This window comes from Microbacterium sp. Root322 (genome assembly GCF_001425645.1).
Taxonomy (GTDB): Bacteria; Actinomycetota; Actinomycetes; order Actinomycetales; family Microbacteriaceae; genus Microbacterium; species Microbacterium maritypicum.
This window is the reverse complement of record NZ_LMCS01000001.1, coordinates 284353-340313: the sequence shown is the minus strand read 5'-3', so window position 1 is coordinate 340313 and position 55961 is coordinate 284353. Positions and strand designations below refer to the sequence as shown.

The 55961-nt window shown below is 68.0% G+C and carries 56 protein-coding genes, 1 tRNA gene and 1 other RNA gene (2 of these 58 only partly in view); 30 read left to right on the top strand and 28 right to left on the bottom strand.

Going from position 1 to position 55961, the window contains the following annotated elements:
• On the bottom strand, positions 1–1165 hold the 5' portion of the coding sequence (locus ASC55_RS01645; protein ID WP_055872440.1) for a hypothetical protein. It extends 311 nt beyond the left edge of the window; the window shows 1165 of its 1476 coding nt (coding positions 1–1165); the start codon lies at positions 1163–1165; the stop codon falls past the left edge of the window.
• 161 nt (positions 1166–1326) lie between these two features.
• Here ASC55_RS01645 and ASC55_RS01640 point away from each other — a divergent pair, with 161 nt between their 5' ends.
• Positions 1327–2037 (top strand): DUF4191 domain-containing protein, encoded by a 711-nt coding sequence (locus ASC55_RS01640; protein ID WP_055867876.1) that lies wholly within the window; start codon positions 1327–1329, stop codon positions 2035–2037.
• A gap of 59 nt (positions 2038–2096) precedes the next feature.
• On the opposite strand, the gene ASC55_RS01635 is transcribed toward ASC55_RS01640, so the two are convergent.
• Positions 2097–3284: a RimK family alpha-L-glutamate ligase gene (locus ASC55_RS01635; protein WP_017830470.1), complete on the bottom strand. Its 1188-nt coding sequence runs from the start codon at positions 3282–3284 to the stop codon at positions 2097–2099.
• Positions 3285–3301: 17 nt separating this feature from the next.
• Here ASC55_RS01635 and ASC55_RS01630 point away from each other — a divergent pair, with 17 nt between their 5' ends.
• Positions 3302–3790, top strand: a complete 489-nt coding sequence (locus ASC55_RS01630) for an ATP-dependent zinc protease family protein (protein WP_036323483.1) — start codon at positions 3302–3304, stop codon at positions 3788–3790.
• 18 nt (positions 3791–3808) lie between these two features.
• Here the strand turns inward: ASC55_RS01630 and ASC55_RS01625 are convergent, their stop codons facing one another.
• Positions 3809–4237: an RDD family protein gene (locus ASC55_RS01625; RefSeq protein ID WP_031206091.1), complete on the bottom strand. Its 429-nt coding sequence runs from the start codon at positions 4235–4237 to the stop codon at positions 3809–3811.
• Positions 4238–4384: 147 nt separating this feature from the next.
• Here ASC55_RS01625 and glnA (ASC55_RS01620) point away from each other — a divergent pair, with 147 nt between their 5' ends.
• Complete coding sequence (gene glnA / locus ASC55_RS01620; RefSeq protein ID WP_017830467.1) at positions 4385–5809, top strand: type I glutamate--ammonia ligase; 1425 nt, start codon at positions 4385–4387, stop codon at positions 5807–5809.
• Positions 5810–6011: 202 nt separating this feature from the next.
• Positions 6012–7145, top strand: coding sequence for an AI-2E family transporter (locus tag ASC55_RS01615; RefSeq protein ID WP_235562500.1), 1134 nt, complete (start codon positions 6012–6014; stop codon positions 7143–7145).
• A 34-nt stretch (positions 7146–7179) separates the two neighbouring features.
• On the opposite strand, the gene ASC55_RS01610 is transcribed toward ASC55_RS01615, so the two are convergent.
• Genes ASC55_RS01610 through ASC55_RS01595 form a run of 4 tightly spaced genes read right to left on the bottom strand, consistent with a single transcriptional unit; the run spans position 7180 to position 12700 of the window.
• Positions 7180–8100, bottom strand: coding sequence for a diacylglycerol/lipid kinase family protein (locus ASC55_RS01610; protein WP_055872439.1), 921 nt, complete (start codon positions 8098–8100; stop codon positions 7180–7182).
• 50 nt (positions 8101–8150) lie between these two features.
• Entirely contained in the window at positions 8151–11126 is a 2976-nt protein-coding gene (locus tag ASC55_RS01605; protein ID WP_055872438.1) for a bifunctional [glutamine synthetase] adenylyltransferase/[glutamine synthetase]-adenylyl-L-tyrosine phosphorylase, read from the bottom strand.
• Between the two features lie 9 nt (positions 11127–11135).
• Entirely contained in the window at positions 11136–12473 is a 1338-nt protein-coding gene (gene glnA / locus ASC55_RS01600; protein WP_017830463.1) for a type I glutamate--ammonia ligase, read from the bottom strand.
• 2 nt (positions 12474–12475) lie between these two features.
• Positions 12476–12700, bottom strand: coding sequence for a hypothetical protein (locus tag ASC55_RS01595; protein WP_017830462.1), 225 nt, complete (start codon positions 12698–12700; stop codon positions 12476–12478).
• Between the two features lie 68 nt (positions 12701–12768).
• Between ASC55_RS01595 and ppgK the strand changes: the two genes are divergently transcribed.
• On the top strand, positions 12769–13515 hold the full coding sequence (gene ppgK / locus ASC55_RS01590; protein ID WP_055867859.1) for a polyphosphate--glucose phosphotransferase: 747 nt from the start codon (positions 12769–12771) through the stop codon (positions 13513–13515).
• A gap of 98 nt (positions 13516–13613) precedes the next feature.
• Here ppgK and ASC55_RS01585 read toward each other — a convergent pair whose 3' ends face one another.
• The 5 genes from ASC55_RS01585 to ASC55_RS01570 all read right to left on the bottom strand — a co-directional run bounded on the left by ASC55_RS01585 (position 13614) and on the right by ASC55_RS01570 (position 17739).
• On the bottom strand, positions 13614–14270 hold the full coding sequence (locus ASC55_RS01585; RefSeq protein WP_055872437.1) for a YoaK family protein: 657 nt from the start codon (positions 14268–14270) through the stop codon (positions 13614–13616).
• A 152-nt stretch (positions 14271–14422) separates the two neighbouring features.
• Positions 14423–14779: RNase P RNA component class A (gene rnpB / locus ASC55_RS04865), an RNA gene on the bottom strand.
• Between the two features lie 43 nt (positions 14780–14822).
• The gene (locus ASC55_RS01580) at positions 14823–16523 is read right to left on the bottom strand and encodes a bifunctional 3'-5' exonuclease/DNA polymerase (protein ID WP_055867854.1); all 1701 of its coding nucleotides are present in this window, start codon (positions 16521–16523) and stop codon (positions 14823–14825) included.
• Between the two features lie 22 nt (positions 16524–16545).
• Positions 16546–17280, bottom strand: coding sequence for a zinc ribbon domain-containing protein (locus ASC55_RS01575; RefSeq protein WP_055872436.1), 735 nt, complete (start codon positions 17278–17280; stop codon positions 16546–16548).
• 36 nt (positions 17281–17316) lie between these two features.
• Positions 17317–17739, bottom strand: coding sequence for a YchJ family protein (locus ASC55_RS01570; protein ID WP_082524197.1), 423 nt, complete (start codon positions 17737–17739; stop codon positions 17317–17319).
• 42 nt (positions 17740–17781) lie between these two features.
• On the opposite strand from ASC55_RS01570, the gene ASC55_RS01565 reads away from it, so the two are divergent.
• Positions 17782–18630, top strand: coding sequence for an aldo/keto reductase (locus ASC55_RS01565; protein ID WP_055872435.1), 849 nt, complete (start codon positions 17782–17784; stop codon positions 18628–18630).
• Positions 18631–18668: 38 nt separating this feature from the next.
• Here ASC55_RS01565 and ASC55_RS01560 read toward each other — a convergent pair whose 3' ends face one another.
• The 3 genes from ASC55_RS01560 to ASC55_RS01550 form a co-directional block, all read right to left on the bottom strand.
• Positions 18669–19622, bottom strand: a complete 954-nt coding sequence (locus ASC55_RS01560; RefSeq protein ID WP_017830455.1) for an L-lactate dehydrogenase — start codon at positions 19620–19622, stop codon at positions 18669–18671.
• 72 nt (positions 19623–19694) lie between these two features.
• The gene (locus ASC55_RS01555) at positions 19695–20582 is read right to left on the bottom strand and encodes a TIGR01777 family oxidoreductase (protein WP_055872434.1); all 888 of its coding nucleotides are present in this window, start codon (positions 20580–20582) and stop codon (positions 19695–19697) included.
• A gap of 104 nt (positions 20583–20686) precedes the next feature.
• On the bottom strand, positions 20687–21700 hold the full coding sequence (locus tag ASC55_RS01550) for an alpha/beta hydrolase family protein (protein WP_082524196.1): 1014 nt from the start codon (positions 21698–21700) through the stop codon (positions 20687–20689).
• A gap of 38 nt (positions 21701–21738) precedes the next feature.
• Between ASC55_RS01550 and ASC55_RS01545 the strand changes: the two genes are divergently transcribed.
• Both ASC55_RS01545 and ASC55_RS01540 read left to right on the top strand, forming a co-directional pair.
• Entirely contained in the window at positions 21739–22329 is a 591-nt protein-coding gene (locus tag ASC55_RS01545) for a GNAT family N-acetyltransferase (RefSeq protein WP_055872432.1), read from the top strand.
• Positions 22326–23120, top strand: coding sequence for a PaaX family transcriptional regulator (locus ASC55_RS01540; RefSeq protein ID WP_055872431.1), 795 nt, complete (start codon positions 22326–22328; stop codon positions 23118–23120). Before ASC55_RS01545 ends, ASC55_RS01540 begins: the two co-directional genes overlap by 4 nt.
• 69 nt (positions 23121–23189) lie before the next feature.
• Here ASC55_RS01540 and ASC55_RS01535 read toward each other — a convergent pair.
• Positions 23190–23262: transfer RNA gene (locus ASC55_RS01535), tRNA-Val, on the bottom strand.
• A 153-nt stretch (positions 23263–23415) separates the two neighbouring features.
• Here ASC55_RS01535 and aceE point away from each other — a divergent pair.
• The 6 genes from aceE (at position 23416) to ASC55_RS01505 (ending at position 31032) form a co-directional block, all read left to right on the top strand.
• Complete coding sequence (aceE, locus tag ASC55_RS01530) at positions 23416–26142, top strand: pyruvate dehydrogenase (acetyl-transferring), homodimeric type (RefSeq protein ID WP_055872430.1); 2727 nt, start codon at positions 23416–23418, stop codon at positions 26140–26142.
• A 31-nt stretch (positions 26143–26173) separates the two neighbouring features.
• Positions 26174–27370, top strand: coding sequence for a PucR family transcriptional regulator (locus ASC55_RS01525; RefSeq protein WP_055867830.1), 1197 nt, complete (start codon positions 26174–26176; stop codon positions 27368–27370).
• Positions 27371–27460: 90 nt separating this feature from the next.
• Positions 27461–28381: an ACP S-malonyltransferase gene (locus ASC55_RS01520; RefSeq protein WP_055872429.1), complete on the top strand. Its 921-nt coding sequence runs from the start codon at positions 27461–27463 to the stop codon at positions 28379–28381.
• On the top strand, positions 28378–29379 hold the full coding sequence (locus ASC55_RS01515) for a beta-ketoacyl-ACP synthase III (protein WP_055867826.1): 1002 nt from the start codon (positions 28378–28380) through the stop codon (positions 29377–29379). The genes ASC55_RS01520 and ASC55_RS01515 overlap by 4 nt, the downstream gene beginning before the upstream one ends.
• 68 nt (positions 29380–29447) lie before the next feature.
• Positions 29448–29696, top strand: coding sequence for an acyl carrier protein (locus ASC55_RS01510; protein WP_017830435.1), 249 nt, complete (start codon positions 29448–29450; stop codon positions 29694–29696).
• A 97-nt stretch (positions 29697–29793) separates the two neighbouring features.
• Entirely contained in the window at positions 29794–31032 is a 1239-nt protein-coding gene (locus ASC55_RS01505) for a beta-ketoacyl-[acyl-carrier-protein] synthase family protein (protein WP_055872428.1), read from the top strand.
• A gap of 138 nt (positions 31033–31170) precedes the next feature.
• Here ASC55_RS01505 and yczE read toward each other — a convergent pair whose 3' ends face one another.
• Positions 31171–31836, bottom strand: a complete 666-nt coding sequence (yczE, locus tag ASC55_RS01500; protein ID WP_055867823.1) for a membrane protein YczE — start codon at positions 31834–31836, stop codon at positions 31171–31173.
• 95 nt (positions 31837–31931) lie between these two features.
• On the opposite strand from yczE, the gene yczR reads away from it, so the two are divergent.
• Positions 31932–33335 carry a MocR-like transcription factor YczR gene (yczR, locus tag ASC55_RS01495; protein WP_055872427.1) on the top strand — a complete coding sequence of 468 codons (1404 nt, stop codon included), beginning with the start codon at positions 31932–31934 and terminating at the stop codon, positions 33333–33335.
• A 136-nt stretch (positions 33336–33471) separates the two neighbouring features.
• On the opposite strand, the gene ASC55_RS01490 is transcribed toward yczR, so the two are convergent.
• Together ASC55_RS01490 and ASC55_RS01485 are read right to left on the bottom strand one after the other, a co-directional pair.
• The gene (locus ASC55_RS01490; protein ID WP_017830431.1) at positions 33472–33975 is read right to left on the bottom strand and encodes a DUF3145 domain-containing protein; all 504 of its coding nucleotides are present in this window, start codon (positions 33973–33975) and stop codon (positions 33472–33474) included.
• Between the two features lie 181 nt (positions 33976–34156).
• Positions 34157–34930 (bottom strand): hypothetical protein, encoded by a 774-nt coding sequence (locus tag ASC55_RS01485; RefSeq protein ID WP_055872426.1) that lies wholly within the window; start codon positions 34928–34930, stop codon positions 34157–34159.
• A 176-nt stretch (positions 34931–35106) separates the two neighbouring features.
• Here ASC55_RS01485 and ASC55_RS01480 point away from each other — a divergent pair, with 176 nt between their 5' ends.
• From ASC55_RS01480 to ASC55_RS01470, 3 genes are read left to right on the top strand one after another with little or no spacing between them, the layout of a single operon-like run.
• A complete protein-coding gene (locus ASC55_RS01480; protein WP_055872425.1) occupies positions 35107–37110 on the top strand; it encodes a DUF262 domain-containing protein in 2004 nt (667 codons plus the stop codon).
• Positions 37107–38360: an alpha/beta fold hydrolase gene (locus tag ASC55_RS01475; RefSeq protein WP_157559398.1), complete on the top strand. Its 1254-nt coding sequence runs from the start codon at positions 37107–37109 to the stop codon at positions 38358–38360. The genes ASC55_RS01480 and ASC55_RS01475 overlap by 4 nt, the downstream gene beginning before the upstream one ends.
• Positions 38361–38416: 56 nt before the next feature.
• Positions 38417–38698 carry a hypothetical protein gene (locus tag ASC55_RS01470; protein WP_017830427.1) on the top strand — a complete coding sequence of 94 codons (282 nt, stop codon included), beginning with the start codon at positions 38417–38419 and terminating at the stop codon, positions 38696–38698.
• Between the two features lie 92 nt (positions 38699–38790).
• Here ASC55_RS01470 and ASC55_RS01465 read toward each other — a convergent pair whose 3' ends face one another.
• From ASC55_RS01465 to glgA, 3 genes are all read right to left on the bottom strand, one after another.
• The gene (locus tag ASC55_RS01465; RefSeq protein WP_017830426.1) at positions 38791–39048 is read right to left on the bottom strand and encodes a type B 50S ribosomal protein L31; all 258 of its coding nucleotides are present in this window, start codon (positions 39046–39048) and stop codon (positions 38791–38793) included.
• A 91-nt stretch (positions 39049–39139) separates the two neighbouring features.
• A complete protein-coding gene (locus ASC55_RS01460) occupies positions 39140–39925 on the bottom strand; it encodes an ABC transporter ATP-binding protein (protein ID WP_055872423.1) in 786 nt (261 codons plus the stop codon).
• A 17-nt stretch (positions 39926–39942) separates the two neighbouring features.
• Positions 39943–41127 (bottom strand): glycogen synthase, encoded by a 1185-nt coding sequence (gene glgA, locus ASC55_RS01455; RefSeq protein ID WP_055872422.1) that lies wholly within the window; start codon positions 41125–41127, stop codon positions 39943–39945.
• A 46-nt stretch (positions 41128–41173) separates the two neighbouring features.
• Between glgA and glgC the strand changes: the two genes are divergently transcribed.
• From glgC to ASC55_RS01440, 3 genes are read left to right on the top strand one after another with little or no spacing between them, the layout of a single operon-like run.
• Positions 41174–42415, top strand: coding sequence for a glucose-1-phosphate adenylyltransferase (gene glgC, locus ASC55_RS01450; RefSeq protein ID WP_017830423.1), 1242 nt, complete (start codon positions 41174–41176; stop codon positions 42413–42415).
• Positions 42416–42464: 49 nt separating this feature from the next.
• On the top strand, positions 42465–43100 hold the full coding sequence (gene serB / locus ASC55_RS01445) for a phosphoserine phosphatase SerB (RefSeq protein ID WP_055872421.1): 636 nt from the start codon (positions 42465–42467) through the stop codon (positions 43098–43100).
• 44 nt (positions 43101–43144) lie between these two features.
• Positions 43145–43840 (top strand): alpha/beta fold hydrolase, encoded by a 696-nt coding sequence (locus ASC55_RS01440; RefSeq protein ID WP_055872420.1) that lies wholly within the window; start codon positions 43145–43147, stop codon positions 43838–43840.
• A 15-nt stretch (positions 43841–43855) separates the two neighbouring features.
• On the opposite strand, the gene ASC55_RS01435 is transcribed toward ASC55_RS01440, so the two are convergent.
• The gene (locus tag ASC55_RS01435) at positions 43856–44566 is read right to left on the bottom strand and encodes a beta-ketoacyl-ACP reductase (protein ID WP_017830420.1); all 711 of its coding nucleotides are present in this window, start codon (positions 44564–44566) and stop codon (positions 43856–43858) included.
• A 140-nt stretch (positions 44567–44706) separates the two neighbouring features.
• Here ASC55_RS01435 and ASC55_RS01430 point away from each other — a divergent pair, with 140 nt between their 5' ends.
• From ASC55_RS01430 to ASC55_RS01420, 4 genes are read left to right on the top strand one after another with little or no spacing between them, the layout of a single operon-like run.
• The gene (locus ASC55_RS01430; protein ID WP_162243034.1) at positions 44707–45255 is read left to right on the top strand and encodes a DUF4190 domain-containing protein; all 549 of its coding nucleotides are present in this window, start codon (positions 44707–44709) and stop codon (positions 45253–45255) included.
• A 55-nt stretch (positions 45256–45310) separates the two neighbouring features.
• Positions 45311–45658, top strand: coding sequence for a DUF3099 domain-containing protein (locus ASC55_RS01425; RefSeq protein ID WP_082524194.1), 348 nt, complete (start codon positions 45311–45313; stop codon positions 45656–45658).
• A complete protein-coding gene (locus ASC55_RS17680) occupies positions 45655–45849 on the top strand; it encodes a hypothetical protein (protein ID WP_082524193.1) in 195 nt (64 codons plus the stop codon). The genes ASC55_RS01425 and ASC55_RS17680 overlap by 4 nt, the downstream gene beginning before the upstream one ends.
• Positions 45846–46658 carry an SURF1 family cytochrome oxidase biogenesis protein gene (locus tag ASC55_RS01420; protein WP_055872418.1) on the top strand — a complete coding sequence of 271 codons (813 nt, stop codon included), beginning with the start codon at positions 45846–45848 and terminating at the stop codon, positions 46656–46658. Before ASC55_RS17680 ends, ASC55_RS01420 begins: the two co-directional genes overlap by 4 nt.
• Positions 46659–46771: 113 nt before the next feature.
• On the opposite strand, the gene ASC55_RS01415 is transcribed toward ASC55_RS01420, so the two are convergent.
• Together ASC55_RS01415 and abc-f are read right to left on the bottom strand one after the other, a co-directional pair.
• Complete coding sequence (locus tag ASC55_RS01415; RefSeq protein ID WP_200935124.1) at positions 46772–47395, bottom strand: pyridoxine/pyridoxamine 5'-phosphate oxidase; 624 nt, start codon at positions 47393–47395, stop codon at positions 46772–46774.
• Positions 47396–47448: 53 nt separating this feature from the next.
• Entirely contained in the window at positions 47449–49047 is a 1599-nt protein-coding gene (gene abc-f, locus ASC55_RS01410) for a ribosomal protection-like ABC-F family protein (protein ID WP_055867785.1), read from the bottom strand.
• 163 nt (positions 49048–49210) lie between these two features.
• On the opposite strand from abc-f, the gene ASC55_RS01405 reads away from it, so the two are divergent.
• From ASC55_RS01405 to ASC55_RS01390, 4 genes are all read left to right on the top strand, one after another.
• Positions 49211–49828: a DedA family protein gene (locus ASC55_RS01405; RefSeq protein ID WP_055867783.1), complete on the top strand. Its 618-nt coding sequence runs from the start codon at positions 49211–49213 to the stop codon at positions 49826–49828.
• Between the two features lie 5 nt (positions 49829–49833).
• Positions 49834–51129 (top strand): sensor histidine kinase, encoded by a 1296-nt coding sequence (locus ASC55_RS01400; protein WP_055872416.1) that lies wholly within the window; start codon positions 49834–49836, stop codon positions 51127–51129.
• A complete protein-coding gene (locus ASC55_RS01395) occupies positions 51126–51797 on the top strand; it encodes a response regulator (protein ID WP_055867766.1) in 672 nt (223 codons plus the stop codon). The genes ASC55_RS01400 and ASC55_RS01395 overlap by 4 nt, the downstream gene beginning before the upstream one ends.
• A 98-nt stretch (positions 51798–51895) precedes the next feature.
• Positions 51896–53218 (top strand): acyltransferase family protein, encoded by a 1323-nt coding sequence (locus ASC55_RS01390; RefSeq protein WP_055872415.1) that lies wholly within the window; start codon positions 51896–51898, stop codon positions 53216–53218.
• Between the two features lies 1 nt (position 53219).
• On the opposite strand, the gene ASC55_RS01385 is transcribed toward ASC55_RS01390, so the two are convergent.
• Together ASC55_RS01385 and ASC55_RS01380 are read right to left on the bottom strand one after the other, a co-directional pair.
• Positions 53220–53813 (bottom strand): CbiQ family ECF transporter T component, encoded by a 594-nt coding sequence (locus tag ASC55_RS01385; protein WP_055873094.1) that lies wholly within the window; start codon positions 53811–53813, stop codon positions 53220–53222.
• Positions 53810–54508: an energy-coupling factor ABC transporter ATP-binding protein gene (locus tag ASC55_RS01380; RefSeq protein ID WP_055872414.1), complete on the bottom strand. Its 699-nt coding sequence runs from the start codon at positions 54506–54508 to the stop codon at positions 53810–53812. The genes ASC55_RS01385 and ASC55_RS01380 overlap by 4 nt, the downstream gene beginning before the upstream one ends.
• 66 nt (positions 54509–54574) lie before the next feature.
• On the opposite strand from ASC55_RS01380, the gene ASC55_RS01375 reads away from it, so the two are divergent.
• On the top strand, positions 54575–55159 hold the full coding sequence (locus ASC55_RS01375) for a TetR family transcriptional regulator (RefSeq protein WP_055872413.1): 585 nt from the start codon (positions 54575–54577) through the stop codon (positions 55157–55159).
• Here ASC55_RS01375 and ASC55_RS01370 read toward each other — a convergent pair.
• Positions 55122–55961, bottom strand: partial view of an MFS transporter gene (locus ASC55_RS01370; RefSeq protein ID WP_055872412.1) — the 3' portion only. Its footprint extends 531 nt past the window's final position; the window shows 840 of its 1371 coding nt (coding positions 532–1371); its start codon lies beyond the right edge, outside the window; the stop codon is at positions 55122–55124. The two genes, ASC55_RS01375 and ASC55_RS01370, sit on opposite strands and share 38 nt — an antisense overlap.

The following is a 55961-nucleotide window of genomic DNA, read 5'->3' as shown; positions in this document are numbered from 1 at the left end:
CGCCGAGGGGATCCTCCTCGGCGGAGGAGGACTCCGACCTCGAGGCCTCTCCGCCCGCGGGAGCTGCTCTCGGGGGCGGTGTGCTCGCCGACGCTGCATCTCCCCCCGGCGCCGACGACCGCGTCTGAGAGCTGCCATCTGCTGCCCCGTCGGCCTTCCCTGCTTCTTCGCCGTCAGGCCAGAGAAGCCCTCCGGCGAGCACCAGAGCCGCGGCCACCCCCGCCACCAGCACTGATCTCTTCCGCCGGTCTGCTGTCGTCTCAGACTGCCCTGCCCCGCTGTTCCGAGGTCGTGTGCGAACGGGACGGGTTCGTCGTCTGTCCTCCAGTCGCGCATGGATCGCCTCGACGAACACGCGGAGAGCATCGCGGATCGCGTCCCGTCTGCGGCTCCCCCGATGCGGTTCACTGGTGCGGACGCGATCCGCACGCAGACGGAGCGCACCCTGACGGTCCTGGGGAACACCTGGCGCGGTCGCGCGAGCGAGGTCTCGTGCGCGCTCGGGAGCGTGGAGTTCGCGCTCGAGCGGCTGCGGAGCCGCGATGTCGAGCATCGACCGCTCCCACGAATCGATGAGCGTGCGAGGAAGTCGCGGATGGGTGAGAGTCTTCTCCAATCCGTCCTCGACAGCACCCAGCACGCGCGTGAGCGCCTTGTCGGGAGTCTGCTCCCTCAGGCTCTCGAGGATCTCCATGACTCCTGCTCTGGCGTCAGGACCATCTCCGAGCACGAAGACAGGACGCCCTCCGTCTGTCAGCCACCACGTGCCGGTGCGTGCGCCGCCGGCCCCCTCTCCCAACTCGTCGAGACCCCGCAGAAGGCTGACGACGAGCGTGCTGGATTCACCGGGGGTGATGTTCCCTCCCGCCGCGGATCGCCGGCCCAGGAACCCCCGCACCCGCTCCGTGCACCACGGAAGCAACGCATCGTGCCCTCCCCTACGACGACTGACATCGATGGGCGCCGCGATGTGCTCGGCTCCCGCGAACCGCCATCCGTCCCAGCCGCGGAGGATCGCTGCGTCCATCCGCACAGCGACGCCTTCCCCCTGGGTCACCAGCGTGCCCGAGAACGGCCCCTCGGTCGGATCGAGCGTCCTCACCACGCGATGCGCCCCTGGTACGAGTGGCGCCCCACGGCCGTCGTCGATCGCGATGTCGTTCATCTCCCCATCACAGCGCAGGAGGCGCTTTCGTCACCGGGTTCGGAGGCGACCCGGGCGGATTCCGGCTGAGCCCCCGATGTGCAGGAGGAGTGAGAGGCGCCCGCTCCGCTTCGCGCGAACGTCGACATCACGAGGCCGTCGGACTCGGTAGGCTGGTCCTCATGGCAAAGAGTGCTCCTGAACCCGAAAAGCGTCCTGGGTTCTTCTCCCAGATCAAGTCCCTCTTCCGGTTCACACGTGAGGCCTACTCATGGCTTCCGTGGGCGCAGGCCGCGATCCTCATCGGCGGCGTGCTGCTCGGCCTCGTCGCCGGCTATCTCATCCCGCCCTTCCAGATCTGGACGCTCGTCCTCTGGGGCATCACCGGTCTCATGCTCGGCATCCTCGGCGCCCTGTTCCTGATGACGCGCCTGTCGACCTCGGCCATGTACAGCAAGATCGACGGCATGCCCGGCGCCACCGGTCATGTGCTCAGCACCAGCCTGGGTCGCAGCTGGCAGGCGTCCGAGACGCCCGTCGGCATCAACCCGAAGACGCAGGAAGCCGTCTACCGCACCATCGGCCGCGGTGGCATCGTGGTCGTCGGCGAAGGCGCACGCGGTCGGCTGACCCGCCTCGTGAACGAAGAGCGCAGCAAGGCCCAGCGCGTCGCGCACGGCGTTCCCGTCACGGTTCTCTACGTCGGTCACGGCGATGACGAGGTGGCGATCGCCGATCTCTCAAAGACGATCAAGAAGCTCCCGAAGGTGATCGACAAGGCCACGATGGCCGCCGTCATCCGCCGCGTGGACTCCGTGTCGCAGTCGCTGTCGTCGCTGCCGATCCCGAAGGGCATCGACCCGACCAAGGTGCGCTCCCAGCGTCCTCGTTGAGCTCGCGCACACGAGCCTCGAGCGCGGCCGTCCTCCTATGAGGGCGGCCGCGCTCTGTTTCACTCGGAGAGCGGCTGCCGCGGCAGACGACGGACCTTCGCACGACGGCGACGACGCTCCGGGACCATCGAGCGCATCTCGTCGAGCTTGCCGAAGCAGAACAGGCGGTCATCCGCTTCCAGCACGACGTGCTTGCGCGGGTTGGGGATCACGCTGACACCGCGGTGCAGCGTGAGAACCGTGATGTCCCGTTCCCACAGACCTGCTTCGCCCAGGGTCTTCCCGACCAGGTCGACCGCGCCGTGCACCATGAGTTCGGCGACGCCGTAGCCCGTCGAGACCGTCAGGCGCTGGCGCACGTCGATCTCGGGGAACGCCACCTGACCGGCGATGTAGTCGATGATGGCGCCCGCGACGTCGAGCTTCGTCGCCGTCTCGATGCCCTGCAGCCCTGGAGAGGAGTTGACCTCCATCACCAGCGGACCGTCATCGCCTTCGAGCATGTCGACGCCGGCCACGCGCAGGCCCATGATCTGGGCGGAGCGCACGGCTGCGCGCTCGTAGACGGGGTCGAGCTCGATGGCCTCCACCGAACCGCCGCGGTGCACGTTCGATCGGAACTCGTCTCCTGCCGCCGATCGTCGCATGGCGGCGACGACGCGATCGCCGACGACCAGCGCTCTGATGTCCCGGCCACGGCTCTCGGAGATGAACTTCTGGATGAGCACGTTCTGCTTGGTGGAGTGCAGGGTCTCGATGATCGCCTCGGCGACCTTCACCTGTGGTGCGAGGATGACCCCGATCCCCTGCGTGCCCTCCAGGAGCTTGATGACCACGGGCGCTCCACCAACACGCTCGATCGCAGGGCGCACGTCCGCACGGTTGCGCACGAATGCCGTGGGCGGCATCGCGATGTTGTGGCGGGAGAGGATCTGGTTCGCGCGCAGCTTGTCGCGGGCGCTCGAGATCCCGTTCGCGGTGTTCGGCGTGTAGACGTCCATCTGCTCGAACTGTCGCACGACGGCCGTGCCGAAGTATGTGATCGAGTTGCCGATGCGCGGCAGGATCGCGTCGTAGTCGCTGAGCTGACGACCTCGATAGTGCAGGTCCGGTTCCTCGGCGGTGAGGTCGATCGCGAAGCGCAACGTATTGAGCACCTTGACGTTGTGCCCGCGCTGAAGCGCGGCTGCACGCAGCCGCTGGGTGGAGTACGCCTGCGGCGCGCGGGAGAGCACTGCGATCTTCACGGGGATTTCCTGCCAGGATGTATCAGGTGAGTAGGTCTACCCATTCAAACACCCTTACGGGGTGGCGAGAGTGGGTGAGCCTGCCCGATCTCGGCGTCGACTGGCTCAAAGCCAAGATCGACACCGGTGCGCGCACCTCGTCGCTGCACGCTTTCGACATCGTCGAGTTCGAACAGGACGAGCAGCCCTGGGTCCGTTTCAAGGTCAAACCCTGGCAGGACAGCCAAGAGGACGCGGTCGTCGTCGAGTTGCCGGTCCACGATCGTCGCGCGGTACGGAGCTCTTCCGGTCATGCCCAGGAGCGACTCGTCGTCGAACTGCTCATCCGTCTCGTGGACCGCGAGGTGCTGGCCGAGGTGACTCTGAGCAATCGCGACGAGATGGGTTTCCGGATGCTCATCGGACGTGAGGCTCTGCGCCGCGGGTACATCGTCGATCCTGCGCGCTCGTTCCTCGGTGGAAGGGCGCCGCGCGAGGCACGCCGGCGCAACCGCGGGCGCGCCTGAATCCGCCCGACCGCGTGGTCAGGTGCGGATCAGAACCGTGCCGACCGCCTTGTCGTGCAGACCGCGCTGATCGGCGTCCCAGATCACGGCCGGCACGACCACCACGAGCAGGAGCGTGCGCACGATCGGACGCCACAGTCCGACCCAGCTGCCGTCCATGCGCGCCAGACGCATGCCGAGGATACGGTGCCCCGGGCTGCCGCCCGCGGTCGGGATGAAGACGATCTGCAGCACCGCGAACACCAGCATCGGAGCGAACTGGCTCAGGCCGGCTTCCGTCGGCAGCGCGAACTGGTTGAATCCGAGGAATCCGGTGGCGATGATCGTCGCCGCCGCGTAGTCGATCAGGAGGGCACCGATGCGGCGTCCGGGGCGGGCGATGCTCCCGGAGCCGGATTCGGGGAGTCCGAGTCGTTCACCGGGGTACGCGTTCACAGCATCCGTCACTCCCCCAGCCTACCCAGCGCGATATGCCGCGCTGACGCCGTCGCGCCTGTAACACGCCCGAAACAAAGCGGATACCGTAGAGAAATCCCCCGTCCGTACTCTGCAGAGTGGCCGTGAAGCCATCGATCCGCATTACAGGAGTCGTACATGTTCAAAGATTCGTCCGAGGTACTGACCTACATCAAGGAGAACGACGTCAAGTTCCTTGACATCCGTTTCACCGATCTCCCGGGTGTTCAGCAGCACTTCAACATTCCTGCATCGACGGTCGACGAGGCTTTCTTCACCGACGGCCAGCTGTTCGACGGCTCCTCGATCCGTGGCTTCGCCAGCATCCACGAGTCCGACATGCAGCTCATCCCCGACGTCACGACGGCGTACGTCGACCCGTTCCGCGAGGCGAGCACACTCGTCATGCTGTTCGACATCTACAACCCGCGCACGGGCGAGATCTACTCGAAGGACCCGCGTCAGGTCGCCAAGAAGGCCGAGAAGTACCTGACCTCGACCGGCATCGCCGACACCGCGTTCTTCGCCCCCGAGGCGGAGTTCTACATCTTCGACGACGTCCGCTACAACGTCACCTCGAACTCGAGCTTCTACAGCGTCGACTCGGAAGAGGGCGCCTGGAACACCGGCCGCGAAGAAGAGGGCGGAAACCTCGCCAACAAGACGCCCTACAAGGGCGGCTACTTCCCGGTCAGCCCGGTCGACAAGACCGCTGACCTGCGCGACGACATCACCCTCAAGCTGATCGACGCCGGATTCATCCTCGAGCGCTCGCACCACGAGGTCGGCACCGGCGGCCAGCAGGAGATCAACTACCGCTTCGACACCATGGTCCACGCGGCAGACGACATCCTCAAGTTCAAGTACATCGTCAAGAACACCGCCGAGGAGTGGGGCAAGGTCGCGACCTTCATGCCCAAGCCCCTCTACGGCGACAACGGCTCGGGCATGCACACCCACCAGTCGCTGTGGAGCGACGGCAAGCCGCTGTTCTACGATGAGGCCGGCTACGGACAGCTCAGCGACATCGCGCGCTGGTACATCGGCGGCATCCTGGCGCACGCGCCCGCGCTGCTCGCCTTCACCAACCCGACGCTGAACAGCTACCACCGTCTGGTCAAGGGCTTCGAGGCTCCGGTCAACCTGGTCTACTCGGCCGGAAACCGCTCCGCCGCGATCCGCATCCCGATCACGGGCTCGAACCCGAAGGCCAAGCGCATCGAGTTCCGTGCGCCCGACGCGTCCGGCAACCCGTACCTCGCCTTCGCCGCACAGCTCATGGCCGGCCTCGACGGCATCAAGAACCGCATCGAGCCGCATGAGCCGGTCGACAAGGACCTCTACGAGCTTCCCCCCGAGGAGGCCAAGGACATCCCGCAGGTCCCGAACTCCCTGCTCGACTCGCTCGACGCGCTGGCGGCCGACCACCAGTTCCTCCTCGAGGGCGGCGTGTTCACCAAGGAGCTCATCGAGACCTGGATCTCCTACAAGTACGAGAACGAGATCCTGCCGATGGCGCAGCGTCCGCACCCGTTCGAGTACGAGCTGTACTTCGGCGTCTGACGACCAGAACATCGCGAAGAGCCCGTCTCAGCTTCCGCTGGGCGGGCTCTTCCGCATTGTCGAGCGATGTCGGATCGACGCTCGAGTGACGTCGCGAACACCGGAGGTCGCCACACCGCGTCATCGGCTTGACCGCGCGGCATCCCGGGTGGTCAACTGGTGAGTCTGACCATCGACCGGGGGAATCATGCGCCGTAGAAGAGTGACCGCGAACACCGAGCTGCGCACCCCGGCCGACCCCCGGCCCTCGCAGCCCTCGAATGCGGTCGCCGCATACGCCAGGACCAACCCGTTCATGTTCGGGCTGCTGGGTGCCCTCGGCGTGCTGGTGGCTCTGGGTATCGGAAGCGTCGTCGGCCAGCTCGCGACCGTGCTCGTCTACATTGGCGTCGCGGTGTTCCTCGCGCTCGGCCTCGATCCGATCGTCACCTTCATCGAGAAGAAGCTCCCCCGCCCCGCCGCCGTCACGATCGTGGTGGCCGGGGTCATCCTCGCTTTCGCCGGCATCATCCTCGCCATCGTCCCGATCCTCGTCGAGCAGATCAGCAATCTGATCAAGGACGGCCCGCGGATGATCGAGGACTTCATGGCCAGCGCCTGGTTCAAGGACGTCAGCGGTCAGTTCGGCTCCACGATCGACGATGCCGTGCAGGGCGTCCTCAGCTTCGTGAAGGACCCGAACAACTTCCTCGACATCGGCGGCGGCGTGTTCGCGGTGGGTGCGGGAATCGCCGGCGGCTTCACCGGGATCACGATCGTCCTGATCCTGACGCTCTACTTCATGGCGTCGCTGCGCAGCATGAAGCACGTCGCCGCCCGCTTCGTCCCGGCCTACCAGCGCGACACCTTCAGCAGCCTCCTCGAAGACGTCTCCGGCGCCGTCGGTCGCTACGTCATCGGTCAGGTGAGCCTCGCGCTCGTCAACGGAATCCTGAGTCTCATCTTCCTCAGCATCATCGGCGCCCCGGTGCCGGCCCTGCTCGCGCTCATCGCGTTCATCGGCTCGATGATCCCGTTGGTCGGAACGCTGACCGCGTCGATCATCAACTCGCTGATCTGCCTCTTCGTCTCTCCGCTGACGGCGCTGATCGCGATCATCTACTACCTCATCTACATGCAGATCGAGGCCTACGTGCTCTCGCCGCGCATCATGAGCAAGGCCGTCGCCGTGCCCGGCGCCCTCGTGGTGATCGCCGCGGTCGCCGGTGCCGCGCTGGGCGGCATTCTGGGCGCACTCGTCGCGATCCCCGTCGCCGCGAGCATCATCATCATCATTCAGAAGGTGACCTTCCCCGCGCAGGATCGGAAGATCGTCCCGCCGCCCGTCACCCGCTGAGAGGACGGCGCCGGGACGGCGAGCTCGATGATCCTCAGCGGACCAGCAGCGCACCAGGCTCGACGCGCACGTCGAACGCGGTGACCTCGCCCATCTCCTCGCCATCGATCTCGAACACGAGCGGCGTCTTCAGCTCGACCGAGATGGTCTCGACGGGCAGATGACGAGCGGAATCGGTGCTGACAGCCTCATCCGTGGCGCCGAAGAGTCGGCGGATACCGTTGTCCCACACGAACGAGCGCAGCGTGTCGAGCCACTGCAGCGCGCCGTCGGCGCTGATCATGAGCACATCGAGCTTGCCGTCGTCGAGAACCGCGTCCGGGAGCAGACGGATGCCGCCCTGCACCATGCCGCAGTTGCCGATGAGCATGGTGTGCCCTCGCACGGCGACAGCCTTCTCGCCGTCGATCCCCAGGGTGATGTCGGTCATCTCGGTGCCGGCCAGTGCACGGCCCATCGCCTCGACGTAGGCCAGCCACCCGGCCTTGGACTTGAGGTCGTCGTCGGTCTCCACCAGCATCTGCGCATCGACGCCGAACCCGACCATCACGGCGAACGCGTGCTCGGTGCCGTCGTACGAGACCCAGCCCAGGTCGATGCGTCGAGGCTCGGCGTCGCGAACACGCTCCAGCGCGGCCTTCACGTTGTTCAGCGGGACCTCGAGGTTGCGCGCGAGGAGGTTGCCCGTCCCCTGCGGCACGATCCCGAGAGCAGTCTCCGATCCCGCCAACGACTCGGCCACAGCCCGCACGGTGCCGTCTCCACCGACCGCGATCACGATGTCGCGGCCTTCCTCGCGGGCCTCGCGAGCCATGCCGCGGCCCGGGTCCTCCGGGGTGGTCTCCCACCAGCGGATGTCGTACTGATCATCGAACACACCGCTCACCGCGGTCTGCAGAACCTCCTGCTCGACCTTCGAAGGGTTCCAGACGATGCCGATTCGCGCGTGGGTCATATCGTCAGCTTGGGACACCTCGTCCGATACCGCAAACTGAGGCTGCTCGATCAGCCGTAGAAGAGCTGCTCGAACGTCTTGCGTGCACGCCGCGTCACACCGAGGTAGTCCTCTTCGAGCTCGGTCGCCGAGCGGTCGGGATACCCGAGCAGTCTCCCGATCGCGTCGAGCTGCCTGCGGTCCGCGGGCAGCACATCGCTGGTCTGACCGGTCAGCAGGGTGATCGCCGACCGGAGACGGCTGGAGAGCAGCCAGGCCTCACGAAGACGTGTGGCATCCTCCTCGGTCACGAAGTCCGCTGCCACCGCGGCCTCGAGCGCACCGAGGGTCGACGTCGTGCGCAGTCCGGGGACGGCGTGCGCGTGCTGCAGCTGCAACAGCTGGACGAGCCATTCCACGTCACTGAGCGAACCGGGCCCGAGCTTCAGGTGACGCCGGGGATCTGCGCCCTGCGGCAACCGCTCCCCCTCGACCCTCGCCTTGATGCGCTTGATCTCGCGTGTGCCCTGCAAGTCGACCGACTCCGGGTAGCGGATCGTGTCGGCCAGTGCCGTGAACCGCGCGATCAGCTTGGCGCTCCCCGCCACGCCGCGGGCCCGGAGCAGCGCCTGGGCCTCCCACGAGAGCGACCAGCGCCGGTAGTACTCCGTGTATGCCTCGATGGACCGCACGACGGGGCCGTTGCGCCCCTCGGGGCGCAGGTCGGCATCGAGGTCCAGCGGCAGGCGGTGGTCGGTGAGATGCTCGCGCAGCCCCGCCACGATCTGCGTCGCGAGTTTCTGCGCGCGCTGCGGATCGACGCCGTTCGCGTCGTAGACGTAGAGGATGTCGGCGTCGGAGCCGAAGCCCAGCTCGGCGCCGCCGAAGCGTCCCATCGCGATGACCGCGAAATCCAGCGCCTCGTCCTCCGGCGGAACGACATCACGGATCACCGCACGCAGGGCCGCCTGGATCGTGGCCTCGGTGATCTCGGTGAGCGCCGTGGCGACCTCCTCGATCGTGAGGACGTCGAGGACAGCCCCCATCGCCGTGCGCAGCAGCTCCCGCCTGCGTAGCGCCCTGACGGCGCGCAGGGCGTCGCCGATCGTCTCGTGGCGCGTCTGTATCGCGCGCGCCTCCTCGTCCAGCGCAGCGGCACCACGAGGCCGCAGGCGTCCCGTGCTGTCCAACCAGGCCACAGATTCCGGGATCCACTCCAGGAGCTCGCCGATGTAGCGCGAGGAGGACAGCAGCCGGGTGAGGCTCTCAGCCGCGCCGGAGGAGTCGCGCAGCATCCGCAGGAACCAGGGGGTGTCCCCGAGACGCTCGCTGATGCGGCGGAAGGCGAGCAGCGCATAATCCGGATCGCTGCCGTCTGCGAACCACCGCACCATGATGGGCATCAGGTGGCGCTGGATCGTCGCCTTGCGACTGAGGCCGCTCGTGAGGGCGCCGATGTGGCGCAGGGCTCCCGCCGGATCGCGGAACCCGATCGCCGCCAGGCGGTCGTGTGCCTGGGCGGCGGAGAGCGTGCGCTCCTCCTCCGGCAGGCCGGCGACGGCGCTCAGCAGCGGACGGTAGAACAGGCGGGTGTGGATCTCACGCACCTCGCGTCGCACGCTCTCCCAGCGCGCCCACACCCGCTCACCGCTCTCGGCGAGTCCGGTGCCCCTCGCCAGGGTCCGCAGGCCGGCGGGAGTGCGCGGCATCAGATGCGTGCGGCTGAGCTCGCGCAACTGGAGGCGATGCTCCATGAGCCGGAGCAGCCGATAGTCGTCGGCGAACGCGGCGGCGTCGACCCGCCCGATGTAGCCGCCCTCGACGAGCGCGTCGAGGCTCTCGAGCGTGCCACGGGTGCGCAGCGACTCATCGGTGAGGCCGTGCACGAGCTGCAGCAGTTGCACGGTGAACTCGATGTCGCGCAGGCCGCCGGCGCCGAGCTTGAGCTGGTACGGGGCGTCCTCGGGATCGATGTGCTCCATCACGCGCTCGCGCATGCGCTGCACGCTCTCGACGAAGTCCTGTCGGGCGGCGCTGGACCAGATCTTCGGCTGCACCGCGGCGATGTACTCGGCGCCGAGCTCGGCGTCGCCGGCGAGCGGGCGTGCCTTGAGCAGGGCCTGGAACTCCCAGCTCTTCGCCCAGCGGTCGTAGTAGGCCAGATGCGACGCGAGCGAGCGGACCAGAGCACCCTGCTTGCCCTCGGGACGCAGCGCGGCATCCACCTCCCACAGCGGGGGCTCCACCTCGATCGCATCGAGGTTGCGCATCGTCTCGCGCGCGAGACGGGTCGCGATGTCGATGGCGCGTGCCTCCGTGACGACCTCTTCATCGTCGCTGCCGCCGACGAAGATCACGTCGACATCGCTGACGTAGTTCAGCTCCCGCGCTCCGGCCTTTCCCATGCCGATGACGGCGAGGCGCGTCGCCGCCACTTCGCCAGGGCCCATCGAGTCCCGCAACCGGGTCCTGGCGACCGCGAGCGATGCTTCGAGCGCGGCACCGGCGATGTCCGCCAGCGCCGCCGACACCGGTGCGATGATCGTCTCCGGTGCAGGATGCGACAGGTCGTAGGCGGCGATGGCTGCGAGATTGCGCCGATATGCGACTCTGATCGCGACGACGGCTTCGTCTCCGGACGACTGCGCGAAACCGTCGTGCGCACCCACCGAAGCCAGCAGACGCTCGCGCAGTTCGTCGGACGACGGCAGAGCAGTGAGGGGGCCTTCCAGGACGGTCAGCTGGTCCGGATGACGGAGGAAGAAGTCGGCGAGCCCTTCGGACGCACCGAACACCCGCCAGACCCGTCGACGCGTCTCCTCGTCGACGAGAAGTCTCCGCAGCGGCGCCTCGTCCCGGCGCGCCACTCTGAGCAGCCCGCGCACGGCGGCATCGGGATCCGCCGCATCCGCCGCTTCGAGCAGCACGGTGCGCGGCTGGTCGAGGATGCTCGCCAGCTCCGACAGGGACGCTGCCGCCTCACTCAGCTCGGCGAAGCCGAGTCTGGCCAGCGCGGAGAGCGAGACGGAATCGTCCGGACGGGCCATGCGCCCCCCTCAGAGAAGCTCGAGGTTGTTCTTCAGCTCGAGCGGGGTGACCTGACCGCGGTAGGCCTCCCACTCCTTGCGCTTGTTGAGCAGCACGTAGTTGAACACCTGCTCCCCGAGCGTCTCGGCGACGAGTTCGGACGCCTCCATGTACTCGAGGGCGTGGTCGAGGCTCGCCGGCAGCGCCGAATAGCCCAGGGCCCGTCGCTCCGCGTCGCTGAGCGCCCAGACGTTGTCCTCGGCCTCCGGCGGCAGCTCGTATCCCTCTTCGATGCCCTTGAGCCCGGCCGCCAGCATGAGCGCGTACGCCAGGTAGGGGTTCGCGGCCGAGTCCAACGCACGGTACTCCACGCGCGACGACTGCCCCTTGTTGGGCTTGTACATCGGCACGCGCACGAGCGCGGAACGGTTGTTGTGGCCCCAGGTGATGAAGCTCGGCGCCTCGTCGCCGCCCCACAGGCGCTTGTAGGAGTTCACGAACTGGTTCGTGACGGCGGAGATCTCGTTCGCGTGCTTGAGCAGGCCCGCGATGAAGTGCCGCCCCGTCTTGGAGAGCTGGTACTTCGCGCCCTCCTCGTAGAACGCGTTCTGATCGCCCTCGAAGAGCGACATGTGCGTGTGCATGCCGCTGCCGGGCTGACCGCTGAGCGGCTTCGGCATGAACGTCGCGTAGACGCCCTGCTCGATCGCCACCTCCTTGATCACCGTGCGGAACGTCATGACGTTGTCGGCTGTGGTCAGCGCATCGGCGTAGCGCAGGTCGATCTCGTTCTGACCGGGGCCGCCCTCGTGATGGCTGAACTCGACGGAGATGCCGAGATCTTCCAGCATGCGCACGGAGCGACGGCGGAAGTCGTGCGCCGTGCCGCCGGGAACGTTGTCGAAGTAGCCGGCGGAGTCGACGGGCACGGGGCCGTCGGGTCCGAACGAGGACGACTTCAGGAGATAGAACTCGATCTCCGGATGCGTGTAGAAGGTGAATCCGGCGTCTGCGGCCTTCGCGAGCGTGCGCTTGAGCACGTGACGTGGGTCGGCGACGGCCGGCTGGCCGTCGGGGGTCGTCAGGTCGCAGAACATGCGCGCGGTCGGGTCGATCTCACCGCGCCAGGGCAGCGTCTGGAACGTCGTCGGATCGGGCTGGGCGAGCAGATCGGATTCGTAGGTGCGTGTCAGCCCCTCGATCGCCGAACCGTCGAATCCGATGCCTTCCGCGAAAGCCCCCTCGACCTCGGCGGGCGCGATGGCCACCGACTTGAGAGTGCCGATCACGTCCGTGAACCACAACCGCACGAACTTGACGCCGCGCTCCTCGATGGTCCGGAGGACGAAGTCCCTCTGCTTGTCCATGGCTACTCTGCGCCCTGGCCCTTTGCGTCGCCCTTGGCGTCCCAGCCCTGCTCGACGGCCTCTTCCTCGGCCCAGGAACGCGCGCGCTCCTTGACGACCTCGGGAGCACGGCGGGCTTCGGCCTCCGTGTCGAACGGACCGATGCGGTCGATGGCGGGCGAGATCATGCCGAACTCGATCTCGCCAGTCGCGGAGTTGTACCAGTACTTGTGGTCGCCGTCAGACATGTCTGCCCCTTCTTCACGTGATGTCATCGATCCTACTGGCGCGCACCGTGGTCGCTAAGCTATCGCCCATGGCAAAAGCGATCGGCGTCGACATCGGCGGCACGGGAATCAAAGCAGGAATCGTCGACCTCGAGCACGGCGTCATGGCATCCGACCGGGTGCGGGTCCCCACTCCCGAGGGCGCATCGCCGCAGGACGTGCTCAACGCCGTGCAGACCGTTCTGAAGACGCTCGACGTGCACGAGTCGACGCTGCCGCTCGGAGTCGCCTTCCCGGCGATCGTCAAGCGCGGCAAGACGCTCTCGGCCGCGAACGTGTCCAAGGAGTGGATCGACTTCGACGCCGAACGATTCTTCCGCGACGGCCTCGGCCGCAACATCGTGTTCGTGAACGACGCCGACGCCGCGGGTGTCGCCGAAGCCCGCCACGGAGCGGCCAGGGATGTGCGCGGCTTCACGCTCCTCACGACCCTCGGCACCGGCATCGGATCCGCATTCCTCTACGACGGGGTGCTGCTGCCGAACACCGAGCTCGGTCACCTCAACTTCCGCGAGTTCGAGTCGGTCGAGACGTACGCCGCGACGTCGGCACGCGAGCGGGAGAACCTCAGCTGGGCGGAGTGGGCCGAGCGCCTGCAGGCGTTCTACTCGCACATCGAGTTCCTGTTCAGCCCCGACCTGTTCGTGGTCGGCGGTGGCGTCTCGAAGAACGCCGGAGACTTCCTTCCGCTTCTCGACCTCAAGACGCCGATCGTCCCGGCGATCCACCGCAACAACTCGGGCATCATCGGCGCCGCATCCCTCGCCGGCGACTGATCCACGCACGTCCCTGACGCGGAAGACCCCGATGACTGCCGTAGTCATCGGGGTCTTCGCGTGTTCGCGAAGGTGCGGGCCGGAGCCTCCTCCCCCGCTCAGTCGATCGGAGGTTCCCGTCGAACGCGGGTCCTCATGGCCAGACCCACCCCGGCGGCGGCGAGCACGACGGCGGCGAGGAGCAACGCGGGGCCGCTTCCGAGCCGGTGCGCCGCGGCACCGACCACCGCGCCTCCCGCGAGGGATCCCCACAGCAGGAGAGGGCGGCGCCAGGCGGATCCGGAGCGCCCGGTGAGCAGCGCCGCGACCGCGAGACCCAGACTGACCAACGTGCCGGTCGCGTACGTGATGGCGACCCGCGCACGTCCGTCCGAGAGGTACAGGGTGTTCAGCGCCCCCATGGCGAAGGCCAGCATCCAGAACCGAGCAGGGCTCGTCGGTACCACCGCAGCGAGGACGGCGCTCAGAGCGACGGCGGACGCGGATGCCGCCACCGCCCAGGCGCGCCGTCTCCCGTTCCCGCCGATCATCGCGCCGGCGGCGACGCCCAGGACGAAAGCCACCACCAGCGTCAAGGGCAGAAGCGACGACGCCAATCCCTGCTCGAGGATGTCCACACCGGCCTGGGTCGAATTGCCGCTCATGAAGGAGACGAAGAAGCCGCCGGTGTCGATGAACCCGATCGCGTCCACATACCCCGCGACGCCGCTGAGCACCAATGACAAGGCCAGACCCCGTCGTGTGACATCTCTCATGGCGTAGACCTCATGGACGTGCCTTTCTGGGTGGCTACTCCGAGCCTAGGCGGTGCGATCCGCCGCGCCCCGGCACGCCCTCCCTGAGAACAGCGCTCTGGGCGCGCTGCCGGGAGTCGGGCGGAAGGAGACCTGATCAGATCTTCTTTATGCGAATGGGCCGACCTGTACGCCGGGTTCTGTTCCGGGGTTCTTCGCCCCTTCGACGGCCATCTCTCTCGGCGACACGTTGCCGTGGCACTCTAGCGGTCTACCCGAGGACTCGGCGAGCCGCGTCAACATCCTCTGTCTGACCTTGCTCCGGACGAGGTTTACCTGGCGGGCCATGTCACCATGGCCCCCGGTGGTCTCTTACACCACCCTTTCACCCTTACCCCTCGCGGGGCGGTCTACTCTCTGTGGCACTTTCTCGCGGATTGCTCCGGGTGGGCGTTACCCACCGTCCTGCCCTGAGGAGCCCGGACGTTCCTCGGTGCGGTTGCCCGCAACGCGGCCGTCCAGTCGACCCATTCGCGTCTCCAGTCTACGTTCTCGGAGACCCGCGGCCTGCGGCTACTTCTGCGCAGACTCCGCGATGCGCAGATCGAGGGGCACGTCGATCGGGAACGAGCCGAACAGTCGCGTCGTCGCCGTGGCCGCCGCCTCGCGCACGGCCTCGGCCGCCGCCTCCGCATGTTCGAGCGGAACGTGCAGGATCACCTCGTCGTGCAGGAAGAACGCCAGGTGCGGGGAGCGTGCGAACGGACCGGAGGCCGCAGCCTCGGCGAAGACCTCGGGGATCTGCTGCAGGCGGTGACGGATCTCGGCCAGCCAGATCAGCGACCACTCCGCAGCCGTGCCCTGAACGACGAAGTTCCGTGTGAACCGCCCCCAGTCGCGCGCCCTGCGCCGAGCGAGGGCCACCACCGCGGGATCGGCATCCGCATCGGTCGCCTCGGATTGCAGTCGCATCCACTCCACGGATGGGCGGGGTGATGATCGACCGAGCCAGGTCGACACGATGCCGCCGTCCTCCCCCGTTCGTGCCGCGGCGTCGACGAGTCCCATGGCGCGCGGGTACACCTTGCGCAGCCGCGGGACCAGTCGGCCGCTGTCGCCCGTCGTGGCACCGTACATCGCACCGAGGACCGCATACTTCGCCTCCTCGCGAGTGGCGACCGCCCCGGAAGCGACGACGCCCGCATAGAGGTCGCTCCCCCTGGCCGCACGAGCCATCGCCTCGTCGGCTGCCATCGCGGCGAGCATCCGCGGCTCGAGCTGCGCGACATCGGCCACGACCAGCGTCCACCCGGGGTCGGCACGCACCGCAGGGCGCAGGCTCCGCGGAAGCTGGAGCGCTCCCCCACCGGCGGAGGCCCATCGCCCGGTGACGACGCCTCCGGGGATGTACACGGGGCGGAACCGGCCGTCATGCACCCATTCCGCCAGCCACGCCCACCCGTTGGCGCTGAGCAGCCGGGAGAGCTTCTTGTACGCCAGCAGCGGTTCGACGACCGGGTGGTCGTGCTCGGCGAGCTCCCACCGGCTCGTTGACTCGACCTGCACCCCGACGCGGTGCAGCGCCCTGAGCAGCTTCTGCTGACTGTCCAGGTGCAGTGAGGCATCGCCGAGTAGCTCGCGCACACGATCTCCGAGTTCGAGCATGCGACTCGGCACGCCGCCGGCGACCGGGCGGGTGCCCAGGGTGTCGGTGAGGATCGCGTCGTGCACGCCCTCGTCCCACGGCAATCCTGCGGCCCGCATCTCTTCCGCGATGAGTCCGCCCGCCGACTCCGCTGCGCACAGGAGCGTGAGACGTCCATCCGGCGCCGCGGCGATCACGCGGCGCTGCGCCCGGTACTGATCCAGAGTCGCGGCGATTGCATCCTCACCGCCCACCTCATCGAACACATCGAAGAGGGACGGTGCCGCCACGGTCGGTTCCCGCCGTTCCCACTCCTGAGAGGCCGGGAGTGGCGTCGGCACCGAGGAGGTGTCGCGCAGGATCGCATGACACAGCACCAGGTCGTGACTGCGAGTGATCCGCACTCCGGCTCCGAGGAGGAGCGCGTAGGTTTCGGCGGCGGTCCGCATGATCCATCGCGGGGCGTCTGATGCCTCGGCGGTGCGGACCCAGTCCGGAAGGTCATCGGTACGCAGCGACGTGCGATCCTGCTCCTCGTCGTTCCCGTCGAGCTCGACGGCGACATATTCGTGAGCGCCGACGGAGATGAGCGCGATGCGTCGTTCGACGCCCGACGCCGGCGCTGTCATCGCCGGTGAGCGGAGGCACCGCTCATGCGAGCCCTGACTCCTCGGTACGCACGAGGATGCACCCGCACTCGGGGCAGGAGACCACGAGGTCGTCCGCCGCGCGGCGGATGTCGTTCAGATCGGTGCTGGGAAGCAGGATGCGGCAGCCTTCGCAGGTGCCACGGGTGAGCAGCGCGGCACCCGCACTGTTCACGGCGCGACGGGCGTACTCCGCCAAGAGCTCGGGCGACACTCCCTCGGCGACGGCCGCACGATCGCGGGCGAGCTGCGCACCCAGGTCTGTGGCGGCAGCGACATCGGCCTTCGCCTGTGCGGTGAGCGCCGAACCCTCGACTGTCGTCGCGTCCAGAAGCGCCTGCTGCGCGGCGAGGGCGGCTTCTGCCTCTTCCAGTCGACCCATGACGTCGAGTTCGGCGTCTTCGAGGTCGCTCTGGCGCCGAGCAAGGCTCGCGAGTTCGTGCTCGAGCGCCTGCGCGTCCTTCGAGTTCGTCGACGCGGCGAGGCGCTCCGCATCGCGATTCCGACGCGCCTCGACGACGGCGACGTCGGACTCCAGACGCTTCAGCTCGGTGCGCACGTCGTCACGGGTGCCGGCGAGAGCGGTCAGCTCGCGCAGCTGCTCCTGACGGATGGCGACGAGCTCGGTGATCCGCCCCGCCTGGCTCGGCTTCGTTCGGGCACGCTCGGCCTGCGCGATGCGCCGGTCGAGGTCGGCGATGTCGAGCAGGGTGCGCTGGTTCTCGGGGCTGGCGTTCACGCTTCCAAATCTAGTCGCTGTCGCGACATCCGCCCATCAACGCACGTCGCCGTCGACGTAGTACCAGTGCCGGTCCTCGCGCACGAAGCGGCTGCGCTCATGGAGCGAGCCCCTCGCAGCACCCTGCCGCCAGAACGCCTCGAACTCCACCACGCCTTCGCGGTCGAAGGGGCCTCCGGCCGCGCGATCGATCACCAGCAGCCGTCGCCACTCGAGGTCCGGCTCGAAATCGATCGTCTCCGGCCTCGTGGTCGAGTGCCAGGTGCGCAGGAGGTGCCCGGCGTCCTGGAGGCCGAACGCGGTGTAACGCGAGCGCATCAGGCGCTCCGCCGTCGGCGCGGGCGCACCTTCGAGCAACGGCCCGCAGCAGCCGCCGAACACGTCCCCGGACGCACACGGGCAGCGATCCTGGTCCTCGATCACGGTGTCATCCGACGCCATCTCCGCCTCCGTCGTCATCCCCTCAGCGTACGCTCGGGGAAAAGGCCAAGAAGGAGCACCGTGACCACTCAGCCCGTCGTCCCCTCGTTCACCGCCCACAACGGGTTCGCCCTTCCGGCCATCGGCCTCGGCACCTACGGACTCCTCGGAGATGCCGGGGCAGACGCAGTCGCCGGAGGCATCGGTGCGGGTTACCGTCTCGTCGACACGGCGTTCAACTACGAGAACGAGGGTTCGGTCGGCCGTGGCGTCGCGGCCGCCGATGTGCCGCGCTCCGAGGTCATCGTCACCACGAAGCTCCCCGGTCGCCATCACCCGTCGGCGAAGGCACGCACCAGTATCGAGGAGAGCCGTTCGCGCCTCGGACTCGATGTGACGGATCTGCACCTGATCCACTGGCCGAATCCCCTCCAGGACGAGTACGTCCAGGCGTGGGCCGCGCTCGTGGACGCCCAGTCCCGCGGCGTGGTCCGACAGATCGGCGTCTCCAACTTCCTTCCGGAGCACCTGGAGCGCCTCGAGCAGGAGACCGGGGTGCGACCCGTCGTCAATCAGATCGAGGTGCATCCGTACTTCCCGCAGGAGGAGCAGCTCACGTATCACCGGGAACACGGCATCCTCACCGAAGCGTGGAGCCCGTTGGGGCGGGCGAGGGAGCTCTTCGACGAGGCCGTGATCCACGAGATCGCTGCGGCCCGCGAGATCACGACCGCCCAGACCGTGCTGGCCTGGCACGTCGCCCGCGGTACGGTGTCGATCCCGAAGGCGTCGTCGCTCGAGCACCAGGTCGCGAACCTCGCGGCGGCGCAGATCGTTCTCGACGATGCCGAGGTGGCGGCGATCACCGCTCTCGGACGTCCGGACGGACGCCTGTTCGACGCCGACCCGAGGACTCACGAGGAGTCCTGACGCAGACCCGCCTCAGAGACCCTGCGTCACCCGCCTGCTCACGGCCGCAATGATGCGGCGGCTGCCGTGAGCGCGTCAGCGGACTGACGCAGCAGCGCCAGCTCACCCTCCGAGAACGAGGTGTTCCGTATCGGCACGGCACCCTTCGCGCTCACGATCGACGGCACCGAGAGCGCCACACCGTCCAGCCCGTGGAAGTCGCGCAGCACGGTGCTGACGGGCATCACGGCATGCTCGTCGCTCAGGATCGCTTCGACGATGCGTGCACTCGACAGTCCGATCGCGTAGTTGGTCGCCCCTTTGCCGAGGATGACCTTGTACGCGGCGTCGCGCACGTCGACGGCGATCTCCTGCAGTTCGTCGAGGGTGAAGCGAGGGTGGCCGGGCGTCTCCCACTCCAGGATCGGCACGGTGCCGATCGTCGCGCGAGACCAGAGAGGGAACTCGGTGTCGCCGTGCTCTCCGATGATGTGCGCGTGGACGCTGGCGGTGGAGACACCGGCTCGCTGGGCGAGCTTCCACCGCAGCCGCGAGGTGTCGAGCACTGTTCCGGAGGCGAAGATCCGCTCGGGAGGAAGCCCGGTCTCCTCCTGCGCGATGACCGTGAGCACATCGCACGGGTTCGTGACGATCACATAGATCGCGTTCGGGGCGACCTCGAGCAGGTCGGGCATCATGCTGCGGATGATTCCCGCGTTGACCTCGGCGAGCTCGATGCGGGTCTGACCGGGCTTCTGCTTCGCGCCCGCGGTGATCACCACGACGTGCGAGCCGGCGGCGACCGAGATGTCGCTGCCGCCGATGATGTCGCTGGAGCCCGTGAACTGCGTGCCGTGGGCGAGGTCGAGCACCTCTGCCTCGACCTTCTCGGTGGCGATGTCGTACAGCGCGACATGACGGGCGGAACCCCGGATCAGTGCCGCGTAGGCGACACTCGACCCGACGCTTCCCGCGCCGACGACCGTGAGCTTCGAGTTCTCGATGATCTCCATGCGCTCAGTCTCGCAGTGGTGAACCCCGATCAGCGAGCGATCTCGCCGGATCAATGTGTCCCACAGAGAAGGTCACAGAGCGGCGGCGACCGCCTCCGTCGCGGTCGCGTGCGTGAACCGGAACCCCGAGCGCTCCAGCACCAGCGGCCGCACGTCGGCATCGGGAAGCAGCAGCGAATCGGCCGCGTCGCCGAGGGCGAAACGCAGCGCCCACGCCGGCGCCGGCACCCAGAACGGCCTGTGCATCCGAGCGGCCAGGGCTCGGCCGATGTCGTTCGCAGACGCCGGTGTCGGTCCCGTGAGGTTGACCGGGCCCGCGATCTTCTTGTCCAGGATGTGGCGGATCGCCCGCACCTCATCGTCGAGCGAGATCCAGGGCCAGATCTGCGTCCCGCGCCCGAGCGGCCCGGAGACGCCGAAACGGGTCAGCTGGATGAGCGGCTTGAGCACTCCGCGCCGGTGGATGACCGGCGCGGTGCGCAGCAGCGCGACCCGGGTGTGATCTTCGGCCTGACGCGCCTCGGCCTCCCAACGCACGGTCAGATCGGCCAAGAAGGTCTGCCCCGCAGCGGAGTCCTCGGTGAGTACCTCGCCGGGCGCAGAGCCGTAGTAGCCGACGGCCGATGCCGAGATGAGGGCCGGAGCGTCGGAGCGCAGTGCACGAAGCGCGGTGGTCAGGGTGCGCGTCGCTCCCAGGCGCGAGTCGATGAGCTCCTGACGGTAGCCACGCGTCCACGGGAGTCGTCCGACGCTGGCACCGCCGAGCGCGACGACCGCATCTGCTCCCGCCAGCACCTCCGGATCGAGCGCGCTCTCCCCCGGCTCCCACTGCGCCTCGTCCTCCGACCGCGGCGGGCGGCGGACGAGGGAGGTGACCTCGATGCCGTCGGCGCGCAGGGATGACGCGAGTGCGGAGCCGATGAGGCCCGATGCCCCGCTGATGACGATTCGTCCTGCCATCGGAAGGCGTCCTCTTCTCGGTCGTCGAGTGGTGCTTCGCTCCAGCGTACGCGCCTCGGATCCCGTGCACGGTCGGACCTGCACGTGTCGCTTCGGTCGTGCCGTCAATCCACGCCGCGCAAGAACGTGGCATACGCATCGACGACGCCAGCGGCGAGAAGCGCTCGGGGCCAGAAGATGCCGACCGAGGCTCCGATGAACTCGTTGTCGTCGACGACGGGTCGCGCAAGGGAGTGAACGGCGTCGAAGTGCTCGACGGTGAGGTTCTCACCGAAAACCCGCTCGTAGACGATCTCCGTCTCACGCATGTCGACGTTGCGATCGCGTTCGCCGGCCATCAGCAGAACAGGGATGTTCGCTTCGGCCGCATCACGCAGATCGAGGGTGGCGTCGGCATCGAAGTTCTGCGCGACGAACATCCAGCGTGCCCTGGTCATCGGCGACTCCTCGGTCGTGACGGCGAGGTAGTCCTCGTAGCCCGCGCGGCGCTCCAGAATTCCGCGTATCTCGTCGCTTTCGGCAAGGGCGTGCGACCGCTCCGAATCGGTTGCTCCGTCGTGATCAAGCTCCGCCAGCAGGTTGTATCGACCTTGCGAGAGCCAGTTGATCGCCGTGCCCACCGCGACGACGGCATCGATGTCCTCCCGCTGGGCGACCACTTTCGGAAGCACCCACCCTGCCTGACTGGCGCCCCACAAGACGATGCGGTCGGTCGGGAGCCCGGGCTGCGCGAGAGCCCAATCGACGACCGCGGACACCTCATCAGCACGATCGTCCATGGTCTGAGCCAGCCAATCCCCCGTGGATCCACCCACCCCTGGCTTGTTCCATGACAGCGTCGCGAACCCGGCATCCGCCGCGCCCTCAAACCACGGCGAGTACAGCCCGCCCTGCGTCGCGTCGACGGCAGCGTCCCCATGAACCATGATCACGACGCCACGTGCGCCGACACCGGGCGGCGTCGTGAGAACCCCATCGAGTTCACCGTTGGCGGTCGGGATGCGAACCGCCGTCTGCTCGTACCTGTAGTCGTTGCCCACGACGATCACGCCCACCGCAACCAGTGCCAGCACCGCGGCGGAGCCGACCCACATACGGATGCCGCGATTAACTTTCATTCTTTTCACGTTCGTAGCCTACGTGATAGTTTTGGCCTATGGGTGCTCGAGATATTGCCATCGGATTCGACGATTCGGAACGCATCCGTGTCGGTTCGCTCTACTGGGAGGCCTTCCACCGCAAGCTCCAGCCCGCCTTCGCCGACGAGGAGACAGGTCTTCGAATCGTTCGGGCTTCTCTGCGCGCAGAACAGATGCTCGTCGCTCGCGTGGAGGACGTCGTGGTCGGGGTGTGCGGGTTCATGGACCAGGACATCGGGGCTACGCGTCTCTCCTGGGTGGCTCTCAAGTCGGCACTTCCCCTTCATCAGGCCGTGCGTGCCGCTCTCGCGATGAGCGTGCTCGCTCGGAGCGAGGCAGGTGACCGGCTGGTACTCGACGGCATCTGCGTCGACCGGGCGCATCGCGGAGGCGGGATCGGCACGGCACTCCTCGGCGCGGCCGAACAGCATGCGCGCGAACGTGGACTCCACGCGGTGCGGCTGTCGGTGGTCGACAGCAACCCACGCGCCGAGGCGCTCTATCGCCGTCGTGGATTCACGACGGTCGACGGCGGGTCCCTCGGGCTGCTCGGCTACGTGTACGGGTTCGACCGATATACCGTGATGGAGAAGGAGGTGTCCCGTTGAACACGCAGATCTCGCCCCGGACCATCATCGAGGCGCTCCTCCCTTTCGATGGCGCTGCCAACCTGGGCATCATCTACGACACGGCGAATCGACTGCAGGTCGGCGACCAGCCCGTGCGCCTGGCGCTGCGACGCCTCATCTCGACCGGAGACATCACCCAGCACGGCCGCGGACGCAACGGCACCATCGAACTCACCGAAGCCGGAAGAGCACGCCTCGAACGAGAGCGGATCGGACTCCGCCTCGCGTTCGCCCAGGATGCCGATCAGGCACCGTGGGACGGCTACTGGCATCTCCTCGCACTCAGCGCCCCCGAGAGCGAGCGCGCGGTTCGCGACACATTTCGTCGGGAGATGCACGCACTGGGCGCCGTGTCGATCTCCACGGGTCTCTACCTCACCCCCCACGCCATCGACGCCGCCCTCACCCCGGAGCTCGACCCGTACCTGGTCACCGCGAGCGTCACCGCGCTGACCGTCCGGGGGACCGACAGGAACGAAGACATCGCCGAAACACTCTGGCCTGCCCGCGACACCGTCATAGCGTATGAAGCACTGGAGGCGGCCCTCAGCGTCGACATCAGCGACCAGGAACCGGTCGCGCGCCAGCTCATACTCGCGGAATCGCTGGATGCGGCATTGCGGGACGACCCCCTCGTCCCCGTCGAACTCCGCCCGACGCCGTGGCCGCCGACCGCTGTTCGCCGCCGCTGGCTCGACCGGTGGCGAGAGGCGACGGCGTCTGCTCCCGACCTTCACGTCTACCAGGGGTGGCTCTCTCGCGACGCCTGAGCACGCACAGTGATCGCGCGGGCGCTCCGCGAGCGAGTATCGCCCGCGGCGAGCGGGCGGGGTGTGGTGTGGGCCCTGCCGGGATCGAACCGACGACATCCACGGTGTAAACGTGGCGCTCTACCAGCTGAGCTAAAGGCCCTGGTGTCGTCAGTCTATCGGGAGGCCGATGCGCACCCGTGTCGTAGAAGAGGGATAGGCTGAATCCGGCGCGCGTTGTGCACAGCTGACAAGGCTGCCCGTGTCGCTTCCCGTTTCCTTGGCATGACCTGCCAGCTTGACGAAAGGTTCCCCCGTGACCGTGCACGACCAGGATCCGTACTCCCAGGGCCCCCTCGACAGCGATCCGGAGGAGACCGGCGAGTGGCAGCAGTCCCTCGATGAGCTGGTGGATGCCAAGGGCCACGGCCGCGGCCGCGAGATCATGCTCAGCCTGCTCAAGCGCTCGAAGGAGCTGCACCTGGGCGTGCCGATGGTCCCGACGACGGACTACATCAACACCATCGCCTCGGAGAACGAGCCCGAGTTCCCCGGTGATGAGGAGATCGAGCGCCGCTACCGCGCCTGGATCCGCTGGAACGCCGCGATCACGGTGCACCGCGCTCAGCGACCCGGCATCGGCGTCGGCGGCCACATCTCGACCTACGCCTCCTCGGCTGCTCTGTACGAGGTGGGCTTCAACCACTTCTTCAAGGGTGCGGACAACCCCGGTGGTGCAGACCAGATCTTCATCCAGGGTCACGCCTCCCCCGGTACCTATGCCCGGTCGTACCTCGAAGGACGCCTGACCGAGGACCAGCTCGACGGATTCCGCCAGGAGAAGTCGCACGCCCCCTACGGCATCCCGTCCTACCCGCACCCGCGCCTTATGCCGGAGTACTGGCAGTTCCCGACCGTGTCGATGGGCCTCGGCCCGATCAACGCGATCTACCAGGCGATGTCGAACAAGTACCTCGAGAACCGCGGCATCAAGGACACGTCCCAGTCGCGTGTCTGGGCCTTCCTGGGCGACGGCGAGATGGACGAGGTCGAGAGCCGCGGACAGCTGCAGGTCGCCGCCAACGAGGGCCTCGACAACCTGACGTTCGTCGTGAACTGCAACCTGCAGCGTCTCGACGGGCCCGTGCGAGGCAACGGCAAGATCATCCAGGAGCTCGAGTCGTTCTTCCGCGGTGCGGGCTGGAACGTCATCAAGGTCGTCTGGGGTCGCGAGTGGGACGACCTGCTCGCCCGCGACACCGAGGGCGCGCTGCTCAACCTGATGAACGTCACCCCCGACGGCGACTACCAGACGTACAAGGCCGAGTCCGGCGCGTACGTCCGTGAGCACTTCTTCGGCCGCGACGAGCGCGCCGCAGCCCTCGTCAAGGACTACTCCGACGACGACATCTGGAACCTCAAGCGCGGTGGCCACGACTACCGCAAGGTCTACGCCGCGTTCAAGGCAGCGACCGAGCACAAGGGCAAGCCCACCGTCATCCTCGCGAAGACCGTCAAGGGCTACGGCCTCGGTCCGCACTTCGAGGGCCGCAACGCGACCCACCAGATGAAGAAGATGACGCTGGACAACCTCAAGACGTTCCGCGACGCGATGCACATCCCGATCACGGATTCGCAGCTCGAGGAGAACCCGTACCTGCCCCCGTACTACAACCCGGGCCCCCAGGACGAGACGATCCAGTACATGCTCGAGCGTCGAAACGCGCTCGGCGGCTTCCTGCCGGAACGTCGCTCTACCCATGTCGGCCTCTCGCTGCCGGATGACACCGCCTACGCCCTGCCCAAGAAGGGCTCTGGCACGCAGGAGATCGCCACGACCATGGCGTTCGTCCGTCTGCTGAAGGACCTGCTGCGTTCCAAGGACTTCGGTCACCGCATCGTCCCGATCATCCCGGATGAGGCACGTACCTTCGGAATGGACGCCTACTTCCCTTCGGCGAAGATCTACAACCCGAACGGCCAGCACTACACCTCGGTCGACCGCGAACTTCTCCTCGCCTACAAGGAGAGCCCGCAGGGCCAGATCGTCCACGTCGGCATCAACGAGGCAGGCGCCCTTGCGGCGTTCACCGCGGCCGGCACGTCGTACGCCACGCACGGCGAGCCGCTGATCCCGATCTACCTCTTCTACTCGATGTTCGGATTCCAGCGCACGGGCGACGCCCAGTGGGCAGCCGGCGACCAGATGGCCCGCGGGTTCATCATGGGCGCGACGGCAGGGCGCACCACCCTCACGGGTGAGGGTCTGCAGCACGCCGACGGCCACTCGCACCTGCTCGCCGCCACCAACCCGGCGACGGTCTCGTACGACCCGGCGTACGGCTACGAGATCGCGCACATCATGCGCTCCGGTCTCGAGCGCATGTACGGCGGCAACCACGAAGACCCGAACGTCATGTACTACATCACGCTCTACAACGAGCCGATGGTGATGCCGGCGGAGCCGGAGAACGTGGACGTCGACGGCATCGTGCGCGGCATCCACCGCGTCTCGGTCGGCGAGGGCGAAGGCCCCCGTGCCCAGCTCTTCGCCTCGGGCGTCGGACTCCCCTGGGCCCTCGAGGCACAGCAGCTGCTGAAGAACGACTGGGGTGTGATCGCCGACGTCTGGTCGGTCACCTCGTGGACCGAGCTGCGCCGCGACGGCCTCGCCGCCGACGAGCACAACTTCCTGCACCCGGAGGAAGAGCCTCACACCGCGTACCTCACCCAGAAGCTGCAGGGCGCCGAAGGCCCCGTGGTCGCCGTCAGCGACTTCATGCACGCCGTGCAGGACCAGATCCGTCCGTGGGTGCCGAACCGCTTCGCCACGCTCGGCGCCGACGGTTTCGGCTTCTCGGACACCCGTGCCGCTGCCCGTCGCTTCTTCAAGATCGACGGCCCGTCGATCGTGGTGCGCACCCTGCAGTCGCTCGCCGAAGACGGGGTCGTCGACCGCTCGCTCGCCGCGCAGGCCATCCAGAAGTACAGCCTGCACGATGTGAACGCCGGCACCAGCGGCAACGCGGGCGGCGAAAGCTGAGCCCTCGGTGACAGGTTCTCCTCCTTCCGGCATGGACAAGGCCGCGACACTCACTTGGCTGCGCCGGATCTCCGGTGACATCGCCTCGGTGACGATCAAGCGCCTGGAGGACACCCTCCCGTGGTACGCCGACATGCCACCAGCCCGCCGCTCTGCGGTCGGGCTGGTGGCCCAGGCGGGTATCACGTCGTTCATCCAGTGGTACGAGGACCCCACCTCCACTCCGTGGATCGCGGCGGACATCTTCGCGGCGGCTCCTCGCGAGCTGCTGCGAAGCGTGAGCCTCCAGCAGACTCTGCAGCTCATCCGCGTGACCGTCGAGGTCACCGAGGAGCGGGTCGCCGGGCGGGGGAACGACCTGCGCGAGGCGATCCTGCTCTACTCCCGCGACGTCGCCTTCGCGGCGGCCGACGTGTACGCGAGGGCAGCCGAGGCCCGCGGCCTATGGGACGCGCGCCTGGAAGCACTCGTCGTCGACTCGATCCTCACCGGCGAGGCCGATGAAGAGCTGCCGAGCCGGATCGCCGCACTCGGGTGGCACGGTCACGGCGAGGTCGCCGTCCTCGTCGGGACGACACCTCCGCAGTTCGACGTCGACTTGGTCCGCCGCACCGCCAGGAAGCTCGCCGTCGACGTGCTCATCGGTGTGCAGGGCTCCCGCCTCGTCCTGGTGCTCGGCCGCGCCAGGGTCGAGGGTCAGGAGCTCGAAGAGGAAGAACTCGGCTTCCAGGAGATCGCCTCCCGCCTGGAACCGTCGTTCGGACCAGGATACGTCGTGCTCGGACCCGAGGTCGCGGCGCTCGTGGACGCGAGCCAGAGCGCCCGTGCCGCCCTCGCAGGATTCGCGGTCGCCCGCGCATGGCGCGGCGCACCCCGTCCGGTCGAGGCTGACGATCTGCTGCCAGAGCGCGCACTCGCCGGAGACCCGTTGGCGAAGCAGACGCTGATCGAGCGCATCTTCCGCCCCTTGCAGGCGCACTCCACCGACTTGGTCACCACCCTCTGGAGCTACCTCGACAACGGGCGCTCCCTGGAGGCCACGGCGCGCGAGCTGTTCGTGCACCCCAACACCGTGCGCTACCGCCTCAAGCGCGTGAGCGAAGTCATCGGCTGGGATGCCACCGGCCCCCGCGAAGCGCTCATCCTGCAGACCGCTCTGATCCTCGGCTCGATCGGTGCGGCGGATCAGGTCCGTCGGCGCGCCCCGCTCCGACGCACCCAGCGCTGAACCCTTCTCTGTACGCCACACACAAGGGTTTTTCGGAATCTTGTGATGGATCATCCACCGCTCTGCCGCAAACGTTGGCAGACTGGGTGGGTGATTGTCGTCGTATGCCCAGGTCAGGGCTCGCAGACCCCCGGATTCCTCGCTCCTTGGCTCGAGCTCGACGGAGTGGCAGAACGCCTCGACGCCTACTCGGACGCCGCGGAGGTCGATCTTCGCGAACACGGCACGGTATCGGACGCCGACACGATCCGGGACACCCGCATCGCTCAGCCGCTGATCGTCGCCGCGTCGCTGATCGCCGGGGATGCCCTCACGCAGCGCGCCGGTCGACGTGCCGACGGCATCGCCGGGCACTCGGTCGGTGAGATCGCCGCACTCGTCGGCAGCCGTGTGATCGATGCCGACACCGGCATGCGCCTGGTGGGCATCCGCGGCCGCGCGATGGCCGATGCGGCAGCGCAGGAGCAGACAGGAATGAGTGCGGTCCTCGGCGGTGACGAGGAAGCCCTTCTCGCGCGCCTCGCCGAACTCGACCTCTCCCCCGCCAACTACAACGGCGGCGGACAGATCGTGGTCGCAGGCGCCCTCCCCGCTCTCGCGGCACTCGCCGAGGAGCCCCTCAAGGGCACCCGCGTGATCCCTCTGCAGGTCGCCGGCGCGTTCCACACGCGGTACATGGCATCGGCCGTCGCCGCGCTCCGCGATGCGGTATCCGACGTCACGCCCGCCAACCCCGACATCACGCTGTGGACCAACCGCGACGGCTCCGCCGTGGCCGACGGAGCGCAGGCACTGAGCTTCCTCGTCGATCAGGTGTCGTCCCCGGTGCGTTGGGACCTCTGCATGCAGTCCTTCGCCGACGCGGGCGTCACCGGTGTCATCGAACTCGCTCCGGCCGGCGCCCTGGTCGGCCTCGCCAAGCGCGGCCTCCGCGGTGTACCGACCGTCGCCGTGAAGACCCCTGAAGACCTTGATGCAGCCGTCGCGCTGCTGAACGGAGAAGCCGCATGAGCGTCACGCTCGCCCAGCTCACCGGTCCCGCGTACACGCGCATCTACTCCTACGGCGCCGCCCGTGGCGAGAATGCCGTGCCGAACGAAGACCTGATCGGCCCCATCGACTCCAGCGACGAGTGGATTCGTCAGCGCACCGGCATCGTCACCCGCGCTCGCGCCGACAAGGGCACCGATGCGATCGACCTCGCGACCGCGGCGGCTGCCGAGGCCATCGAGAAGTCCGGCGTCGCGGCGGACCAGGTCGACCTGGTGATCGTCGCGACCATCAGCAACCCCAAGCAGACCCCCTCGGTCTCGGCCATCGTCGCCGACCGTGTCGGGGCGAACCCCGCAGCCGCCTACGACATCAACGCGGCCTGCGCAGGATACGCCTACGCGATCGCCCAGGCCGACGCGCTGATCAAGGCCGGCGCCGCCCGCTACGCACTGGTCATCGGCACGGAGAAGCTGTCCGACGTCGTCGACCCGACCGATCGCAGCATCTCGTTCCTGCTCGGCGACGGTGCAGGCGCAGCCCTGATCGGTCCGAGCGACACGCCGGGCATCGCACCGGCGGTATGGGGTTCGGATGGCTCGAAGGCCGACGCTGTGGGAATGAACGGCACCCTCACCGACTTCCGCGACGGCGTGGTGCCGTGGCCGACCCTTCGTCAGGAGGGCCCGACGGTCTTCCGCTGGGCCGTCTGGGAGATGGCCAAGGTCGCCCGTGAGGCGCTGGACAAGGCCGGCGTCGAGCCGACCGACATCGCCGCGTTCATCCCCCACCAGGCCAACATGCGCATCATCGACGAGTTCGCCAAGCAGCTCAAGCTGCCGGAGAGCACGGTGATCGCCCGCGACATCGAGACCACGGGCAACACCTCGGCGGCGTCGATCCCGCTGGCCAGCCACCGCCTGATGGCCGAGCACCCCGAGTTGTCGGGCGGTCTCGCACTGCAGATCGGCTTCGGCGCCGGCCTCGTGTTCGCCGCACAGGTCGTCGTCCTTCCCTGAGAATGCGCTGACTTTCCCTAGACTGTTCCACGGTTCCGAAAACAACCCGCAAGAAAGAGGAAGACCACATGGCTTTCACCAACGATGAGGTCCTCGCTGGCCTCGCAGAGCTCATCACCGACGAGACCGGCATCAACGCTTCCGAGGTCGCCCTCGAGAAGTCGTTCACGGACGACCTCGACATCGACTCCATCTCGATGATGACGATCGTCGTCAACGCCGAGGAGAAGTTCGGCGTCACCATCCCCGACGACGAGGTCAAGAACCTGAAGACCGTCGGCGACGCCGTCAGCTTCATCGTCGCGGGCCAGGAGTAATCCCGGCAGGATGCCACCCCCGCACCTCGCGGGGAGTGGCATCCTCCGACCTGCCCTCCCACCCGTTCGACTTCGTTTCGACAAGGAACCACACCCCATGACCAAGCGCATCGTCGTCACCGGCATCGGCGCCACCTCCGCCATCGGCGGAACGGCCCCGGAGAACTGGACGAACCTGCTGGCCGGCATGTCCGGCACCCGCACGCTCGAGCACGACTGGGTACAGCAGTACGAGCTGCCCGTCACCTTCGCCGCCGAGGCGATCGTCCGCCCGGAAGAGGTTCTCCCCCGCCACGAGGCCAAGCGTCTCGACCCCTCGTCGCAGTTCGCGTTGATCGCGGCGCGCGAGGCGTGGGCGGATGCCGGTTCCCCCGAAGTCGCCCCCGAGCGACTCGGTGTCGACTTCGCCACCGGCATCGGTGGACTCTGGACGCTCCTGGACGCCTGGGACACCCTCCGCGAGAAGGGCCCGCGACGGGTGATGCCGCTCACCGTCCCGATGCTCATGCCGAACGCCGCTGCAGGAAACCTGTCACTGCAGTTCCACGCCCGCGCCTACGCGCAGACCGTCGTCAGCGCGTGCGCCTCCAGCACCGAGTCGATCATCCACGCCTTCCACCACCTTCAGGACGGTCTCGCCGACGTCGTGATCGCCGGTGGCACGGAGTCCGCGATCCACCCGATCACGATGGCATCGTTCTCCTCCGCGCAGGCGCTCTCGCGTCGGAACGACGACCCGGCCCACGCGTCCCGACCGGGCGCGATCGACCGTGACGGATTCGTCATGGGCGAGGGGGCCGCAGCCCTGATCCTCGAGACCGAGGAGCACGCGAAGGCTCGCGGCGCCAAGATCTACGGCTATGTGCTCGGCGGAGGCGTCACCGCCGATGCCTACCACATCACCGGCAACGACCCCGAGGGCAACGGTGCCGCACGTGCGGTGACGCAGGCGCTCGAAGAGGCCGGCATCACCGCCGACCAGGTCACCCACATCAACGCGCACGCGACGTCGACACCGGTCGGCGACCCCAACGAGTACGTCGCGCTCAAGAAGGTCTTCGGAGACCGGATCGACGAGATCCCCGTCTCGGCGACGAAGGCATCGACCGGGCACCTGCTCGGAGGCACCGGCGCACTCGAGGCGATCTTCGCGCTCCTCGCCCTGCGCGACCGTGTCGCACCGCCCACGATCAACATGACGGAGCCCGATCCCGCTGTCCCGTTCCGTCTTTCGGGCGACGCCACGCCGCTCGGCGAGGGTCCGCAGTTCGCGATCAGCAACTCGTTCGGCTTCGGCGGTCACAACGCCGTGCTCGTGGTCGCCAGCGCCGACTGACACTCCATAACGATGAGCGGCCCTCGGGATTCCGAGGGCCGCTCTTCTCATCTGCATGAGGATCACACGGATGCCTGAGCATCCGCCGGTACTCAGTCATGCACGTGTGCGCAGGTCATGCAGGTGCGCGGTGATCCATCAGGCGGAGCGGAGGCTCCCGAGCTTCTGCGAACGTGCTTCCCTCATCCGCGTGATGCGCGGCAGGAACCAGCCGATCAGCGGCCCGACGCCGAACGCGAAGAGCACGGTTCCCACGCCGACGGGTCCACCGAGCAGGAAGCCGATCAGCAGCACGCCGCCTTCGATCAGTGTCCGCACCAGCCACACCGCCCAGCCGGTACGTCGGACGAGGCCCGTCATCAATCCATCGCGGGGTCCGGGACCGAAGTCTGCGGCGATGTACAGACCGGTCGCGAAGGACAGCAGCAGGAGTCCGAAGACGAACATGGGGGCGCCGATCCACACGGAAGCGGGCTGCGGGATCAGAGCGAGTGCGAGGTCGGCGCTGGGCCCGACGAGGAGCGCGTTCAAGACGGTGCCGAGCCCCACCCGCTGACGCAGCGGGATCCACAGCAGCAGCACGACGATGGACACGACGACGGTCATGACGCCGTATCGGAGGCCGGTCTGCTCGGCGAGACCGAGCGCCAGCACGTCCCACGGCGCGACGCCGATGCCGCCGCGCACCATGAAGCCGAGGGCCACGCCGTAGAGGAAGAGACCCACGAGCAGCTGTACGAGCCGCTCGACGAGGTCACGCCGACTGGTGGCGGTCACGGGGAGCACGACGGAGCGCAGGAGCATGCTTCCACTCTGGCCCCTGGGCCACGTCCGTCAGCGAATCCACTCAGCGCAAAGTGGCCTGCACTCGTCAGGCCACTTTGCGGCATGCTGGACGCATGGGATCACGACTCGTCGAACAGCTCGGGGCGCACAACGTGGCGGGCTCCGCAGCGACGACGCTCGCCGACCGGATCAGGGCGCTGATCCTCGACGGCCGGCTCACGGTCGGCGAACGTCTGCCGAGCGAGCGCGCTCTCGCGGTGGAGCTTCGCCGTTCTCGCTCCACGATCACCCGCACCTACGGGCTTCTCGAGGCCGACGGGTACGTCTCCCGTCTGCACGGAGGCAGCACGCGCGTCACCCTGCCGAACGGACACGCCGCGCCCGGCACTGATGCCGACGACGACGCCATCGATCTGTCCATCGCGTCGATGGACTCCACACCGGGACTGTATGACGCGACGGTCCGATCCCTCCCCCGCCTTGCGGCCTTGCGCGGCACCAGCGGATACTCCCTTCGTGGCCTTCCGGAGCTCCGAGAGGCTGTGGCGCAGCGGTTCCGCGATCGCGGAGCACCGACCTCGGCCGACGAGGTCATCATCACCTCCGGGGCGCTCAACGCGGTGAACCTGATCCTCGCGGCGATCGGACGGCGCGGCGAGAGGGCCCTGGTCGAGCAGCCCACGTTCCCGCACGCGCTCGAGGCGCTGCACCGGCATGGATACCGTCTGCTTCCGACCCCCGTCGACGTCGACGGATGGGACACGCGCCATCTGAACGAGACTCTGCTCGGCTCCCGCCCCCATGTCGCCTACCTCATTCCCGACTTCCACAACCCGACCGGCGCCACGCTGCCTGACGAGGAGCGCTCACGCATCGTCACGACGGCGCGCAACGTGGGCACTCAGCTCATCGTCGATGAGACGACCACCGAGCTCGATATCGACCGCGGCTGGTCGCCGGCTCCGATGGCCGCGAGCGGACCCAATGTGATCACGGTCGGATCGATGTCGAAGATCGCGTGGGGCGGGATGCGCATCGGTTGGATCCGTGCGGAGCGCACGGTCATCGCTCGACTGCTCGCCGTTCGTCCATCCTTCGAGCTGGGCACCGCCCTGCTCGAGCAGTGCATCGCCGTCGAGCTTCTCGCCGACATGCCTGCGCTCACCTCGCACCTCGGTCAGCGTCTGCACGACGGTCGCGCAGCGGTGGAGGCCGGCGTGGCGGGCATCCCCGGCTTCCGGATGCCACCGACACCAGGAGGGCTGTCCGCATGGCTCGACATCGGTGCGCCGCTGTCCACCTCGCTGTCCCTCGCTGCTCGCGAGCGGCAGCTGATCCTGCCTCCCGGACCGCGCTTCACGACGGGCGGCGTGCTCGAACGTCGACTGCGCATCCCCATCACCCTGCCGCCCGAGCGCACGGCTGAGGCCATGCGTCGCCTTTCGTTGGCCTGGGAGGACGTGCGCGGCACCGGCACGTCCCCGCACGCTGAGCTGCAGCACGCCGCGGTGATCTGACCGACGTCGAGGACCCCGCCTCGTCTCCGGGGCGGGGTCCTCGTCGTGCGGAGCGGGGAAACGTCTTCTCAGCGTCCGGGATGACTCACCGGCATCCGATACTCACGCCTCCCCCGTTCCGGTCTGCGGGGTCGGCCTAGCCGACCTTGTGGAGCCAGACGACTCTGGCGTCGTCGCTGGCATGGCGGAAGGGTTCGAGTTCCTCGTCCCACGCGGAGCCGAGGGCGATGTCGAGCTCGCGCTGCAGCTCGACCGCGCTGCCCGCAGCGATCTCCATCGCATAGCGGATGCGGTCTTCACCGATCACGATGTTGCCGGCGGCATCGGTCTGCGCGTAGTGGATACCCAGATCGGGAGTGTGCAGCCAGCGGCCGCCGTCGCTGCGGGGCGTGGGGTCCTCGGTCACCTCGAAGCGAAGGTGCTCCCACCCGCGGATCGACGTCGCGAGAGCGGCACCGGTGCCGACGGGGCCGTCCCAGTAGAACTCCGCACGTCGGGCGCCGTCGAGGACGGGCTGCTCGGTCCAGTCGAAGTTCACCGCACGCCCGATAGCGCGACCCACCGCCCATTCGAGGTGCGGGCAGAGCGCGCGAGGCGCAGAGTGGATGAACACCACTCCGCGTGCGTAAGCCGTCGCCATGATCTCTCCGTTTCATCAGGTGCGTCTTCCCCAACGACCTGAACCACGAAGTGGCGAGAATATGCGGTTGTGGGCCCATTCTCGCCGAGATCTGCGGAAACCACAAGCATGTCATTCGACGACGAAGGCCCCGGTCATGACGACCGGGGCCTTCGGACCGCGAACGGTCGAGTCGGTGAGGTCAGGCCTCGCTCATGGCCTGCTTGACCTGCTGGCCCTTGGCGGCGTAGTACGCCGCGCGGGCAGCGTCCTTGCGCGCCTGCTCGGCGTAGCCGAACTCGAGCGCCTCCTGGTCGACCTCGTAGTTGGGCACGTCGTCGGTGCCGTGGTACTTCTCGATGTAGGCGTCGAGCTCGGGGCCCGAGGTCCACGACGTGATGAGGCAGTAGCGCGGCTCGGTGCCGTTGTGCGTGGCGGCGTGCCACAGGCGCTGGGTGTCGACGATGAGCTGAGCGCCGGCGGGGAGCGCGATGCGGTACTCGATGCTCGGGTCGGTGCGGTTCTCGCGCAGGACGAAGTAGCTGTCCTTGTCATCGGTGAGGTTGAAGAAGCCGCGGACCACCCAGCCGGTGCCGTCCGGGTTCAGACGGTTGTTGTCGTCCTGGTGGAGGTTGTAGAGGCAGTCTCCGTACGGGGTCGGCTGCAGCTCGATGACGCGGCAACGGCCGACGTTGGCGCCCGGCTCCTGCGCGCGACGCGTCAGGTTCGGGGCCTTCTCGGTCTGCGAGTCGATCCAGACGCCGTCCTTGTCGGTGCGCGGGGGCTTGTGGTTCCAGAACCCGTTGCACTCGATGTCGCCGAAGGCACTGGCGAGCGGCGCGAAGCGGGTGTCACCCGACGACTTCCAGTCGTTGTACTCGATGTCGAGCCATTCCTTGGGGTCGAGCTCCTGGTTGTAGCTGTCGAGGACGACGAATCCCTTTTCCTCGAGGGCAGCGGACTTGATGTAACCCATGATCGAGTCATGTTCCTTTCATCGGGGGCCAGCACGTTTTAACAGGCCCTGATAAGGCAAGCCTAACAGCGTCGCCCGCGAGCCCTTCGGAGGTCCGCCGTGCATAACCGAATAGACTGATCGGGGCGCCCGGCGAGTCCTCGGCACCCGTCGCTACGGGAGGACGAGACACCAGCATGAGCACCGCGACCAACGTCGAGGCGACAGCAGTCAACACGATCGAGTGGCTCGCGGCGGGCACCACCACCATCGTCGTCCCCGTGTATCAGCGGCAGTATCGGTGGGACATCGGGGGATGCGAACGTCTCCTGTCCGACATCCGCGCGGTCGCCCGTGAAGACGACGCCCACCGTCACTTCATCGGTTCGATCCTGTCCGCCGAAGACGGCGCCTCAGCCGAGTCGGACCTGATCCTCATCGACGGGCAGCAGCGCATCACCACGCTCATGCTCCTGGTGGCGGCTCTGCATCACGCGGTCCGCGACACCGACCAGGCTCTGGCTGCGGCGCTCGAACGCGTGCTGGTGCGCTCCGATGCCCCCGGCCGCACGAAGCTGCGCCCGCACGACGCCTGGGCAGACCTGTACGAATCCGTGGTGCTCGACCGACGCGACGATGCCGACCGCGAATCGCGCTTCGACGACAACTACGCCTTCTTCCGCAGCCAGATCCACGTGGACGAGGTTCCGCTCATCTGGCGCGGGCTGCAGAAGCTCGAGCACGTGTCGATCACCCTCGGCGCGCAGGCGAACGCCCAGCAGATCTTCGAGAGCCTGAACTCGACGGGTGAGCCGTTGCGCGACCACGAGCTCATCCACAACTACATCCTCATGGGGCTGAGCCACGCTGAGCAGGTCGATGTCGAATCCCGCTTCTGGGTGCCCATCGAGCGGCACACCGGCGAGGCGATCGGCGCCTTCTGGAGGCACTACCTCGTGCTCGTCACCGGACGTGAGGTCGCGGCGAACGGCGAGCACGGCGTGTACAGCGCGTTCCGGCAGTCGTTCCCCCGCGTCGATCTCTCCCACCTGCAGGCGGATGCGTCCGAGTGGCGGCACCACGCCGAGATCTACGGCATCCTGCTCGATCCGTCGCGGGAGCAGGACCCCGAGATCGCGCAGCAGCTGCGCCACGTCAACACGTTCGGCCGCTCCTCGTATCCGCTCGTGATGAGCGTCTACAGCGATCACGCGCGGGGCGTCATCGACCGCTCCGAGCTCATCGAGACATTGGAGTGGCTGCAGACCCTCTACCTTCGACGCGCACTGGTGAATCTGCCGACCGAGAGACTCGTCGCGAGGCTCTGCCGCGCGCGGCTCGACGGCCGGGACGCACTCGCACGTGCGTTCGCGCGCATCACCCCGTCCGACGAACGTGTGAGCGCCGTCCTGAAGTACAGCGAACTCCCCCACCCGGCCTACGTCCTCGGCAGGCTGGAGGGGGTCGACGACCTCGAGTCCTTCGACGTCGAGCACATCGTGCCTGCCGTGCCGGGTGACACGTGGTCCGGCGATGGCGAACGGCCCTGGATCGAGTACACCGAGGACGAGCAGAACAGCCACCGCGCCCTCGCCCCGACCCTCGGCAACCTGACCCTGCTCGAACAGCCCCTCACCGAGCGGGTGTTCGGCGCCTCGTTCCCCGTCAAGCGCACGGACGCCTACGCCCGCAGTTCCGTACCCGCCACGCGCGACCTCGCCGACGTCCACGCGTGGAACACGGCGGCGATCACTCGGCGCACGATCGCACTCACCGCCGACCTGATCCGCATCTGGGCGCGTCCCGCACTCCCGGAGATCGACGACGACGGCCTGACGCCGATCCTCGATGCCGTCCGCCGTCGCGGATGGCCGACGGGCTGGGAGCGGGAGTTCGACTACGTCGAGTACCGCGGTGAGCGCTGGGAGGTGCCCGACGTGAAGTACCTGTTCAACCGGGTCTTCCGTCGCGCCTGGACGGACACGAGGACCGCCGCGCTCGCGTACTGCGCCGCACACGGGGGCCCGATCTACCAGGACATGGCCTGGAAGGGCCAGTGGGACGAGCTCGACGAGGGCCATTTCCTCTACATGGGCTGGGATTCCAACTACATGATGACCGCTGTGCAGGGTGTGCTCGAGGAGTCGGGCATCGCCTCGGAGGTCTTCGTCAAGTACTCCTATATCGGAAATGTGATGTGAACATGAGCACCGTCATCCGCACGCTGCAGGATCTCACCGTCGAAGAGCACACGCTCACCGTCCCCCTGGTGTGGGGCGATCCCGCCGACCACCGCACGATCGACATCTTCGCGCGCGTCGTCGCCCGCGAAGGCGGAGAGTCCCTCCCCTACCTCGTCTTCCTGCAGGGCGGGCCGGGGCACGAGGCACCGCGCCCGTTCCACTCCTCGACGTCGCCGGCCTGGCTCGATGAAGCACTCGCCCACTACCGCCTGGTCCTTCTCGACCAGCGCGGGACCGGGCTCTCCACCCCGGTCGGGGATCACGACCTCGCGCGCGGCGCGGAGGCCGTGGCCGAGCACCTCACGCACCTCCGCGCCGACGCGATCGTGCGCGACTGCGAGGCGATGCGGGAGCACCTGGGCGCCACCACGTGGAGCGTGCTCGGGCAGTCCTTCGGCGGCTTCACGACCCTGGCCTACCTCTCCACCGACGCCGCCTCTCTCGAAGACGTCTTCATCACGGGTGGTCTCAGCGCCGTCGGACGCCACCCCGACGATGTCTACGCGCTCTGCTACGACAAGATGCGCGACGCGTCCGAGCGCTACTACCGCCGATTCCCGGAGCACCGCGACGCCATGCGGCGACTCGTCGATCTGGCGGATGCCGGTGGCATCGTCCTTCCCGACGGCGAGGTGGTCTCCCGCTCGCGCCTGCGGTCGGTGGGGTCGGCGCTGGGCACCAACGACGGGTGGCAGACCCTGTGGTCGATCCTGGAGCGCGATCCGTCCTCGAACGCCTTCCGGTACGACCTGATGCACGCGATGCCCTACGACGGCCGCAACCCGCTGTACTTCGCGTTCCACGAATCGAGCTACGCCGACGGCCATGCCACCCGGTGGTCGGCCGAGCGCACCGAGCCGACAGACTTCCGCGACGACCCGACGCTGTTCACCGGCGAGCACATCCGCCGCGAGTGGACCGAGACGGTGCCCGCGTTCCAGCCGTGGCGCGATGTCGCCCTCCACCTCGCCGAGTTCGAGTGGCCGAGCATCTACGATGCCGCCGCCATCTCGGCGTCGGGTGCGACCGGTGCGGCCGCGGTCTATATCAACGACGTCTACGTGCCCTACGAGTTCTCTCTCGAGACCGCGAAGCTGCTCCCGGGCGTGCAGCTCTGGCAGACGAGTGAGCACGAGCACAACGGCCTGCGCAGCGGACCGGTGCTGTCCCACCTGATCGACCTCGCCCACGGCCGCCGCGTGCGCTGAGCTTCTCCTCCTCGAGGAGGATGCCCTCGTCCCACCCGACGCCTAGTCTGGAGCGCATGGAACAGGGTGTGGGGGTGATCGTCACGGTCGGAGTGCTGCTGCTCCTGGTCTCCGCCGTGATCGTCATGATCGCCTTCGGCTTCTCGAAGGTACCCATCGAGAAGAAGTACGAGAGCAGTGGTGGCGGCCTCGGCGGCGCGTTCGACGCCGTCTGGTCGCCGACTGCGCATGAAGCGGGAATGGAACGCGACCGCCAGACACAGAGGACAGCTCCGGCGCCGGCGCCCGGCGATCCCCCTGACACGATCGACGACGGGCGGATCCGGCTCGACCTCTGACGGCTCGGAGCACGGTCGGATGCGACGCACACATCTGAGAACGAAGAAGGCCCCACGCTCCGAGGAGCATGGGGCCTTCTTCGTGACGGTCGTTACTTGGACGAGCCGCCGAAGCCCTTGAAACGCTGGTTGAACTTCTCGACGCGGCCGGCCGAGTCCATGATGCGCTGCTTGCCCGTGTAGAACGGGTGCGAAGCCGAGGAGATCTCGACGTCGATGACGGGGTACTCCACGCCGTCCAGCTCCATGGTCTTGTCGCTCGACACGGTCGAACGGGTGAGGAACGTCTCGCCCGATCCGAGGTCGCGGAACACGACAGCCTTGTACTCGGGGTGAATGTCAGTCTTCATGGGATTCCTTAGTTGCTGCCCTGGATTGTGCCAGGGACGAGGGAAGTCTGCGGTGCAGAGAGCACCAAGGGTCGATTCTATCAGACGCTCATCAGGATGCTGCGCGTGCCGCGTAGCGTCCGTCTTCGCTGGTGAGCACGATCGGCATGCCGAAGGTGTCGGTGAGCGCCTCCGCGGTGAGCGTCTCAGCGATCGGTCCTGCAGCCACGACGGCACCGTCGCGGATCAGCATGACGTGGGTGAACCCCACGGGGATCTCCTCCACGTGGTGCGTCACCATGAGCATGGCCGGGGTCGTCGGAGAGGAGGCGTAGCCGCTGAGGAGCGCGAGGAGCTCTTCTCTGGAGCCGAGATCGAGCGATGCCGTGGGCTCGTCGAGCAGCAGGAGCTCCGGGTCGGTCATCACGGCGCGCGCGATCTGGACGCGCTTCTGCTCGCCGTCGCTGAGCGTGCCGAAGGTGCGGTCGGCCAGGTGGTCGAGGCGCCAGTCGGCGAGGACACGGAGCGCGCGACGCTCATCGATGTCCTCGTAGCTCTCGTTCCATCGGCCGAGCACCGAGTAGGCGGCAGTGAGCACGGTGTTGAGGACCGTCTCGTCACGAGGGACCCGCTTGGCCATCGCCGAGGAGGCGAACCCGATACGTGGACGCACCTCGAACACGTCGGTGCGGCCGAGGGTCTCCCCCAGCACCGTCACCGTTCCGGCGGTCGGGTGCATGAGTGTGTCGGCCAGCTGCAGGAGCGTCGTCTTGCCCGCGCCGTTCGGGCCGAGGATCACCCATCGCTGATCATCGTCGACCTGCCAGGTCACGTGATCGATGATGTTGCGCCCGTCACGGCGCACGACGACGTCAGTGAATTCCAGAGCGCTCGGCATGTCCCCAGCCTATCGGCTCAGGCGGTCAGCTCCGCGTAGAGCGCGCGCGTCGTCTCGGCGATCGCCGCCCAGCTGAACTCGTTGCGCGCCCGCTCGCGTCCGGCCTCGCCGTAGGCGCGTGCTCTCTCCGGATCCATCGCCACCTCGGTGAGCACGGCGGCCAGATCCGCGACGTAACGCTGCGGATCGACCGGTGTGCCCGTGCCGTCCTGCACCTGCTCGATCGGGACGAGACGCCCGGTGACGCCGTCGGCGACGACCTCCGGGATCCCGCCGGTCGCCGTTCCCACCACGGCAGCACCACACGCCATGGCCTCGAGGTTCACGATGCCCAGCGGCTCGTAGATCGACGGGCAGACGAACGTCGTCGCTGCCGTCAAGATGGCGGACAGCTCGTCCCGCGGCAGCATCCGCTCGATCCAGATCACGCCGTCGCGATTCTGCTGGAGCAAGCGCACCCCCTCCTGCACCTCGGCCATGATCTCCGGCGTGTCCGGAGCGCCGGCGCAGAGCACCAGCTGCACCTCCGGAGGGAGCAGTCGCGCAGCCTGCAGCAGATAGGGCAGCCCCTTCTGCCTCGTGATGCGTCCTACGAAGACCACCGAAGGACGGTCCGGATCCATCCCGATCGAGCGCAGGAACGACTCGTCCTGCACAGGGCGCCAGCGTTCGACGTCGATTCCGTTGTGGATCACCCGGACCTTCGCCGGGTCGACCTGCGGGTAGCTGCGCAGGATGTCGGCGCGCATCCCTGCGCTCACGGCGATCACGGCTGCGGCGTTCTCATAGGCAAGTCGCTCGATCCCGCTCGAGACGGCGTAACCGCCCCCGAGCTGCTCCGCCTTCCACGGCCGCAGGGGCTCGAGGCTGTGCGCTGTGAGGACGTGCGGGATGCCGTGCAGCTGGGAGGCGAGGTGACCGGCGAAGTTCGCGTACCAGGTGTGACTGTGCACCAGGTCGGCGTCGGCGATGGCCGAGACGATCTCCAGATCGGTGCCGAGCGTCTGCAATGCGGCATTCGCCCCCGCGAGCTCCACGGGCGTGCGGTACGCGAAGGTACCCGCCTCGTCTCGGGGAGCGCCGAACGCGCGCACCTGCACGTCCACGTGCTCCCTGAGGGCCGCGACGAGCTCGGCGACGTGCACGCCGGCACCGCCGTAGACCTCCGGCGGGTACTCCTTCGTGATCATTTCAACTCGCATGTCTGAACGCTAGTACAGCGACGACGAAGGCATCTATGGTGGAGCCATGTCCGCTCCAAAGAAGGTCTTCGGGATCATCCTCGCCGGCGGCGAGGGCAAGCGCCTCATGCCCCTCACGGCCGACAGAGCGAAACCCGCAGTGCCGTTCGGCGGACAGTACAGGCTCATCGACTTCGCCATCTCGAACCTCATCAATTCGGGACTGCGCCAGATCGTGGTGCTGACGCAGTACAAGTCCCACAGCCTCGACCGGCACATCTCGCAGACGTGGCGGATGTCGGCCCTGCTCGACTCGTACGTCACGTCCGTGCCTGCGCAGCAGCGCCTGGGTAAGCGGTGGTTCTCCGGCTCTGCCGACGCGATCCTGCAGAGCATGAACCTCATCAACGACGAGAAGCCCGACATCGTCGTGGTGATCGGCGCCGACCACGTCTACCGCATGGACTTCCGTCAGATGCTCGAGGCCCACATCGAGTCCGGCGCGAAGGCGACCGTCGCCGGCATCCGTCAGCCGCTCGCGCTCGCGTCGCAGTTCGGTGTGATCGACGCCGACGCGGAATCGGGAAGGATCAAGCAGTTCCTGGAGAAGCCGACCGACATCGCAGGTCTCGAGGACTCCCCCCACGAGGTGCTCGCCTCGATGGGCAACTACATCTTCGACGCCGACGCGCTGATCGCCGCCGTCGAGGCAGACGGGGAGTCCCCCGTGTCGGGGCACGACATGGGTGGCGACATCGTCCCCTATTTCGTCGAGCGCGGCGAGGCCGGCTACTACGACATGAAGCAGAACGAGGTCCCCGGCTCCTCGCCGCGCGACCGCTCGTACTGGCGAGACGTGGGGACGATCGACTCGTTCTACGACGCGCACCGCGATCTGATCTCCACCCTGCCCATCTTCAACCTCTACAACATGGAGTGGCCGATCCACTCGCAGGCGGTCAACTCCCCGCCGGCGAAGTTCGTCCGCGACTCGGTCGGTCGCATCGGCAACGCGATCGACTCGATCGTCTCGCTCGGATCCGTGCTGTCCGGTACCCACCTGGAACGCAGCGTTGTGGGTCCGTGGACCCTGGCAGGGGGCGGATCGACCATCACGGACTCGGTCGTCTTCGACCACGTGCACGTCGGCCAGGGGGCGCGCATCCATCGGGCGATCCTCGACAAGAACGTGGTGCTGGCCGATGGTGCGACGGTCGGCGTCGATCGCGAACGCGACCTGGCCCGTGGTTTCACCGTCACCGAATCCGGCATCACGGTCGTCGGCAAGGGCGTCTTCATCGAACGCTGAGTGCGTCACGGAGCACGCCGACCGTCCCGGTGATCGCTAGGCTCGACGGGTGACTGCCGCGCGTTTCCTCGTCGTCCTCGATGCCGATTCCACCCTCATCCGCAATGAGGTGATCGAGTTGCTTGCCGACGAAGCCGGACGGCGCGCCGAAGTGCAGGCCGCTACCGAGGCGGCGATGCGCGGCGAGGTCGATTTCGCGACGAGCCTGCGCTCCCGGGTGGCGGCACTCGAAGGCGTTCCCGTCTCGGCGTTCGAGCGTGTCCGGGCGCGGATCGAGCCCACCCCCGGGGTACGTGAACTCACCGCGGCCGTCCACGACCGCGGAGGTGTCGTCAGCGTCGTCTCGGGAGGCTTCCACGAGATCCTCGACAGCGTCGCCCCCGAGCTCGGCGTCGATCGCTGGCGAGCGAACCGCCTCGACGTCGCAGACGGCGTGCTCTCCGGCCGGGTCGACGGCGACATCGTCGACGGCGCCGCGAAGGCATCCTCGCTCCGGGAATGGGCCGCAGAGCTCGGCGTCGACCCCAGGGCGACCATCGCGATCGGCGACGGCGCGAACGACCTGCAGATGATGGCGGTGGCAGGCCTCGGCATCGCCTTCAACGCCAAGCCCGCCGTGCGCGCGGCCGCCAGCCTCGTGATCGGCCCGCAGGATCTTGCCGAGGTCATCGCACTGCTGCCGTAGACCGAAGCCTGGAGAAAGCCCGGCGCCACCGCTAGCGTCGGTTCATGGACATCCTGCTCATCCCCGGCCTCTGGCTCGACGCATCCAGCTGGGAAGGGGTGGTCCCCGCCCTCGAAGAGGCAGGGCATGGCGCGCATCCGCTCACCCTGCCCGGACTCGATGACCCCGCGTCGACCTCTGCCGAGATCGGCATCGCGCACTGGATCGCGGCAGCGGTGTCCGCCGTGGACGCTCTGTCAGGAGACGTCGCGGTGGTCGGTCACAGCGGCGGCGGGAACGTCGCCTGGGGCGTGGCCGATGCGCGCCCCGAGCGCGTGAGCCGTGTCATCTTCGTCGACACCGCTCCGCCGCCGGCCGGGAGCGGGATCAGCGAGTTCGAGGTCGTCGACGGTGTGGTGCCCTTCCCCGGCTGGGACTTCTTCCCCGACGAGGACGTCAGCGATCTCGACGAGTCGACGCGAGCGCGTACGGTGCCGCTCACCCGCAGTGTTCCCGCCAGAGTGCCCACCGACGCCATCGCGCTGGTGAACCCTGCGCGGTACCGAGTGCCGGTGACGCTGCTGATGGGTGGCCTGGATCAGGCCGCGTTCGAGGGGATGATCGACCAGTGGGGCGCCTACGCCGCCGAGTACCGTGCGATCGACGACGCCGAGGTCGTGCGCATCGGCTCCGGCCACTGGCCGCAGTTCTCGGTTCCCGAGAGGCTCGCGGAACTCCTCAACGCGGCGATCGCACGCTGAGATTCGACCTCGGGATCAGTGCCCCATCCCGAGTCCGCCGTCGACGGGGATGACCGCGCCCGAGATGTAGCCGGCGTCATCACCCGCGAGCCAGGTCACCACGCCCGCGACCTCATCGGGGGTCGCGAATCGTGCCGCCGGGATGCTCGCCTTGTACTGCTTCTGGGTCTCCTCGGGCAGTTCCGCGGTCATGTCCGTCTCGATGAAGCCCGGAGCGACGACGTTGGCCGTGATCCCGCGGGCCCCGAGCTCACGCGTGATCGAGCGGGCGAAGCCGACCAGGGCGCTCTTCGATGCGGAGTAGTTCGCCTGCCCGGCGGAACCGTAGAGCCCCACGACACTCGAGATCAGGATGATGCGGCCGAACCGCGCGCGGAGCATGCCCTTCGAGGCACGCTTGACGACGCGGAACGTTCCTCCCAGGTTCGTGGCGACCACGCTGTCGAAGTCGTCCTCGCTCATGCGCATGAGGAGGGTGTCCTTCGTGATGCCGGCGTTGGCGACGACGATCTCGACCGGACCGAGCTGCTGCTCCACCTCGGTGAACGCGGCGTCGAGGGCAGCGGCATCCGTGACGTCCGCGCGGACGGTGAGCGTTCCCTCCGGCCCTTCGCCGCTGCGGGCGGTGACCGCGACGCGGTACCCGTCCCGCACGAAGCGCTCCGCGATCGCGCGGCCGATACCGCGGTTTCCGCCGGTGACGAGGACGACGCGCTCAGCGCTCATGGGGACACTCCTGCTCTGGGCCGGTGGCCCGAGTTCCCGAGCCGTCATCGATCCTACCGACGATGCCCCGCCCGACCACCTCCCGGCGTTTGACAGGCACGGACGGTGCTGGAACTCTGATCGAGACGAAAGGCTTCACCGTGAGCGACAACCGCACTCCCCCTCCTGCCGGCGAGCCACCACGCATTCCGCCTCGGCCGCCCGCTCCGGCTGCCTTCCCCGTCGTACCGGCCCTTCCCGCGTATCCGGTGCAGCCCGCCCCACAGCCGGCGCAGAACCAGCCCGTCCCGCCGGCGTACAGCCCGACGACCCCGCCGACCTGGGAGATCCCGCCCGCAGCTGCGACCCCGCCTGCATATGCGCCCTACGGCGCACCGGTCTACCCCGCAGCCCCAGCCCCGCGCCCCACGAGTGGACTCGCGATCACCTCGCTGATCTGCGGCATCGCCGGAATCGTGCTCGTCTGGGCCATCATTCCGGTGCTGGCGTCGATCGCAGCCGTCATCACCGGTCACATGGCGCTCGGGCAGACCCGGCGTGATCCCGGCATCGGCGGTCGAGGCATGGCCATCGCCGGACTGATCCTCGGCTACGCGATGATCGCGATCGCCGCATTCACCCTCATCGGCATCATCATCAGCTTCCTGTTCGTCGGAGCGTTCAGCCTGCCCTTCATCTTCTCCCGCTGATCTGCCGTAGAAGGGGCACGCCGACGGGTCGGCAGCGGCGTAGGCTTGAGGCATCGTGAAGAACGCGCGTCAAGTCCCGGCCGTCACCTCCCTGCCGCAGTCTCCGCAGGACGAGGCTGACCATCGCGTGCGCCGATATGTCCTGACGATGACCATCCGCATCGTGTGCTTCGCACTCATGGTGCTCGTCCAGCCCTACGGGTGGTACACCTGGGTCTTCGGGATCTCGGCGGCCGTGCTTCCGTACATCGCCGTGGTGTTCGCGAACGCGGGCAGCGACAGCACCGAAGCCGCGGCGGAGTCGCCTTTGCAGGAGCTGGAATCGCCGGGACCGGTTCCGATCGAGCCCGAGGCGACGACCCCGCCGGTGTTCACGATCCATGAAGGCCCCAAGGACCGATGACACAGCTCGAATGCTCGCGCGCCGGGTGCCGGAGCGCGGCGACCAGACAGGTCGTGTGGCGTAATCCTCGGATCCACGCCATTGATCGGGAGAAGATCTGGCTGGCCTGCGATGAGCATGTCGAGTACCTCCGCGACTACCTCGCAGCACGTGAGTTCCCGGTGACTGTTCGAGACGGAGTTCCGGCATGAGCCGACGACTGACCAGGTGGGTCATCTACGTGCTCATCGCGATCGGATTCGGGGTCGCGTGCGTGTTCCTGTCGCATTGGCAGTTCGAGCGGAACGAATCCCGCGCCGCGCAGATCGAACTCGTCGAGCAGAACTACGACGCCGACCCCGTCCCCCTGACCGATCTCATCGGAGACGACGGCGCGCTCGATCCGGCCGATGAGTGGCGCCCGGTGGTCCTGAAGGGCGAATACCTGGCGGAACAGCAGCTGCTGGTCAGGAACCGCCCTCACGGTGGGACCAGTGCTTTCGAGGTGCTGGTGCCGTTCCGTGACGCCGATGGACGCATCTTCATCGTCGATCGCGGCTGGGTGCCGCCCGGCGACGGCGATGCCCCGGATTCGGTGCCGGCCCCTCCCTCGGGGGAAGCCGAGGTCACGGTGCGACTTCGCCCGGGCGAGCAGCTACCGGCCTCAGGTCGCGGGGCACCCGAAGGACAGGTCCCGACCATCAACCTGCCGTCGATCGCGACGCTCGTCGACGGCGATGTGATCACGAGCGCCTACGGACGAGTGATCAGCGAGGAACCGGCAGGGGACGGCGCCCTGGGTGGATTCGACTCCCCCACCGACGATCCCGGTCCCCATCTGTCGTACGCGATCCAGTGGATTCTCTTCGCCCTGATGGGCTTCATCTTCATCGGATACATCATCCGCACGGAAATCGTGAAGCACCGCGAAGAGGTCGAGGGCGCGCCGGCCCCGGTCAGGAAGTCGCGTCGCAAGGACCACGATGCCGACGTCGAGGACGAACTGCTCGACGTCCGCTGATCGGTGCAGCCGCTGCGGAGACAGAGCCAGCGCCGTTCATCGCGAGACGTCGAAGCCACCATGGTGGGGGCGCCATTCCTCGAGCGCCCCGATCTCGACCATCTGACAGTCACTCATGCACGTCCGTCGACGATCTGATCGCTCTCCACGCCGGTGATCGAGCCCGTCACGGTGCGTTGCCAGCCACCCTCCGCGCGACGATAGATGATCCGGTTATGGTTCCGGTCCGCTGATCCCTGCCAGAACTCGACTCGCGTCGCAACGATCCTCCAGAGAACCCATTCCCCCGGCGCGATGCCACCGCGGGCCTCGGTCGAGCGCGCGGCGAGATCTGCGGCGCTCTCCACCGGAGATGCTTCTCGGATCATTCCTCGCACGCGAACGGCTCGCCGGAGCGGCTGCCACCAGAAGTTCAACGCCGCGGCGGGGCGCGCAGCGATCTGCTGGCTCTTGCGGGAAGAGCGCGCCCCGGCGAACGACCATCCCTCCGCATCGACGTTCTTGAGGATCAGTGTCCGCGCATCCGGTATGCCGTCACCGTCCACCGTCGCCAGTGTGGCCGCGTGCGGCTCTGCGACCCCGCTCTCGGCCGCCTCCCCGATCCAGTCGACGAAGAGCGGCTCAGGATCCTCGGGAAGCTCTGCGACGTCGAGCGTCGGCGCGGCGCCGGTGAGGGAAGGCTGCGCACGCAACCACTCCCTGATGTCTGACAAGGACGGGGGTGGCGCAATCGACATGGTCCCGACTATGCCACGAATACTCTGCGGGCTCACCCGTTCCCGCGAAGGTATCAGGCGAGCTCGATGAGGTCCTGGTACTCCTGGCTCCAGATGTCCTCGACGCCGTCGGGCAGGATGAGCACGCGCTCGGGGTTGAGCGACTGCACGGCACCCGGATCATGCGAGACGAGCACGACAGCGCCCTCGTAGTGCGCGAGCGCACCGAGGATCTCCTCGCGGGAGGCGGGGTCGAGGTTGTTGGTCGGCTCGTCGAGCAGCAGCAGGTTCGCGGACGAGACGACGAGCGTCGCAAGCGACAGACGCGTCTTCTCTCCACCGGAGAGCACTCCGGCGGGCTTGAGCACATCGTCGCCCGTGAACAGGAACGACCCCAGCACCTTGCGGGCCTCGGTCTCGGTGATGTGCGGCGCAGCCGAGACCATGTTCTCCAGCACCGAGCGGTTCACATCGAGGTTCTCGTGCTCCTGCGCGTAGTACCCGACCTTGAGACCGTGCCCCGGCTCCAGCTGCCCCGTGTCCGGCTGGTCGACACCGGCGAGCATGCGCAACAGCGTGGTCTTGCCCGCACCGTTGAGACCGAGCACGACCACCTTGGAACCGCGATCGATGGCCAGGTCGACATCGGTGAAGATCTCGAGCGATCCGTACGACTTCGACAGGCCTGACGCCATCATCGGCGTCTTGCCGCAGGGCGCCGGCTTCGGGAAGCGCAGCTTCGCGACCCGGTCTTCCTGGCGCACCTCGTCGAGCCCCGCGAGCAGCTTCTCGGCGCGCGCGATCATCTGATGCGCAGCAGCGGCCTTCGAGGCCTTCGCCCCGAAGCGTGCGGCCTGCAGCTGCAGGGTCGTCGCCTTCTTCTCGGCGTTCGCACGCTCTTTCTTGCGGCGCTCCTCATCGGCCACCCGCTGGCGCAGGTAGTTCTTCCAGTTCATGTTGTAGGTGTCGATGCTCTGGCGGTTGGCGTCGAGGTAGAACACGCGGTTCACCGTCTCGCCGACCAGCTCGACATCGTGGCTGATCACGATCAGTCCACCCTTGTAGCCCTTGAGGAACTCCCGCAGCCACACGACGCTGTCGGCGTCGAGGTGGTTCGTCGGCTCGTCGAGGATCATCGTCTCGGCGTCGGAGAACAGGATGCGGGCGAGCTCGATGCGGCGACGCTGACCACCGGAGAGCGTCGACAGCGGCTGGTCGAGGATGCGGTCGGGAAGCGACAGGTTGTTGGCGATGGAGGCGGCCTCGGCCTCTGCCGCATAGCCGCCCTGTGCCTCGAACTGCTCGGTGAGGCGGGCATAGCGCTTCATCGCCTTGTCGGCCACCGCCGGGTCGTCGGAGCCCATCGCGAGCGCGGCCTCGGTCATGCCGAGGTTGAGCTGACCGAGCCCGCGAGCATCGAGGATGCGGGTGCGCGCGAGGTCTTCGGGGTTGCCCGAACGGGGGTCCTGCGGCAGGTAGCCGAGCTCGCCGGAGCGGGTCACACTTCCGCCGGAGGGCAGCACGTCGCCCGCGAGCACCTTGGTGAGCGTGGTCTTTCCGGCCCCGTTGCGGCCGACGAGTCCGATCTTGTCTCCGTCGGCGACGCGGAACGAGACGTTCTCCATCAGCAGGCGCGCGCCAACGCGGATCTCGAGGTCGTGCACGGCAAGCACAGCGGACGTCCGTTCTTTCGGGGAGGTTGTTCGGCCGATCGGCCAGCCTCCCAGTATAAGCGTCGTAGCCGGGCGTCGCGGTCAGCAAGATCAGCCCGGAGAGTGAGCGTCCCGATACCTCAGAGGGATGCCTGTGCCATCGCCTGCCGCATAACGTGCGGGAGTGGACATCCTCAACGAGCTCATCATGCAGGCGATCGCGTCGCCCTGGCTGTATCTGGTGCTGTTCGCCGTCACCATCATCGACGGCTTCTTCCCCCCGATCCCCAGCGAGACCGTGCTCGTGGCCGCGGCGGCCGTCACCGCTTCCACCGGCGAGGGGAATCTGCTGCTGCTCGGTGCCGTCGCCGCGATCGGCGCGGCCATCGGCGACAACATCGCCTTCCTCATCGGCCGCGGGCTGGGCACCACCCGCTTCGCGTGGATGCGACGGCCACGGGTCGCTGCGGCGTTCGCACATGCTCAATGCGCACTCGATCGCCGCAGCGCCACCCTGATCCTCGGCGCCCGGTACATTCCCGTCGGACGGGTCGCCGTCAACATGACGGCCGGGGCCCTCGACTTCCCCTGGCGGCGTTTCCTCCCGCTCAGCCTGATCGCCGGAGTCAGCTGGAGCGTGTTCAGCCTGGCCATCGGTCTGCTCGCCGGCGCCTGGATCAAGGATCAACCTCTGCTCAGCGCCGGGCTCGGCATCGCCATCGCGCTGGTCGTCGGCTTCGTGATCGACAGGATCGCCGCAGCCCGTCGACGCCGTGTGCCGACCCCGCAGCTGGCAGGATGACTGTCATGGCACGCCGCCGCGAGCGCTCACCTCGCCGACCACGGATCAGCCGCCGCACCTCCGCCTTCATTGCGCTGTGTGCGGCGGTCGTGGCGCTGTTCTCGGTGCTGGTGTCGCTGCAGAGCGTGCTGTACGGCACTCCGCTGCCCCTGTCGTTCATCCTCGGCGCGGCTCTGTGCGTCTCTCCGCTGCTGTCGATCTCGCACCCCCGCTGGGCCATCGGGCTGTTCACCGCCGGGGCGCTCGCCCTTCCGCTCACGGTCGTGCCGGAACTGGCGATCCGCTCCCCGTGGCCCTGGTCCGTCCCCGCGCTCCTGACGTTCGTCCTGTTCGTCGGTGTGCTCACGTTCCTGCACGGCGCACGGCTCGGCGCCTTCGCACTGATCCTCGGGGCGATCGCTTCTCTTCTCGCGCCTCTGCTTCGTCCCGACATGGTGGCGCTGCCGGAGTCATCCGCGAGCGCCACAGCCGACCTCATCGTGACGACGGCCGTCGCCTCCGCCATGTTCCTCATCGCGGCGCTCATCGCCGGGCGCGCCAGAGTGGCCGCCGAGCTGACACGCGAGAAGGAGCACAGCGCGCTCGAGGAGGCCAGACGCGCTCTCGTGGAGGAGCGCACGAAGATCGCCAGAGAGCTGCACGATGTGGTGGCGCACAGCATGTCCGTGATCCAGGTGCAGGCCTCGACCGCGAAGTACCGGATCCCCGAGCTCGACGATGCGGCGATCGCCGAGTTCGACGACATCGCGGCGACCGCCCGGGGCTCACTCACCGAGATGCGCCGCATGCTCGGTGTGCTCCGCACCGAGGACCAGAGTGCCGAGCTCGCGCCCCAGCAGGGTATCGACGACATCCCTGCCCTGGTCGACAGCATCCGCCGCGCCGGCGTCGAGGTCGGACTCCTGCTGGAGGGCGGCGAGACCGCCGCCTCGGCCGCCCCCGCCGTGCAGATCGCCGCGTTCCGCATCGTCCAGGAGGCGTTGAGCAACGCCGTCCGCCACGCCCCGGGTGCGCGGATTTCCGTGCGTGTGCGCGCGGAGGCCCGCACTCTCCGCATCCTGGTGCACAGCGCCGCACCACCACGCAGCCCGGACGGTCATGGCGGGGGCTACGGCCTCCGCGGAATGCGCGAGCGCGCAGAGATCCTCGGCGGAAGCCTCTCCGCAGGACCGGCGCCGGACGGCGGGTGGAATGTCGACGCCGTGCTCCCCCTCGACGCCGGTGTCGCCGCCGACACGACCGCGGCCCCGTCGCTGAGGAGCCCAGCACTGTCCACCCCCCTCGAGAAGGAGAACCCGTGACGATCAGCGTGCTCATCGCCGACGATCAGGCCATGGTACGAGCAGGCTTTGCTGCGCTCCTCGATGCCCACGACGGCATCCGCGTCACGGGGCAGGCCGCCAACGGTGCGGAGGCGGTCACCCTGGCGGCGCGTCTCGATCCCGACGTGATCCTCATGGACGTGCGCATGCCCGAGCTGGATGGGATCGAGGCGACTCGGCGCATCCTCGGCCCCGCCTACCCCGCGGCGCACGTGCCCCGGATACTGATGCTGACGACGTTCGACATCGATGACTACGTGTACGACGCCCTCGAGGCCGGTGCCAGCGGGTTTCTGCTGAAGGACGCACTACCGGAGGAACTCGTGCACGCGGTACGGGTCGTCGCAGGTGGAGATGCGCTGCTCGCCCCCAGTGTGACCCGTCGCATGATCGAGCAGTTCGCCGGCCGTCGCCCCCGGGCGCCGCGTTCGGCGACAACCCTGGCCGACCTCACCGATCGGGAGCGCGAGGTGCTCGTGCTCATCGGTCGAGGACGCTCCAACACGGAGATCGCCGCCGAGCTCTTCATCGCGGAGCAGACCGTGAAGACGCACGTCGGCAAGGTGCTCGCGAAGCTGAACCTGCGCGACCGCGTGCACGCCGTGATCCTCGCCTACGACACCGGACTCGTAGAGCCCTCATCCTGACTCACCCCGTCGTAGGGGGTCGCAACAGCACCCGAGGGTGATGCCTCCGCCTGCACCGCGTCCATAGTCTCCTGGAACACCGCTTCCGAGGAGGACTCATGACCATCGTCCAGGCACCGCGCGCCGTCAGCACCACGGCTCCCCCGCGCGCATCCCGTGACACCGGGATCGACTTCCTCCGGGCCCTCTGCGTCCTCGGCGTCGTCCTCCTGCACGCGATCATGGTCGGCGTCACCGTCGGCGAGTCCGGCCCGGTCTTCGACAACGCCAGCGACGAAACGGCATGGATCGCACCGCTCAGCTGGTTCCTACAGGTGATGCCGCTGTTCTTCGTGATCGGAGGCTTCTCCGGACTCCTCGCCTATCAGCGGATGCGTCAGCGCGGAGGAACGGCTATCGGCTTCGTCGCCGGCCGCGTGCACCGCCTGCTGCGTCCGGCGATCTTCACGATCGCCGTCATCGGACTCGCGCTCGCCCTGCTCGCCGTCTCGGGCGTCCCTGCCGACCTGATCGCGACGGCCGGCTTCCGCTACGGGCAGCCGCTCTGGTTCCTGGGGGTCTTCCTCCTCTGCCAGGCGCTGCTCCCCCTCCTCGCCGCCTCTCACGAGCGCGCGCCCCTGCGGACCATCGGCGCCCTGGCCGCCGCCGCGATCGCCGTCGACGTACTTCGGGCGGCCTCCGGGCTCGAAGGCCTGGGCTTCCTGAACCTCACCTTCGTGTGGATGACCCTCCAGCAGCTCGGTTTCTTCCTCGCCGACGGCAGCATCGACCGCCTCAGCAGACGCGTCCGTGCCGCTGCCGGCATCGCCGCCCTCCTGACGCTGGTGGCGACGTTCGCCTTCGGGATCTACTCCCCCGACCTGATCGCCAACATCAACCCGCCCACGGCTGCGCTCCTGCTGGTCGGCGTCGCCCACACCAGCCTGCTGTCGCTGCACCGTGAGCGTCTCGAGCGGTTCAGCCGTCGCCCGCGGGTCGCCGTGTTCACCGGGTTCGTCACGGCGCGCACGATGACGATCTACCTGTGGCACATGCCGGTGCTGCTGCTCATGGCCGGCTCCACCGCCGTGTTCGCCCTCATGACCGGCATGACGCTGCCGGCGCTGGACAGCGCGGGCTGGTGGGCCGGGCGCCCGCTCTGGCTCGCGACCGCCATCGCTCTGACGGCCCTCGTAGCCGTCGCGTTCACGCGATTCGAATCGCAGCCCGCACCCCCGGCGACGTCCTCGATGCGTCGTCTCGTCGTGGGAACCCTGAGCGGCCTCGTCGGCATCGTGCTGCTGCTGGCTCTCGGCACCTCGGTCGCGACCGCGCTGATCGCGATCGCACTGATCGCGGCCTCCCTGCGGCTGTCGTCGCTTTCCTCCGCAGGGGCGGCGTCTCAGTCGGCATCCCCCACCGCCAGGCTCGTGCCGGCCTGAGTCAGCCCATGCCCCTCGCCGCCAGTGCGTCTCCGACCTCATCCGCATGCGTGAGCGCGAGCACGAGCAGGGGCACTACGGTGCGGACGCCCAGGCGCACGTCACGCGCCTGCTCAGCCTCCCGGACGCGTGCGGCGAACCCGGCGATCACCGGGATGGTGGCGAGGGTCAGCGATATCGTCAGCGCCATCGCCTCCGGGTCCGCCCCGACCCTGCGCAGCGGCCGCAGGAGCCGGTGCAACACCTCGAGAAGGTCTGCCATCCGGGTGGTGAGCGTGAGCAGGCTGGCCAGGAGCAGCACCGCCAGGACCCTTCCTGTGCTGATCCACGCGGCCAGCGGCGACACGAAGATCACCAGGGCGGCGGTGAGGACGAGGACGATCCACCGCAGTCGCCACATCTCGACCAGGAGCACGCGGAGCGGCATCCCGCTCACGCCGTAGAGCCCGACGACGATCAGGAGCGAGACGGCGATGCTGATCGGGTCGTGAGGATACAGCGAGAGAAGGAGAGCCCCTAGCGCGAGCGCAGCGAGCTTGACCCCGGCGGGGAGGCGATGGAGTATCCCTGTTCCCGGGCGGTACAGCGCGATCACGCGCACGCCTGACGATATGCCGCGATCACCGTCGGTGGCGGACCCGAGGCGACGATCCGTCCGTCCTCGAAGAGCAGCGCGGTGTCGCAGCGGGCCGCGAGCTCGAGGTCGTGCGTCACCACCACGACCTGAGCCTGCTGGGCGAGCAGGAGGTCGCCGATGCGGCGGGCGTTGCGCAGATCGAGGAGTGTCGTCGGCTCGTCCGCGACGATGATCCTCGGCGCCGCGATCAGCACCGAGGCCAGCGCGAGCATCTGCTTCTGCCCGCCGGACAGGCTCGACGCGGGCATCTCCGCATGTGCCTCCAGTCCGTGCGCCTGGAGGGCCTGTCTGACGCGTTCGGCGATCTCCTTCCTCGGGAGGCCGCGCAACGACAGCGCGAGGTCTTCGGCAGGGGTCGGCATGAGGATCTGCGCATCCGGGTTGGTGAACACGAAGCCCACGAGTCTGCGCACCGCGGCACACTCACGCACCGTGTCGAGCCCGTGTACCGACACCGAACCGCTGTGGGGCGCGATGAGGCCGTTCAGCACTCTCGCAAAGGTCGACTTGCCGGACCCGTTCGCCCCGATCACGGCGATGGTCGCCGCTGTGAGCTCGGCGCTGACGTCGTGCAGCACCCGACGACCGTCGATCTGCACCGACACCCGGTCGAGGCTGATCGGAGCGATACCGATCTGAGGGGATGTCGTCACCTTGGGCCTCTCCACGCGTCTCACCTGAACACTGTTCACCTGAACGTCGTTCACTATAATCGGAGCATGAGCCCTGAGCCCAATCCCGCACGTCACGACCGCGACAGCGTGGCCAGGAGTGCCCTCGCTCTGCTCGACGAGGTGGGGCTGGCAGACCTCTCGATGCGGCGTATCGCGGCAGGCCTCGACGTGCAGCCGAGCGCGCTCTACTGGCACTTCGCGAACAAGCAGGAGCTGCTCGCGGAGCTGGCCGATCGGATCACCGCGACGATCCCGAGCGAGCCGACCGACGTCGTGGCGACGGCGCGGGGCATCCGTGACGCGCTCTTCACCTACCGCGACGGCGCGGAGCTGGTCCTCAGCACGTACGCGCTCCAGCTCGGCTCCTCGCAGGCGCAGACCGCGTTGGCCGATGCGCTGCGCACGCAGGGTGCCGCCGATGTGGAGGATCGGAGCGCCGCGATCCTGCACTTCGTGCTCGGCCATGCCACGCTCGTGCAGCAGCGCATGCACGCCGACAGCCACGGCGCCCTGCCGGACACCGACGACGTCGATGTCACCGCCGGCCTCGATCGCGTCTTCGAGCTCGGGGTCACCGCCCTCGCCGGAGTGATCAGCGCGCCGCCGACTCCGCCGCGTGCCCGAGCCTGAGACCGGGCACCAGAGCCAGCACGACGAGGACGATACAGAACGCGAACACCGCGCTGAACGCCCCTGCCCCGCCGCCGAGGGTCGCGACGCCGAGCCCGGCGAGGGCGATGGCGACGGCCGATCCGGACGCATCCGAGATGGACAGCGCCGAGGAGTTGAACCCCTGGTCGGTATCGTCCGAGTAGGCCAGCGTCAGCACCGTAAGACGAGGATAGAGCAGCCCCATCCCGCCCCCGGCGAACGCCCAGCCCACCACGACCACGGCGGCCGAGACATCGAACACCGCGGCCGTGAGCACGCACAGCATGGCGATGAGCAGCGAGCTCAGGCTGATCGTCGTGATGCGGTGATTCCCCAACCGCTCCCCGAATCGCCCCTGCAGAGCCGAGGCGCCTGCCCAGGCCAGCGCCGCGAGCATCAGGGCGATGCCCGCCCATGTTGCGGTGAAGTCGAACTTCTTCATCAGCAGATACGGGATGTACGCCTCAGCCGCGAAGAAGGCCCCGGCCACGATTCCCCGCATCAGCACCACGCTGGGGAGCCCCGCTCCGGCGCGGAGTGTGCGCCGCGGCAACAGCGGCATCACGGCGAATCCGATAGCCAGCACGGCGCCGAGCGCCACCGGCCACCTCATCGAGGGCTGCAGATCCGCCGAGAAGCCGACCACGACGGCCAAGACCGCGACCACCACCGCCAGCACCAGCCGCACGATCAGCGCCTTGCGGTCCTGCGGGGTGCCGCGGCCGAGGTCCACACCGCGAAGACGGACGGCGATCATCAGGAATGCCGCAGCCGTGAGCAC

Excerpts from the sequence above, each read along its gene's own strand:
- ASC55_RS01585 (WP_055872437.1), bottom strand. The coding sequence starts at position 14,270 with ATGAGAGATGTCACACGACGGGGTCTGGCCTTGTCATTGGTGCTCAGC.
- ASC55_RS01465 (WP_017830426.1), bottom strand. The coding sequence starts at position 39,048 with ATGAAGACTGACATTCACCCCGAGTACAAGGCTGTCGTGTTCCGCGAC.
- ASC55_RS01510 (WP_017830435.1), top strand. The coding sequence starts at position 29,448 with ATGGCTTTCACCAACGATGAGGTCCTCGCTGGCCTCGCAGAGCTCATC.
- ASC55_RS17680 (WP_082524193.1), top strand. The coding sequence starts at position 45,655 with ATGACACAGCTCGAATGCTCGCGCGCCGGGTGCCGGAGCGCGGCGACC.
- glgC (WP_017830423.1), top strand. The coding sequence starts at position 41,174 with ATGTCCGCTCCAAAGAAGGTCTTCGGGATCATCCTCGCCGGCGGCGAG.
- glnA (WP_017830467.1), top strand. The coding sequence starts at position 4,385 with ATGTTCAAAGATTCGTCCGAGGTACTGACCTACATCAAGGAGAACGAC.
- ASC55_RS01420 (WP_055872418.1), top strand. The coding sequence starts at position 45,846 with ATGAGCCGACGACTGACCAGGTGGGTCATCTACGTGCTCATCGCGATC.
- ASC55_RS01525 (WP_055867830.1), top strand. The coding sequence starts at position 26,174 with ATGGACAAGGCCGCGACACTCACTTGGCTGCGCCGGATCTCCGGTGAC.
- ASC55_RS01480 (WP_055872425.1), top strand. The coding sequence starts at position 35,107 with ATGAGCACCGCGACCAACGTCGAGGCGACAGCAGTCAACACGATCGAG.
- ASC55_RS01605 (WP_055872438.1), bottom strand. The coding sequence starts at position 11,126 with ATGGCCCGTCCGGACGATTCCGTCTCGCTCTCCGCGCTGGCCAGACTC.
- yczR (WP_055872427.1), top strand. The coding sequence starts at position 31,932 with ATGGGATCACGACTCGTCGAACAGCTCGGGGCGCACAACGTGGCGGGC.
- ASC55_RS01400 (WP_055872416.1), top strand. The coding sequence starts at position 49,834 with ATGGCACGCCGCCGCGAGCGCTCACCTCGCCGACCACGGATCAGCCGC.
- ASC55_RS01640 (WP_055867876.1), top strand. The coding sequence starts at position 1,327 with ATGGCAAAGAGTGCTCCTGAACCCGAAAAGCGTCCTGGGTTCTTCTCC.
- ASC55_RS01515 (WP_055867826.1), top strand. The coding sequence starts at position 28,378 with ATGAGCGTCACGCTCGCCCAGCTCACCGGTCCCGCGTACACGCGCATC.
- ASC55_RS01375 (WP_055872413.1), top strand. The coding sequence starts at position 54,575 with ATGAGCCCTGAGCCCAATCCCGCACGTCACGACCGCGACAGCGTGGCC.
- ASC55_RS01490 (WP_017830431.1), bottom strand. The coding sequence starts at position 33,975 with ATGGCGACGGCTTACGCACGCGGAGTGGTGTTCATCCACTCTGCGCCT.
- ASC55_RS01595 (WP_017830462.1), bottom strand. The coding sequence starts at position 12,700 with ATGTCTGACGGCGACCACAAGTACTGGTACAACTCCGCGACTGGCGAG.
- yczE (WP_055867823.1), bottom strand. The coding sequence starts at position 31,836 with ATGCTCCTGCGCTCCGTCGTGCTCCCCGTGACCGCCACCAGTCGGCGT.
- ASC55_RS01440 (WP_055872420.1), top strand. The coding sequence starts at position 43,145 with ATGGACATCCTGCTCATCCCCGGCCTCTGGCTCGACGCATCCAGCTGG.
- ppgK (WP_055867859.1), top strand. The coding sequence starts at position 12,769 with ATGGCAAAAGCGATCGGCGTCGACATCGGCGGCACGGGAATCAAAGCA.
- ASC55_RS01485 (WP_055872426.1), bottom strand. The coding sequence starts at position 34,930 with ATGGGTTACATCAAGTCCGCTGCCCTCGAGGAAAAGGGATTCGTCGTC.
- ASC55_RS01550 (WP_082524196.1), bottom strand. The coding sequence starts at position 21,700 with ATGAAAGTTAATCGCGGCATCCGTATGTGGGTCGGCTCCGCCGCGGTG.
- ASC55_RS01560 (WP_017830455.1), bottom strand. The coding sequence starts at position 19,622 with ATGGAGATCATCGAGAACTCGAAGCTCACGGTCGTCGGCGCGGGAAGC.
- ASC55_RS01580 (WP_055867854.1), bottom strand. The coding sequence starts at position 16,523 with ATGACAGCGCCGGCGTCGGGCGTCGAACGACGCATCGCGCTCATCTCC.
- ASC55_RS01415 (WP_200935124.1), bottom strand. The coding sequence starts at position 47,395 with ATGTCGATTGCGCCACCCCCGTCCTTGTCAGACATCAGGGAGTGGTTG.
- glgA (WP_055872422.1), bottom strand. The coding sequence starts at position 41,127 with ATGCGAGTTGAAATGATCACGAAGGAGTACCCGCCGGAGGTCTACGGC.
- ASC55_RS01555 (WP_055872434.1), bottom strand. The coding sequence starts at position 20,582 with ATGGCAGGACGAATCGTCATCAGCGGGGCATCGGGCCTCATCGGCTCC.
- ASC55_RS01545 (WP_055872432.1), top strand. The coding sequence starts at position 21,739 with ATGGGTGCTCGAGATATTGCCATCGGATTCGACGATTCGGAACGCATC.
- ASC55_RS01470 (WP_017830427.1), top strand. The coding sequence starts at position 38,417 with ATGGAACAGGGTGTGGGGGTGATCGTCACGGTCGGAGTGCTGCTGCTC.
- ASC55_RS01460 (WP_055872423.1), bottom strand. The coding sequence starts at position 39,925 with ATGCCGAGCGCTCTGGAATTCACTGACGTCGTCGTGCGCCGTGACGGG.
- glnA (WP_017830463.1), bottom strand. The coding sequence starts at position 12,473 with ATGGACAAGCAGAGGGACTTCGTCCTCCGGACCATCGAGGAGCGCGGC.
- ASC55_RS01435 (WP_017830420.1), bottom strand. The coding sequence starts at position 44,566 with ATGAGCGCTGAGCGCGTCGTCCTCGTCACCGGCGGAAACCGCGGTATC.
- ASC55_RS01630 (WP_036323483.1), top strand. The coding sequence starts at position 3,302 with ATGTATCAGGTGAGTAGGTCTACCCATTCAAACACCCTTACGGGGTGG.
- ASC55_RS01610 (WP_055872439.1), bottom strand. The coding sequence starts at position 8,100 with ATGACCCACGCGCGAATCGGCATCGTCTGGAACCCTTCGAAGGTCGAG.
- ASC55_RS01390 (WP_055872415.1), top strand. The coding sequence starts at position 51,896 with ATGACCATCGTCCAGGCACCGCGCGCCGTCAGCACCACGGCTCCCCCG.
- ASC55_RS01570 (WP_082524197.1), bottom strand. The coding sequence starts at position 17,739 with ATGACGACGGAGGCGGAGATGGCGTCGGATGACACCGTGATCGAGGAC.
- ASC55_RS01505 (WP_055872428.1), top strand. The coding sequence starts at position 29,794 with ATGACCAAGCGCATCGTCGTCACCGGCATCGGCGCCACCTCCGCCATC.